Raw genomic sequence first — 56,148 nt, forward strand, 5'->3', positions numbered from 1 at the left:
GCGCGATGTCCGTCCACGCCGTCAGCAGGACGTCCTGCCCCTTCTGCCGGCACAGCCGCCCCACGCACACCACCAGCGGGGCGGCCGGGTCGAGTTCGGGCAGGAGGGAGGCCCGTACGGTGTCGACGGAGGCCGGGTGGAAGCGCTCGGGATCGATGCCGTTGGGGATGACGCTGACCTGCCCGCCGATCCGGGCCCGCAGGCCGGTGGTGCGCTCCGCCTCGCTCACACACACCAGCCGGTCCGCCCAACGGGCGCCGAACCGCTCCCACTTGAGCGCCAGGGCCGCGGTGGTGCCGCCCACCGCCTCGAAGGACCAGGCGTGCGGCTGGAACACGGTCGGGATCCGCCCGCGTACCGCGAGCCGTCCGGCCAGTCCGGCCTTCGCGCTGTGCGCGTGCACCAGGTCGGGGCGTACCTCGGCGAGCAGGCGTACGAGCCGTCGTACCTCACCGGGGAGCGAGGGACCCGGCGACCGGCTCGCCGCCCAGTGCCGCACGTCCGCGCCCAGGGACCGCAGGTCCCCGGCGAGCCGGCCGGCCGGGCAGGCCACGGTGACGTGCAGGCCGTCCGCGAGCTGAGCCCGCGTCAGATCCGTCACGACCCGGGCGACCCCGCCGTCCACGGGCTGGGTGAGATGCAGGACCCGGGGTCTGACTTCGGGTTCTGGCTGGTGCATTGCGCGGTTTCCTCGCTCACGGTGGCGCTCGGGACGGGCGGGAACGCGCCTACTGCTTCTTCCGTGTGTCGACGGCGACGAAGAGCGCCCCGGCCCACGCCGCGTCCCGGTGGGAAACGAGCCGGACGGTCAGCTGGTCACCGCCGCGCCGCAATCCGCCGCTCAGATCGAACACATCGGAGTCGTAGCCGAGGGTGTTGACGTACGCCGGTACACGCGCCGCCGGAGCCTCCCCCGGCTCGCTGATCGTGGAGTTCAACACATCGTCAGATGGGTTGACCGCATCCGTGAGCGGGACGACCGTTCGGCCACCGGTCGAGAACATGAGCGAATCGCCTGTTCGGCCGCGGTCGCCGTCGTACGCGACGAGCCCGGCCCGGCCGCCCGCGCCCGGCGGAATGGCGAGCCCGCGCAGCCGGATCTCCTTGCCCGCGGACGAGCCGAGGGTGTCGAAGCCGTCCCAGACGGACAGGTCACGCAGCGGCTCCGTCGGGTTCTCGTACGCCACGACCAGCGTCCAGCCGCCCCACGCGCCGGCCGCCGAACGGCCCATGGCCACGTTGATCTGGGCGACCGTGTACAGGCCCTGACCGCTCGCGCGCACCAGCTTCGTGACGTCCGCGGAGGCCTGGAAGGCGTCGGCGCCCTGGGCCACCCGGTGGCCGACGACCGTGTCCGCGAGCACCGCCTTGTACTCACCGCCGGGCTCGGCGATCAGCACCCGCCCGTTGTCCTTCGGCGGCTTCTGCTCGCCGACGCGCAGGTTGCCGCCCCAGTACAGCCGTGCGTACGACACCCGCGCGCCCTGCGGGAGCCGGACCTCGGCGCGGGAGGAGTTGTAGGTGTTCGGGTCGCGGTCCACGTCGACGTAGAACATGTCGAAGGCGTTGTTGACGGCCGCCCCGCCCCGCCGCACGGCGGGACAGGCGGGCGCCGCCCTGCCCGTGGGCGTGGTGGTGGTGCGGCAGCTGATGGCCGCGTTGGCCGCGCGGACGATCCCGCCGTGCTGAGTCGCGTGGTAGCGCTGTGCGAAGGCGAGTTGCTGTGCCTCCACGGCGGGCGGCGCGCCGGCCGCCCGGGCGCCGCCGGGTGCCCAGAGGGCGGTGAGGGCGAGAACGCCGACTGTTGCGCGGCGTAGCAGCGGACCCAGGGATTTACGCATGACCGGCGGTGCCCTTTCGTGCGATTTGCTTGCTATAGGCGTACGTCGGATGGGGCGCAACTCTAACTGCTGTCCGGATTAATCCGCCGAAACCGGACAAGTGTGTCGGAATGGTGAAGCCGAGCCCCGGTGACATCACTCGTTTGGCGGCACAACCCCCGCGAGTCCCGCGCGTTGACTTCAGCGCCGGGCATCCCCGCCCGGGTGTTTGTGTCAAAACCCCAAGGAGCACCTCTCCATGTCGCGTATCGCGAAGGGCCTGGTCCTGACCTCCGTTGCCGCCGCGGCCGTCGCCGGCGCCTCCGGCATCGCCGCCGCCGACAGCGGCGCGAACGGCATCGCCGAACACTCCCCGGGCGTGCTGTCGGGCAACGTCGTCCAGGTTCCCGTGCACATCCCGGTCAACGTCTGCGGCAACACGATCAACGTGATCGGCCTGCTGAACCCGGCGTTCGCCAACACCTGCATCAACGACTGACGTCTTCGCTCCTTCTTTTCGAGGTCACGACACGTCATTCGCCGAACGGCCGCCCTCCTGCCAGGAGGGCGGCCGTTCGCGTTGGCGGGGAGCCGCCGACGGCCTTGCCCCGAATGGGGGGACACTGCCCCGACACGCCCGGTGAGCCTTGACAGGCCCTCTCACCAGGGGTGATGCGAGGGAGCTGGGCGAACGGCCGTCACGCAATGCGATCGAGATGTTGCGGAGGGCGACGGGTCTTTGCACGGTGGGGATAAGACCCGACGCAATCGAAAGGATTTCCCCATGCGTGGCCTGCCCGTACGGCGTATTGCTTCCACCGCACTTTGCGCCACCCTCGTCCTCGGCATCGCCGGACCCGCCGCCATGGCGGCCGACGGAGCCGCTGCCCGTGAGCGCACCGCCGCTGCCTCGAATACGCCCGTCGCCGGCACCGACGCGCTGCTCGCCCAGGCCCAGGGCCTCGGTGAGCTCGGCACTGTCATCACCCCGGTAGCCAACCTCCTCAACGCCGTCCTCAAGGCCGACGACGGCCAGCTCACCGCCGACCAGGCGACCGAGCTCGGCGACGCCGTCAAGGCCGCCGTCGCCAAGATCGCGGCGACGACCCCGACCACCCCGGCGACTCCGGCCGCTCCGGCGACTCCGGCCGACCCCGAGGCGGAGCCGGCCGACCCGGCCGCCGAGGTCCCGGCGAAGCCCGAGGTCCCGGCCGACCCGGCCGCCGAGGTCCCGGCCAAGCCGGCCGACCCGGCTGCCGCGGTCCCCGCCAAGCCCGAGGTGCCCGCCGACCCGGCCGTCGTGCTGCCGGCCAAGCCCGAGGTGCCCGCGGACTCGGCTGTCGTACTGCCGGCCAAGCCCGCGGTGCCCGCCGACGCGGCCGCCGCCCTGCCGGCCAAGCCCGTGCTTAGCAAGGGCGGTGACGACGCCAAGGCGAAGGCCGCCGCCGACCCGGTGTCCGACGCCGTCGCCGCGCTGGACAAGGCGGTCGCCGCACTTCTCGCGGCCGCGACGTCCCTCGACGTCAGCCAGGTCGCCCCGGCGGTGACCGGGGTGGTGTCCGGCCTGCTCGACCTGCTCAGCGCGACGCTGGCCGGCGCCGGTCTGACCCTGCCGACCCTGCCCGTCGAGGCACCGGCCGCGGCCGTGCCGGCGCTGCCCACCAGCTGACGGTCGCTCCCTGATTTCCGCACCCCGGCATTTCGTCGGGGTGCGGAAATTTTTTGCGTACACGGTTTCCGCTCCCGGCGGGGCTCGTTAGGCACGACGTCAGAATTTCCCTGGTGACTTGAGTCGCCGATTCGCCACGTGGTCGAGTCGCCGGGTCGCCGAAGAAAGGAATCCGATGAAGTCCCTGAAGGCTGCCGCTGTCGTTGCCGGATCCATGGTCCTCGCCGGTGCCGCCGCGCCCGCGTTCGCGACCCCCGCCGACCTCACGCCCACCAGCCTCAACGGTGCCGTGGACACCCTCGCCAGGGGGCCCATCAACCTGGAGGACGCGATGCCGGTCCAGCACCAGTCGGACGCGCTCGACACCGAGAACAAGGACTCCGTGCTCAGCACCGTCAAGGGCGCGACGGGTGCCCTCAACACCCACAACGCGCTCCTCGGCGGGCTGCCGCTACAGGGCTGAGTCGCCTTTCCCGAAAGGGCCGGGCCCGTCACCGACGGGACCGGCCCTTTGCGCTGTTCGAGGCGGGTCGAGCGGCGCGTCCCTCGTTCGTGTGGAGCAACGGACCGAGGTCATCCGGTCGGGTGAGAACACGCCCGAACGCCCCCCTGTGCGCCGATATGGTCGCGCGGTGACCTCAACCCCGAGCGCAACCCGTCCCTTCCGCGTGGCCGACCTCGGCACCCTCGTCGTGATGCCGTGGAGCGGCGAGGCCCCCGACGGCAGCGACATGCCCTACCTCCTCGCCTACTCCCTCGGTGACACCGAGGAAGGCCCCGAGGGGACCGCCGTCGCCGTCGCGCGGCTGCTCACCGACAACGGCATGCCCGTCGGCGGGGACGTCGTCGACGGCACCGAGCGGCCCAGCCTGCCGTTCACCCTGCTCGTCCAGTCCGGGGCGGCCGTCCTGAGCATGCCGGGCCTCAACGCCCAGTGCCTCCCGCCGCAGGAGTGGCTCGCGGCCGTCGAGCAGCGCGGCTACGCCTACCTCGTCCTCACCACCCGCGCCTGGCCGGAGGCCGTTCCCGGCCGGGCCGTCACCCCCGACCAGCTGGCCGCGTTCGCGGGCGCCCACGAGACCCTGACGGCCGCGGCGCACATCGTCCTGCCCGCTCGCAGTCTGCGCGGCTGATGCGCCGGCCGCACCCGGCGCCGGCGGGCGGCGGCCGTGCGTACGCCCTGCTGCTCGTCCTCACCGGTGCGGCCGGACTGCTGGCCGCCTGGGTCATCACCCTCGACAAGTTCAAGCTGCTGGAGGACCCCGGCTTCACCCCCGGGTGCAGCCTCAACCCGGTCGTCTCCTGCGGCAGCGTCATGACGAGCGACCAGGCCTCGGCGTTCGGGTTCCCCAACCCGATGCTGGGCCTGGTCGCCTACGGGATCGTCGTGTGCGTCGGCGTGAGCCTGCTGGCCGGTGCCGCCTTCCCGCGCTGGTACTGGCTGACCTTCACCGGCGGCTGTCTCTTCGGCGTCGGGTTCGTGTCCTGGTTGCAGTTCGAGTCCCTGTACCGGATCAACGCGCTGTGTCTGTGGTGCTGTCTGGCCTGGGTCGCCACGATCCTCATGTTCTGGTACACCGTCGCGTTCGACGTACGCCACGCGTTCCTGCCTGCCCCGGCCGGGGTGCGGAACTTCCTTGCCGAATTCACCTGGGTACCGCCGCTGCTGCACATCGGGGTGATCGGCATGCTGATCCTCACCCGATGGTGGGATTTCTGGACGAGCTGACCATCAGTTCGTCATACCGATATGACCTTAGCTCCATATGGCATGAGCAGTAATACGGCACTCGGGGGAATTGTGAACTGATGTCGTTTTCCGGCTCGTTACCCGGTACGGATGCAACGCCCCCCGAACCCCTCCGAAAGGGCCCGTACCCGAGATGAAGTCGACCACCCGAGGAACCCTCGCCGCAGTCATCACGTGTGTGGCGGCCGCCGCCGGTGCCGCCGCCTCCGTGACCCCCGCCGCCGCGATCGGCACGGTGCCCGTTCCCGTACCGCTCGACGGCGTGGAGAAGTCCCTCAACGTGGAACTGCCCACGATCGGCGGCGAGATCCCCCTGCCGACGCCCGGCGCGCCCGAGGGGCCGCGTTTCGTCGAGGGCCGGCTCATCCCGGAGCGGGTCGTTCCGCAGCTGCCGGTCGCCGCGGGGCTGCCCGGTCTGGGGCTGCGCGCCCCCCTCCCGGAGGTCCTGGGGAGCGACTTCAACCACCTCGGCCTCGACGCCCCCGCCTCCGACCTGCGCACGCTGAGCCCGGGCCTGACCCTGGACGCCCCGCTGACCGCGCCCAACCCCGACCGCTTCGGCCTGCCGGACCTCCAGCTGCCCCAGGCGGGAGTGCTCACCCCGGTCCTCCAGACGGTGCCCGGCGCGAACCTCGGTGTGAGCGAGGGGCTCTAGCCCCTCCGGCGGGCGAACCGCCACGAACCACGGGCCCGGACACCGTCGTCCGGGCCCGTCGCCGTGCCCGGATCCGCGCCCCCGGCGGACCGTTCGGGCACCGGGCGGTGACCAGGAGGGCCGCCGGACGGTTACTCCCATGGAAACGCTGCGGAAAGCCGCTGCGGAAACGCGCTGCGGAAACCCGCTATTCAGACCCGCTACGGGCCGCCGGACCGGATCACCGAACCGGGCCGGTGCACCGGACGAGGAGCACACCATGGTCGTCAGCGTCGACGGAGTACCCGTGACCGCAATGCCGGTGGGCGCGGGCAGACCCGGCACGGCGCACCGCGCACGGCGACGGGACCTGCTGCGCGGGCTGCTCGGCGCCGCCGCGGCCCTCGCGATCGTCCCCGTCGTCACCGCCTCCCGGCCCTCGCGCCCGGCGGAGGGCGGCTCCACGGACTCCTTCGACGAGACCTACCGGGGCCGGCACATCCAGGGCGTCCTCGCCTCGACGGGGACCGCGGCCGCGGCGGACGTCCGGTGGGACATCACGGTCGACGGCCGCCCCCTGCACCTCATGCGCCGCGCCGACGGCACCTGGCTGAGCATGGTCGACCACTACAGCTCCTACGCCACCCCGCTGGAGGCGGCCCGGGCCGCCGTGGACGGGCTCGGCCCCGGGGAGCGGCTGCGCGCGGCGGATCCAGTACACCGACACCCGCACATGGGGGGACACCATGGCCTACATCCGTAAGGACGTCAGCACACTCACCAGCGCCGAACGACGGCGCTTCGTGAAGGCGCTGCTGGAGATCAAACGGAGGGGCGAGTACGACGAGTTCGTCCGCATGCACATCGACTACTACGTGTCCGACGGCGACGGAGGTCTGCGGACGGCCCACATGGCGCCCTCCTTCCTGCCCTGGCACCGCAGGTTCCTGCTGGACCTCGAGCAGGCACTGCGCCGGGTCGACTCCTCGGTGACGGTGCCCTACTGGGACTGGACGCGCGACCGCACCGCGACCGCCGCGCCCTGGACCAAGGATCTCCTCGGCGGCAACGGACGGCGCTCCGACCACCAGGTGACGACCGGACCGTTCGCCTACGCCACCGGCGACTGGACCATCAAGGAGAACGTGACCGACGGGGAGTTCCTCACCCGGGACCTCGGCCGCGCCGCCGCCCCGATCGGCCTGCCCACCGGGACCGATGTGGACCGGGCGCTCCAGGACCCCGTCTACGACACCGAGCCCTGGGACTCGACGGTCACCCGGGGCTTCCGCAACAAGCTGGAGGGGTGGGGCACCGGCTCGGGCAGCGCCGCCTGGCGCAACCACAACCGGGTGCACCGATGGGTCGGCGGGGTGATGCTCGGCGGCGCGTCGGTCAACGACCCCGTCTTCTGGCTGCACCACGCCTTCGTCGACCTGCTCTGGACCCGCTGGCAGAGGAGGCACCGCGAACACCGCTACCTGCCCGCCGAACCGCCGGGGCCGACCAGCCGTCAGTACCGCCGGGTCGTCGCCCGGAAGGAGAAGCTGCCCCCGTGGGACGTGACCCCGGACCAGCTGGAGGACGCGTCCCGGATCTACCGGTACGCGTGAGCGGGTCGCGGTGAGCCCTTCGTGGTGAGCCCGTCGCGGTGAGCCCGTCGTGGTGAGCCCGTCGTGGTGAGCCGCCCGCGGACAGGGGGAGAGCCCCGGCGCTCGAGGTGCCGGGGCTCTCCTGGTGGTACGTACGCGGGGTACGACCGGGGTGTACGTACAGGACGTACGGACGAAACTCAGCCGCCGTAGCCGCCGCCGTGCTTGTCGTCGTGCTTGTCACCGTGCTTGTCGTGGTGCTTGTCGCCACCCTTGTCGTGGTCGCTGACGTTGGCGCAGGTGTTGCCGAAGGCCGGGTTCAGCAGGCCGATGACGCTGATGCTGTTGCCGCAGACGTTGACCGGGATGTTGACCGGAACCTGGACGACGTTGCCCGACAGGACACCCGGCGAACCCACGGCCGCGCCCTGCGCACCCGCGTCCGCCATGGCCAGGCCGGCTCCGCTGACCACCACGGCGCTGGTGCCGAGGGCAACAGCGGCCACCTTCGCGATGCGAGACATCACGTTCTCCTTAGGGAATCGGTTCGCACGGTGGCAGGGGGCGCCACCGCACTCCCCGTTCAACGCCGACACCGTGAGCGAGTCACGGTGCGTTCGGACGGATCACCCTTTTTGAACAGGACGGTCGTACAGTCGGGTGGCTAGTGCGACTGGAGATGTGTCGCGACGAAGTCGGTCAGGGTGGCGATGGACTGGAGGCTGTCCAGGCTCAGATCCAGTGCGGCCACGTCGACGCCGTAGCGCTTGTCGACCGTGCCCAGCAGGGTCACGCCGGCCAGCGAGGTCAGGCCGATCTCCGGGCCGAACAGATCGGTGTCGGCGGGGAGTCCCGCGACCACCGTCTCGTCCAGGCGGGCCGCCTCGGCGATCAGTGAACGGAGCTCCCGTTCCACCGCGGCCCGCTCTCGGATGTCCGTCACGCTTCGGCGTCCTCTCGGTCGGATACGTGCAGCCACCCGGGTGACCCGGGCAGGTCGCCCTGAAGTGTCCTGCCCAGGACCGCCGAATCCGCGGCGGTGGCAGTGGGGGTGGAGGTGGTGCCGGTGGTGGCGGTGGCGTCCGTGCGGCGCAGGCCCGCCTGGCGGAGCAGGATGCGCATCTCCAGGTTGGCGTCCGTCGGGCGCAGGGTCACCCGGAACTCCTCGGCGCCGGCCCGGCGGGCCCGCTCCATCAGCCGGAACAGGAAGGCCGCCGCCGCGCCCCGGCCGGCCACCCGGCAGGAGAGCGCGAGCAGCGGGACGGACCAGGTGGCGGGGGTCCCGCCGTCGCCGTGGTGCGTGCGGTCGACGAGGGCGGCACCGATGATGCCGTACTCCCCGAAACGGTCCGTCATGCGGGCGGTGTACAGCTCGTGTCCGTCCGAGGAGGCCAGCTCGCGCAGGCGGTCGGGGGTGAGCCCGGAGGAGTTCAGCCGGTGGGTACGGGCGGCGAGCTCCAGCGCGCGCGGGATCTCGTCGGCGGTGGCCGCGCCGACGGTGAGGCGCATGTCGCACCAGCGCAGGAACTCCTCGCGCGAGCCCTCGAAACGTTCGCCCTCGGCCTTGCGGGTCTCCTCCGTGCGGTAGCGGCGCACGCGTTCGCGGGACTCGGCGGTGACCTCCCGGCCCTCGAACGCGGCCAGCAGCGCGGGCACGTCCTCGGGCGCGAGGGTGCGTACGCCCGGCAGGAGGGCCTCGACCTCGGCGCGCTCGTACGGAGAATCGTCGACCAGGACCAGGGCGTCCACCGCGATGCCGAGGTCCTTCGCGATCCTGCGCAGCGACTCGCTCTTGTCCTGCCAGGACACCTGCGGGGCCAGGAAGCGCGCCCGCACCTGCGGCACGGCGTCCAGCCGGTCGAGGACCGAGGGCGCGCTGCGGCTCGCGATGCTGCTGAGCACACCGCGGGCCGCCAGGGCGTCGATCGCGGCGAGCGCCGCGGGGCGGGGCGTGGGCAGGTCGTCGGTGACCGACTCGACGGCGATCTCGTCCCACAGGGTGCCGTCGAGATCCCACACGACGCACTTGACACCGTCGGGATCGAAGCGGTCCGTGCCGCTCATCGGGCGCCGTCCCCCTTCGGCTCGCTCTCCGGCCAGCCCTCCGGGAGGAACAGCTTCATCGACAGGCTGGTGGGGTCGAAGCCGAACTTGCGGTACACCGTGCGCATCGGGACGTTGCCCACGTGCACCCGGCCGACGACCTCGGTGATGCCGCGGGCCAGGCAGAACTCCAGACCGGCGGTGAGGAGGAGCTCGGCGACGTCGCCGCGGTTGTCCACCGGGGACACCGCCAGGGAACGGAAGTTGGCGTAGCGGTCGCCGGTCATCGCGTTCTGGTTGATGCTCACCCAGCACCAGCCCACGGGCTCCTCTCCCGGACCGTCGGCGACGATCATGCCCTCCTTCGACTTCTCCATGGCGCGGCCGAGGCGGGACTCCCACCGCGCGGGGTCGTCGATGGCGTCCTCGCCGAAGGAGACACGGGCGATCTCGGCCTCGAACCTCCCGATGGCCGGCAGATCGCGCTCGTCGGCCTGGCGGGTGACATACGGCCGGGCCCGCTCGGCGAGGGCGGCACGGTCCTGCTCGGCCGGCGGACGCCAGCCGTAGGTGCGTCCGACGGAAGCGGCCGGAGCCGTAGCCGGGGCGGGGGCTGCCTGCTGGACGGGGGCCTGGACCGGGGGCTGGACCTGCGTTTGGACGGGGGCCGGAGGCTGCTCGGCCGGAGTCGTCGGGTCCTCCGCCGGGACCAGGCGGCCGGGGCGGAAGGGGCCCTTGCCGCAGTTCGGGCAGCCCTCCTCGCGCAGGGCGGCGACCGCGGTCCAGCGGGCGCCGGGCCCGACGCGGAGCCGGGCGTCGCACGCCACGCACGTGTACTCGCGCTGCCGGGTCCGCTTGTCGCCCGTGTAGAGGGGACCGCTGAACTCGCCCGCGTGGGAGGGGGCCGTCGAGGTGGTGGTGAGCAGGTGCTGGAAGAAACCGACACCGCCGAGGATGCCGCTGCCCTCGTACTCGTTGAAGTTGCGGACGAAACCGTTGGTGACCAGGCCCAGCCCCATGATCTCCCGCTGCACCTCCAGCATCTCGTCCGGGCTCTTGCCGCCGAACGAGAAGAAGATGCTGTGCGAGGGGCCGGGCCGCAGCCCCTCCACGGCACGGGAGAGGAAGAGGCGGGCGCCTTCGGCGGTGTACGGCGGGTCCGTCATGGCCACGTCGTGCTGTTCGTGGAGCTCGGCGGGCAGCGGCAGGCGCAGGTCGTGCTGAACGGTCTCGATACGGGTGCCGAGGCCGGCCGACACCTTCTGGATGTAGTCGAGGATCTCCGGGGAGATGTCCACGACGGTCACCTGCTCGACGATCGGACCGCCGAGCACGTCGCCCACCACGGCGACGGCGAGGGACACCAGGTCGTCGTCGCCGATCAGCAGCAGGGAGCCGCCGGGCAGCGCGCCCGCCGTGAGCAGCGCGAGCACCCGGCGCACCTTTGTCTCGGCCGTGCAGTGCGACTGGTCGATCGCCATGTCGGCGGCGGGACCCGACTCCATGAGGGCACGCAGCCGCCGTACGGCCTCGTCCAGGACGTCGGGGATCACGAGCTCGCGCCCGTCACAGGTGGTGCAGGTGGCGTCGAGGGTCAGGTCCATGCCGAGCTGGGCGACGAGGTCCAGACCGGCCTCGGTCAGCCGGGACGGACGCTGCGTGGTGACGAATCCCCGCCGGCGCAGTTCGTTCCCCAGGGCGGCCACGATCGGGACGGGCAGCCCGGTCGCGCGGCTGAGGTCCTTCGTGGACGCGGGCGCCAGACGGCGCAGCGCACGCAGGACGGACCGAACTCCGGGCGGGCCCTCCTGGAGCCGGACGGCTTCCGCGACTTCCGTGAGCACGGAATCCGCAGTGGTGCTCCGAGGGTGCCGACGCGCGTTCGTCACAATGCTGCTCCAGGCAAGCTGATTGATGGATTCCGGGACTATCGAGTATACGGGCTGGTACGCAGGCCTCCGGACCCACTCGGACGGTCGGGAATCGACGGGAAAACGATGCGGAATTCAAGCGGAATTCGCGCGGGCGACGGGGAATCCCGTGACGACCTCGCACGTTCCGTACGGAATTCCGTTCGCCACGTCGCCGTGATGTTTACGGGAAGGTTTGGAAAAGGGTTCCCGGAACGGATACGGTGGATTTTCGGGTGAATCCTCCGGACCCCCTCCTCTCCCCTTGGCGCGGTGCACGCGCGAGCCCTGGAGCGCCCCGGATGCTACGCTGGGTACCATCGAGCGCCGCTTACCGGCCTCGCAACCTTCCCCTTTGGCCGCGCGGACCAGCGCAGATCTATGTGAAAGGAGACGGGGGCAGCGGTTCGTCACCCCCGGTTCCCCATGACCAACTCCGCCAACCTCGCCACCGAGGGTATAAACGTCGACGATCTGTGCTCTTATGCAGTCGATGTGTGGGTGAGCGATCACAGCATCCTGACCGATGAGGAGCGCCTCCTCCAGGTGCTGCGCACGGCCGCCGAAAAGGGAAACGCCACGGTTCTCGGCGAGGCGTCGCACGTTTTCCCGAACGGTGCCGTCACCGCGATTCTCCTGCTTTCCGCATCGCACCTGAGCATTCACACCTGGCCCGAATTCAGCCTGGCCAATGTCGACCTGCTCGCCTATGGCCGACTCAATGGTGAGCGGATGATGCAGAGCGTGGAGGTCGGCCTTTCGCCGACGCGCATCAACGTCACGCGCATGCTGCGCGCGGTTCACTGACCTGGTTCGACCCGCCCGACCCCTTCGGCTGGTTCGGCTGGTTCGGCTCGTTCGAGTGCGGCAACCGATCGAACCGATCGAACCGGTCCAACGGATTCGACTGGTCCGACCGTCCGACCGGTCCGACCGGTTCACTGAAATGCTTTCCGACCTGCTCGGCCGCAGGTCTCACAGCCACCCCGACAGTGACTCGACGAAAGCGTCGAACCGGTCCCGGTGGATCGCGTGCGGTGCGTCGGGCACCGTACGCACCTCGAAACCGCGCCGCGCCAGTTCCGCCCGCATCTCCGCGCTGACGAGCAGGCTCGGGTCCGAGGTCTGGACGAGAGAGGGCACCAGAGCCTTCTCCGGCGTGTGGTCGATGTGCCGGTGGGAGGAGAGCGCGAGCGCCGTTCTCTCGTCCCAGCGGTCGAGCGCCTGCCGCTCGGCCGCGGCCCGCTCCTCGAGTCGCTCGTCCGGTTCCCCGTTGCGCGGCGGGCGGGAGAGGGCGGCCAGAGCGCGGGACGAGCGTTTGAAGAGCGTGAAGAGGGCCGGGTCCAGGGACCCGTGGGCCCCGGCGAGTTGCCAGGCCGGTTCCGAGTAGACGGCGCGGGCCGGTTGCAGCTCCGCCACCGCGAGGGCCAGGGCCAGCGCGCCCAGTGAATGGCCCAGCGCCACTTCCGGGGCGTGCGGCAGCGTCTCGAGGAGATCCTCGGCGAAGAGCCGGGGCTCGTACTCCCCGCGCGCGCTGACGCCGTGCCCGCGCAGATCGACGGCGAGGACGCGGTACCCCCGTCCGGTCAGGACCGGGACCAGCTCGTGCCACGTGCGGTGGTCGGACATGATGCCGTGAACGAGGACGGCGACGCGCTCGCCCGTTCCCCACTCCTGTGTGTGCAGTCGCATGCGGCTGCCCCTCGTGTGGTGTGGTGTGAGCAGGAGTGTAGTGGTGTGGGCTGATCATCGAACCAGGACGAGGCGCTGTGACAGGACACCCGGTGCAGGTGTGGTGGGCCCGTCTGGAGGACGCCCGGACGGGTCTGCTGACACTCCTCGATCCCGTGGAACGTGTCCGGTACGAGTCGACCGTCGACCCCGCGGGCAGGGGACGGTTCCTGGTCGGCTGCGCCCTCAGCCGCCTGGTCCTCGGCGAACTGCTCGGGCTGCCCCCGGCGGACGTCCCCCTGCGCCGCGTGTGTCCACGCTGCGGCGGCCCACACGGCAAGGTCCACCTTGCGCCGCCACCACCGGACGGCCCTCCGGGCACCCCTCCTGCCTACGATTTCCCCGTCGCCTTCTCCGTCACCCACAGCGGCGCGTCGGTCGGCGTGGCTGTCTGCCGGGGCGGGGAGGTGGGCCTCGACGTCGAGGAGTGCCGCGGTGACATGGACGTCGACTCCGCCGCCCGCGTCGCCCTGTCCGACGCGGAACTGGCGGCGCTGTACGCTCGCCCGACCCCCGAACGGCAGCCCGCCTTCCTGCGCACCTGGACGCGCAAGGAAGCCGTACTCAAAGCGCTTGGCGTGGGCCTGGGGGTGCCGCTGCGGGAGCTGGAGGTATCCGGTCCCGAACAATCACCGGCCGTCCTCGCCTGGCCCGACCGCCTCGCCACCCGGCCCCACATGAGCATGGCGGACATGGTCGTCGACGGCATGCATCCCGCGACGCTGGCGGTGGCGGTCACCGGGGCGAGGGCGGGGGAGGGGCAAGGGGAGGCCGGCTGGCTGCGGGTCACCGTGCACGACGGCTCGGAGGCATTGGCCGCGTACGACAGCTGACCACCCACCCGGTCAGTCCCGCTCAGTCCCGGCCCGTCCCGGCCTGCGGCGGCCGGATACTTCGGCCGTCTTCTGGAGCCTTGGAGCCTTCTGTTGGAGCCTTCTGTGGCTCGTCGTGGCCCGTTGTGTCCTTCCGCGTCCTCGGCGTGGCCGAGAACCGGCCAGACTTCGCACGCGGAACCGCCGACGCGGAACCCCAGCAAAAAGCCCTCCCGAAGGGAGGGCGGAGACTTGCGCCCCTGGCAGGACTCGAACCTGCGGCCAAGCCCTTAGAAGGCGCTTGAGCTGACCACCGGATGGGCGGGCCTGACCTGGCCCTTTCCGGGCACCGACTCCGGACGTTCGGCGACTTCGACACGCATTCGACCGACGAGGATACGAACGCGCTTCGGCTACGTCCACGCATCTCGGGCGCACTTGGATGTCAGCGGAACAGCTGCGGCACTGGGCAGGCCTCCAACGGCTCCTCCGGCCGGTCGGCCCAGCCCCACCAGGCATGCCGACCGGCACATCTCCACAGCGACCGGCAGGTGCGTCGGCCGTCGTCCTCCCGCCTGGACAGTAGGAGGCCACCGAACTCCATGGGCTGGCTGCAATCGGGGCAGGCCGGGGCGTCGTTGGTCATGTGCTGGACCCTAACGGAGCGGGCAGTCGGCAACTCACAGAGCTGCGGGGCGCTGTCACAGGGCTCGGCTACGGTGCACGCATGACTGACAGGGATCCGCTCGTGCCGGCACTCGCCGGCGTGCTCGTCGATGTCGTGTGGTGGCTGGAGAGCTGCGGGGACGACGAAGTGGATCCCGATTCCGCGGTGAAGATCATGGAGAGCGTCGGCGGGGAACTGCTGCGCCTGCCCAGTGGCCAACGCGAGCGACTCGTGCAGGCGCTCGCGGACTTGGCTGACGCGGAGCAGGGCCCTGCGAGGCGCGAGTTCTTGGAGTCGTTCCCCTCCGCCGTCGGCCTGGTCGAGGGCGAGGAGAGCTGAGGGCGCGGCGGGCTGGTGGGCGTCAGTTGAGCTGTCGCCTGCCTGCGTCGGCTACGGGTTGATCGGGATCTCATAGACGATCTCGCAGCGAGCAGCGGACACGACGATGTCCGCCGTTTCGACGGGCCGCCCCTGGTCGCTGTAGTACGTCCGTCGGATGTGAGTCACGAGCGATGCCTTCTGGACGCCCAGTAGCGATGCCTCCTCGGCGGTCGCCTGTCGAGGCTCCGGCTGCTCCACGGCGTGGCTGACGGTGACGCCGATCGCGGCCATGCGGTTCACGACACCCGCCCCGGCGTGCGGCCCTCCCTCAGGAAGAACCACGAGCGTGCCCGCGGTGAGGTCGTACGGTTCCCAGCTCGTCGAGAGTTGCACAGGCCTGCCGTTGGCAAGGAATTCGTAGGTCGTGCGTACGCACAGGTCACCGTCGGCGATGCCGAGACGCGCGGCGATCTCGGCGGGTGCCGGCACCTTCGCGTCGGTCCGGCTCTCCCAAGACCCCTGTCTGCCGACAGCTTTCATGTCTGAGCTGAACGGGGACCCTTCGGGCTGCTCTCGTGCCGACGAGCGAACGACCCGCACCCGTTGCCTGGGCTCGGCGACGTAGGTGCCGGATCCGGCCTGGCCTTCCAGTACACCCTGGGAGATCAGCAACTCCTGTGCCCGGCGCACCACGTTCTCGCCCACGCCGTACTCCTGGCCGATCTGGGCGCGGGAGGGGAGACGGTCCCCCGGTACCCAGACGTGCTCCGCGATCTGCTGCCGGAGTGCGTCGGCGATGCGGAGATAGGGCGGCTGCTCAGGCATATGGAAAATCTAGTCCACTAGCTCTAATCTAGTTAACTAGCTTCACTGAAAGTGATCGCTGGTGACGGAGGCTGCCCTGTGCCCGCTTCGGGAGTTAGCGCGGCGGCCATCGCCGCACGGCTGTCCGCCATCGGGCTTCTCGCGCGAGTGGAGGAACACCCCCGGCATACGTCGGTCGAAGCGGAGATGCCGGAGTCGCTCTCCGCTGACTTATGGCGGGAGGCCCTGGAAGTAGTGGCCGCGGCTGACCGGTTCGGTCTCGTCGCCACCAGCCTGAGCGGCCGCACCCTTTGGGCGGTCGTACGCAAAGCGGTCCCCGCGACGGGCGACGTCGGGGGACCGGGCTATCAGCGATAGGAGCTGAGCAGCGTGCTCAACCGTATCCGCCGTGCCGTCTCGCTCACCAGCGAGCGGCACTTTCCCAAGGGCAGGCACCGCCGCTCCTTAACGTCCGCCAGGACGTCGCCGGTCTATGCGCCCGCTGCGCCCGCAGAGGGACCGACGGCCGTCCGGTGGCGCGGACCAGACCGGGCGAACCCTGCCGGCTCGCTCACGGGCGAGGACAACGCGCTCGTCCGCCCGTACGTGCTGGCCTGGGAGAAGCGCGAACGGCCGCGGCGTTCGATGGTCGTGGCGCCCCATCTGTCGTCCGAGGCCTGCTCGGTCCTCGGGGGCGTCCACTGATGCCTCCTCGCCGACAGCCTCACATCACAGACGCTTCGCCCGTCCCCTACCGATCGACTGCATGCCGGATCGGTACTCACCACGCCTGCGGGGAGTCCGCCCCGACGGTGGCGCCGGTCGACCTGCCGGTGGTCTACGAGGTGTGCGACTGCCCGTGCCACGCGGCGTCCAGCCAGTCCACGCCTGCGGAGGTGCAGAAGTGAGGCAACGGGCGTTCGGCGGCGCACAGGTATCCCAGCCAGTCGAGATCACCTCGACCACTGTGCAGCGCGGCGACATCATCCAAGTCGGCGGACGGGCGTGCCGGGTGAGCAACCTCTTCCAGTTGCCCCAAGGCTCCGAGCAACTGCTCTTCGAGTCGGGCGAGCTGCTGACCATGCACACGCGAACCCGACTCGTCGCCGTGCGGATGCAGAGAAGGCGGTGATCCAGCCCATGCGTTCTCGCCATCACGACATCGCCGATGACCTCAAGGCTCAGATCGCGACCGGTCGCATCAAGCCTGGGGAACGCCTGCCGTCCGAAGTCGGACTGGCCGGCCAATACAAAGTCAGCACGGCGACCCTGCGGAGCGCTCTCGCGGTGCTTCAAGGGGAAGGCCTCGTCGAGAAGATCCACGGCAAGGGGAACTTCGTCCGCCTCCGCCTCCGCAAGATCATGTACGTCGGTGGCTGGGGGACGCTAGACCCATGGACAGCCGCTGAGGCAGCTCTGCGCGTCACGGACTGCGCCACTGCGATCGAGGCGAATGGTCATCTGGCAGCCCTGTTGCGAGTCCCGAACGGCAGCCCGCTGACCGAGTTCCTCAGCATCAGCTACCAGGGAGAGTCCCCGCACAGCCTGGCCCGCATCTACGTCCCGCGCGACCTGGAGCCCACCGAAGCGCTCAGTGACGGCGCCTCATACATGCGGACAGAAGAGAGCTTTGCTGTGCTGAGCCCTCTGTCGGTGGAGGTCCGGGAGACGGTTTCCGCCCGCCCTCCGACACCTGATGAGGCGTCCACCCTTCGGATCAACCCCACCACTGCGGTGCTCGCGATCACCCGAGTTGCCGCCGACGCTGCCGGCCGCGTGGTCGAGGCCGCGCTTCTGGTGTTCCCGGGGGACCGCGTCGACGCGGTTTTCACCACCCACCACGTGAGCAATGAGAGGCAGACGCAAGGATGACGACACAGAACGAGCTCCGGCTTCTCCCGTGGTCGGGCCCAGAGGACAAGCCCTGCTACCTGAGCACGGACGACAGGGACGGCTACATGTCTCGCCTGGCCGACAACATCGAATCAGAGCAACTCGAGACAGCAACCGAACTGCTGAAGCAGGCCACGGAAACCCTCGGCGACGAGCACGCTGGCCCGGAGGACATGCAGCTCCTGGCAAAGGAACTGACCGGAGCCCTACGAGACGTGCTCCGCGTAGCCACCAGCCGCGGTCACCTCTTGGAGGTGAGCGAACCGCAAAGCCTCTGAGGAGGACGATTGGCAAGGCAAGGAGGATAGCGGGGCAGCCTCCCGTTCAACCCGCACTGGGAGAGGGACTTGGACGGGATCCGGGTCCCTCTCTCTGTTGGTCACGCTGAATGGCCTACTGCACGTCGGAGGCCTGCCAACCCGGAGGTGTCTTCGGGAGGCCGATCAGGACGTCCATGTTCAGGTACTCCTTGAGTAGCGCTTTCAGGTTGCGCCCGTTGATGAGCTGCATCCTGCCCGTTCGGTGAGCGAAGTCATCGCTTGCCTTGCCGAACCATGAAGTCGTGACCAGGACCCCACGGCTTGCAGCCTTGTCGTGCATCACTCCTGCCAACGCACGGACTGTCTCAACGGGCACCGCGTTCTTCGACCGCTTTGCTTGGATGGCGAAGACCGTGGTCCCCACCGGGTCACGTTTCACAGCGACGGCGTCCACACCATCATCCCGAGAACCCTGGGTACGCCAGGTCTCGAAGCCCATCGCTTCAAACAATTCGCGTACGAGCCGCTCGAAGGCGTATGGGTCCATCTGTAGGAGGTCGGGTCGGCTGTCGAGCCCTGCTACGGCACCGGCATCAGCAGTGATGCGGTACATCGATAGGTCGATCTCCACGACAGGGGGCACCGGCTCGAGATCGTGCGGATGGCGGGAGACGACAGCGCCGAGGTATTTGAGGCAACGCTGTGGATCTAGCTCGGGCTCATCCAGAACGAGTTGGTCGAAGTCCTCGCGCTGGGCAACCACACTCACAAGGCAAGGCCGAACCGGCCGCCCGGTGGCGCGGTCCTTGGCACTCACGTGCCCGTTGAACACCACTGTTGTGACGAGACTGGGTGGGGTGGTCGAAAACGCTTCGTCCAGTGCCCGAAGGGCGAGGCGGGCAACGAGAGTGCGGTATGCCTCTTTGGACTCGGACTCCTTACGAGGTTGGGCGACGATCTCGACTCGCTGTGCCACAACGCGGTACGACATTACGGTCGGCAGCACTTCGTGCTGGGGCAGTTCGACTTCGATCAGGAGCCGCTGAGCCTCCGGAACGTAAGCCGCTCCCGCACCCGCTCGGCACCCCTCGGGCACCGGTGAGCGACTAAGCACTTCCTCCACAGCGTCGGCCACGCCCTGCGGGCCCTGGTCAGCGAATGTCTGCTCGACATACGGGTGCCAACTCTTCAGCCTCTTGGGCCGGTCTGTCAGCACAGCCTGTAGTGCCGCCATGCGCTCCTGGGCCTGGAGCGTGCGTTGCTCTGCCTCATCCTTCAACTGCGCCAAGCGGGTCTCGCGCGCCTGCTTCTGCCGCTCCTTCTCCGCGCGCGTCTGCTCCCGCTCCTGCTGCTCGGCAGTGCGCTCCCGCTCGGCTTGGCGCTTGGCCAACTCCCGCTCGATGCGGGCAACCTCCCGCGCCTGCGCAGCCTGCTCCCGATTGAGGTGCTTTTCCCCTGCGGCCAGCAGGCGAGCATGTTCGGCTTCGGCCTTGGCGGCCTCTCGCTTCTGACCGCGCCGACGCTCCTCCGCAGCCTTCGCTGCCCTCTGCTCCTTCTGCTGGGCGCGCTTCAACTCAGCGGCCTTGGCCTGTTGCTTCGCCTTGTACGCCTCAGCGAGCACTTGCATCACTGTTTTGCGGCGCGCCACGAGTCCCCCACCTGTACTCACGCAACCTTCGAAAGCTGCACTCAGACGGCTCGCCCCGTCGGGGCACCCCTCACCGATACCCAGACCGGCTGAGCGGGAATCGTTGCGCTGACCGCCTGCGGTCTGGCCACTGCAAGGTCATTAGCTTGGGAAGCTCGGGTTCTTTACGGATGGTTGCAGGGCTGACCTGCGGCTGACCGGCGACGGGGCCTGACTGGCCGGCGACTTGGTCCCCGCCATTCCCCGTGGTTCCCCGCACGACCTGGCACGGTTCTGGCACGACGTCTTAGCTTGTTCTTTATGGTCTGAGTCGGTTTCGTTCGATGATGCTCTCGGGTCGTTTCACGGTCTTGCCCACGTCGTAGCGGGTGGCGGGCCGTCGGTTCTTCGAGCCAAGTGGCCTTCCAGGTCCGGGCGTTGAGGGTTTCGGTGCACGGGCCGGACAGGTGAGATGTGGGCGGAGGTTTCTGAACCCCCGGCGGACTCGGGCCGGGGTGAGTCGGCCGGGCTCGGCGGGCTTCTCCCACGGCCGCCGCAGGTCGGCGGCGGCCCCGCGCAGGAGGCGGATCTGGGTGTGCGCGGCGATGATCAGCCAGGTCCAGCGCTCGCCGGCCGCGGGGGGTCCGCAGCTTCGGCCGGGTCCACCCGAGGGTCTGTTTCATCAGCCTGAAGAGGTGCTCGATGTCGAATCTCCTCAGGAACGCCTGCCAGCGCACGTCGACGTCCTCGCTGTTCAGGGCGGTGGCGGACGACCAGAGCCAGAGCGGGAGCGGGTCGCCTCCGCCAGGCAGTCGGTCGACCTGAAGGCGGATCAGCGTGCCCTCGATGATGGGGAGTTCGCCGGTGTGGTCGATCCATGCGGAGCGGGTGGTCAGGCGGGGGTGGATGCGGTCCCAGGCCATCGCGTGGGCGGTGCCGTACCGGTCGGTGACCTGCGTCGTTGCCGCGTCCGGCCCACCCCAGGTGTCCGGTTTGGCGAAGCGGAACTCCTTGCCGTGCTTCGGCGGTCGCCCGCCCTGGGGGTAGGACAGGGCGTACTCCTTGAGCGAGGGTGTCGGCCGTCGCATGACGCGGTCGGAGCGCATCCGTCCCAGCACCTCGACCGGGAGGCCGGCAAGGAGGTGGGCCATGCGCGGGGCGTCGTAGCCGGCGTCGAAGACGATGAGGATGTCGCGGTCGCCGACGTGCCAGCGGCCCATCTCGATCAGGTCCTCGACCACACGGCGGAGCTGCGCGGCGGTGACCTCGGCGACGTCGTCCTCGGGACCGAGACGGACGGCGTCCAGGAGCTGGCACCAGGACGTCCGGCCCGATTCGAGGGCGGCGACGAAGGAGTACGGCCAGCCGGGGATGAACTGATCCGAGGACCGTCCGCTGCGGCCGTAGACGTGGCAGAACAGGCGGTCCGCGCTGGTCGGAGCGTCGGGGCGCAGCCAGTTGCTGACGTCGACCGCCAGGACCAGGCGGCCGTCAGCGGCCCGAGGCATCGGCAGCCCGGCCAGCACCTGCCGCAGCCGGGGCACGTCCACGCTCCCGTGGTTCAGTGCCTCGTACATCGCGCCGTGCCCGCGCCGGTGCTCGGCCACCAGCGTCAGGTCCACCGGCGAGGTCACCGGACCGTCCGCGCACAGCAACGCGTCGATGAGGTCGAACAGTTCGTCCCCGCGCGCGGTCAGGCAGTCGAATAAGTCCTCCCGGAAGCGTGACGCTTGCGCGAACGCCTCCCCGGGACCGGCGTCAGGCAGCAGACTCACCCTCACGGCCTTCGTCTCGATCGGTGCACCTTGGTCGGAGCACATGATCAGACGAAGGCCGCTTCAATGTCCGGCGAATGCCCAGGTGAGTGATCCAGTTCGAGATGTCGTTCGACGCCGGGAGCCAGGCACGGGCACTGATGCCTCAGCTAGCGAGCAGAGCCTGCATCCACTGGTCTTCGCGTTGCTCGATGTATTCGGCGTCGTTTCGCCAGGCGTCGCCATGGCCTTCAGCCCACAGCCTTGCCCAGGGCTGGGCTCCTTGGGCTGCCTGGTCGCGCAGGAAGTCGTGCATGGAACGCGTACGGCGCCCCAGCACAGGGACCAACCGACGACGCTCGGACTCAGCGAGACCGTAGGCGTCGGCGAAGACTCGCAGTCGGTCCGCCGCGTCCGGGCTCTGCCAGTCCGGATGCGCGGACAGCGGGATGAACCCGTGAACGGCGTAGGCGACATCCCACAGGCGCGAGCCGGGACCTGCAGTGTCCCAGTCGATGAAGGCCCACCGCGCCTCACCTCCGACCACGAGGTTCCAGGGGGCCAGGTCGTTGTGGGCGATGATGTCACTGCCCTCAGCGGGGATCAGCGTCTGCCACCGCGCATCGGACGGCGGCGTGAAGTCCTGCACGGCGTCGTGGAAGTCCCGGATCAGCCGTGCCACGCGAGCCAGTTGTCGAGCGGGTTCCATCAGCGAGAACCGGTCGGGCCAGACCACATCTCCCGGCATGAAGGTCAGGACCTCACGCCCCTGATCGTCAATGCCGAGTGGGCGAGGCGCCGCGCCGAATCCCACTTCATGCAGGTGGGCAAGCAGAGCATGCACAGCGGGAGTCCATGGTCCGGCCGGACGGCGAACGGTGTCCCCGACGCGAACGACACCATCACTGACGTTGCCGCCGGACAAGGGCTCTTCATCATCGTGCCGCATCGAACCAGTGTGTCGGATCAGCCCGTCATGATCACCCCATTTAGGGGGAGCGTCAGAGTAGGGACGGAGGTTAAAGAACAAGCTTAGTGTTGTTGCCCCCACCGTGACGACCGGACAGAGGCGGACACATACGTCCCGCCCGGGGCGCTGTCAGCAGTGGATGTCATTGGCCTGGCCAGGGAGCAGCGGAGGTGGGGTCCACTCCAGTCCATTCTTGGCGAGAGTCGCCAGGATCCATGCCTGGCCGGCCGGGTCGGCCACAGTCCAGGTCCAGGCCATGGGGCGCGTCCGCTTGCGCCAGGACTTCCACCGGGATTCTCGTCTCGCACCCAGGGCAATGTTGTGAACAAGGTCGGCAAGCCAGGCGATGCATGCGACATAGTCATCGTTGGGCCAACCAGCAAGCGGCTTGTGCCGTCGAGCCATGTGCCGAATCTCGATCACAGCGGAGTAGGTCAGCATGGCCATTGCTGCGTGGTCGTCAACGCATCGATCCTTGCTCATGAGGCCCTCCAGCTTGCTGATGCCGCGCACCCTAGCGTGAGGTCGACGGAGCTGCGTTGGCCGGTGTCCCACCCGGGCCGGGGTCTGCGCACACGGCTCCGGAGGCCTGTTGGTAGCCGGGCAACGCGGCAGGTCACGGCCCTGCGTGCGCCAGATCGGGCGGGATGAGTCCACGGCCGGAACAGAGACGGGATGGCGCCACTGTTATGGGTGGCGCAGTGAGGTTTGCAGGGTCGGCGGCAGTACCCCAAATCTCCGTCACGCCAGAGACGTCAACTACGGAGAAGGTTGCCTCCCGCGTGAGAACCGGCGCCCCGTCCCGGGCGATGGCCGCCCTGAGGCGCCTGGCCATCGGCGCACTCCGACTCGCCGGCCGCACCGACATCGCCGGAGGCCTTCGCTGCCGCGCCCGCAATCCCGCTTACTTGCTCACCACTGCAGATATCACGTGATCAAACCGGGTGAAGTTGCGAGAACGACGCAGCCCTGCCCGTCGTCCGGCCAGCGGGCGCGATCAGACGCGCCTGCTGGCCTTCCAGCGAATTCAGCAGGTGGACCTGCTGGAGATCTTTATTCCGGTGACACTGTAGGCGTTGGCAAACACGGTTGAGTTGTTCGGCGGAAGGCAGATCGAGGTGCCGTCCTGGAGCCGCAGGTACACCACGTCGTCGTTCCGGGTGTTCATGACCCCGTAGTGCGGCCGGGGCGTGACGGCCTGATAACTACTGGTGACGTCCTTGTACTTCGAGATCGGCGTGCCCGCGAGCAGGGCGTTGTTGTCCACGTAGAAGCAGACGTAGGGGTACGGACAGCCTTGCGTGGGGGCCTCCGCATGGGCTGCAGATGCGCCGGTCACGGAGATGGCTGTGACGGCCACGCTCACCCCCGCGAAGCTTGCAACCTTCCGCATGACGGACTTCATCAAACCTCCAAAAACTCGGTCAATTGTTCGAGTCTGCCCGCGAGTGGTGGCGGGCATGACAAGGCAGGAGCGTAGCCGGGACAGACGTAGGCTGCTGTCACGAACTCCCCATGCCCTCACGGCGCTTGCGGACCGTCACGCCTGGGCCCGGCCGGCGCAGCTCCGCTACTCGCTGCGGATGCTCCTGCCGGATATACGGAAGATCTTCTGGTCGATGTGCACGTCCACGAAGAACTTCATCGCCCTCGGGCTGGACCACGCGCGCCACAAGGGGCAGCCAGACCGGTCACATCCTGCGGATGTAGTGCGCGCCTCGGCCGCTGCCCCCAGACGACAAAGAACCCCCGGTTGTCGACCCGGGGGTTCACATGGAGCGGGTGACGAGAATCGAACTCGCACCCTCAGCTCGGGAAGCTGCGGTCACTCGGGGCTGATTGGTCCGCTCACCTGGGCGAATGACCGGATGGTGGCCGCTTCGGGCCGGGCCACTTTCCCCGCTGTTCCCCGCTCGATCTGGTGCGCTTCTGGTGCGGCTGTCTGTGGTGCCCAACAGTCAAACGTCGGCCGCTTTGGGAAGAAGCCTGTATTCGCAGCGGCTGAATCACGATGATGAACGAGCAAAGTGGGGGAGGGGCCATCATGGCTGACGACCAGCAAGACCCGCTCAGGCCGAAAGCGGACGAGATACTTGAGGCGCTGAAGCCTGCCCAGCTGCGGCTGTCGGAGTACGACAAGCAGCGACTGGAGGAGATGAACGGCGCCAACCTACCGTTCTTTTGGATCGGCTACGCGGTTGTGGTTTTCGGTGGGTTCTGGCTGTTGATCAAGCTACTGGACTGGTGGCACAGCCTGTAAAGCGCTGCTGGAGCTACACAGCCGGCCTCTTCTCGCCGTCAGAACCCAGGACCTCCTCGTTGACCTCTTCGTCCCGAAGCAACTTGGGCAGCGGCGGTGCCTAGGGCTGGTGTGTCTCTCACCTGCGCCGATGGTCCGCTGACGTCCGTGCGCATCCGCTGTTGTTCGTCGGCGTCGTCACGCAGTTAGACACGCACCTGGTGGGGACCTTCACTCCCCCGGGCGGGATGAGGCGATCCCGGAGGACCTCACCGCTTGGCAGGGTATGCCTTCTGATCCGAAGCTCTGTATAGATCAGTCACGAACGGTTGCACCGGCCGCGTCATGGCCTCGGAGAGACGCCGTCAGACGGTGCTGGTTACTGGGGTTGCTGTACTTCGCTGCTGTACCGCGGACTCATTCCGCTTTGCAGGGTGGCGCATTTTGATCTTGGTGAGGGGCATTCGGAGGTTGGTCCCACTCAAGGAGGTTCGATACCTGTGACTGTCCCTATTGCTTACAAAGGGCTGGAGCTGATGCCGACGTGGTTTGTCGTCGTAGCTGCAGCGTTGGCTGTCGTCGGGATCGTTCTGGCCTATCGGCGGGGACGCTGACAGTTGGTCCAAATTCGACGGACCGCCCCCCATCAGTTGATGGTGGTGGTCCGCCCCGGCCATGGATGTTTGCAAATTGGCCTCATCCTTATCAGGTCGGTCACAGGGGGTCGGCGACGTTGGTAACCGGCGGTGGTGCTCGGCTGATGGTTCGCCGGGGTTCGCCGCTGATCGCTGCCGTCCGGGGCTGTTGGTGTCAGGGGGTGGTGTCAGCCGCCCGGGGCAGACTTGACAGCTTCGCCGCTCACCCAATCAATCTGCGGCGCGGTCGGGAAACCGTGCTGCTCATGGGTGGCCGCGCGCGTACGGTCGATCTGAACCAGGGGAAGTCTGTGTTGTACGCACACGAGGTGATCCTGAACGAACTCGCCCAGGGCCTCAGACCGGTGGCCGAGGGCGTCGAGTGGTTCGGGGGCCTCTCAGAGGATGACCAGCGCAAAATCCTTCATGCACTGGTGCTGTTCAGTGGGCAGGCCCGCGCCTGCGAGGAGGACGTGCCGGAGAGCATCGCTCGTTCCGGCCTCCGCCCTACGCACACGCCGGTGGTGATGCTCACGAAGTGGCGCTTCGGAATGGAGATCCACGAGGAACGTGACCTGAAGGGCCGCGCCGAGGGCGAGACGCGCACCGTGCCGGGTCATCCCGCCCTGTCGCGCATCCTGCGGCAGCACATCGAGGACGAACAGCTCAAGCCCGGTGATCTGCTGTTCCAGGGGGAGGCGGGCGGCATCCTCACGGGTTCGGTCATTCGTCGGGCGTGGCGCAGCGCTCGCAAGGCTGTCCTGCCCCCGCACGTCTTCGAGTCGCCCACGGGGAAGCGGGTGTACGACAACCGGCACACGCGCCTCACGAAGTGGCTCAACGACGGGATCCCACCCGCCCAGGTGGCCGAATGAGCCGGGAACAGTGTGCCGGTGCTGCTGGCTACCTACGCACGGTGTGTCGAAGGGCAGCTGCCTGACTTGAAAAAGCGCCTGGAGGCCGCCGGGGATCTTCCCGAGCCGACCGACGCGGGCTGAGGCCTCTCGCCGAAAACTTCGACACGTATTCGACACAGCCACCCGCGAAAACCCGGTTACAGCCGGACAGCCCCGGACCCTCCCCATGATCATCGGGAGAGTGTCCGGGGCTTTGGCGTGTCGCGCCATACATGCTCTGACCAGCAAAAAAGCCCTCCCAAAGGGAGGGCGGGAACTTGCGCCCCCGGCAGGACTCGAACCTGCGGCCAAGCGCTTAGAAGGCGCCTGCTCTATCCACTGAGCTACGGGGGCCGGGTGTGGTGGCCTCGTACGTGCTGCCCGGGTGTGGGCTGATCCGTGACGTTGCCGGGGACAAGGATAGGGCTCCCGGTTCCTTGTCCCGGTTGCTTCGCCTCCGTGGCTCAATGTGGAGGTTCGGTGAAGCGGTCCTGATAATCGCAGGCAGGTGCGAATCGTGCATCGCTTTTCGCGTCCCGGGCCACGGGTGTTGTGCACTCGTTATGCCTGCGCTGTGCCTCTGTCCCAGTCGTACCTTCCGTCCCTTGTGTCCTATCGGCGCGCAGACATGCCTATATGCTTCATAAATCCCCTAAAATTGGGCATTCTTCGCATGTGGTGACCTTGGACGTACGGCCTCAGCTGCTCGACGCACTTTCCGCCCTGCGCGACCGTGTCGCCGCCGCACGCTTCCCGCTTCCCCTGGCGGGGGCCCCACGCGCGCGTGCCAACCGCGACGAACTGCTCGCCCAGCTCGACGACTATCTGGTGCCCCGGCTCAAGCAGCCCGACGCGCCGATGCTGGTCGTCGTGGGCGGCTCCACCGGCGCCGGTAAGTCGACCCTCGTCAACTCCCTGGTGGGCCAGCGGGTCAGTGAAGCGGGCGTGTTGCGGCCGACGACACGGACTCCGGTGCTCGTGTGCCATCCGGAGGACCATCACTGGTTCAGCGGCATGCGGGTACTGCCGCGGCTCACGCGCGTGTGGGCGCCCCATCAGGAGTCCGCGGACGACCTGTTGTTGCCCGGCGAGGACGGCAGACACGTGTTGCGGATCGAGACCGCCGACACCCTCCCGCCGGGCCTCGCCCTCCTGGACGCGCCCGACATCGACTCGCTCGTGGCCGACAACCGCGTGCTCGCCGCCGAACTGATCTGCGCCGCCGACATCTGGGTGATGGTCACGACCGCCGCCCGATACGCCGACGCCGTGCCCTGGCATCTGCTCCGCACCGCCAAGGAGTACGACGCCATGCTCGTGACGGTCCTCGACCGCGTACCCCACCAGGTCGTCTCCGAGGTGTCCCGGCAGTACGGCGCGCTGCTCACCAAGGCCGGGCTGGGCGACGTACCGCGCTTCACGGTGCCCGAACTGCCCGAGTCCGCGTGGGGCGGCGGGCTCCTCCCGGCCACCGCCGTGGCGCCGCTGCGGAACTGGCTCGTCCACCACGTCCAGGACCCCGGCTCCCGCCGCCACGCCCTGGCCCGCACGGCCCAGGGCGTCCTCGACTCCCTCAAGGCCCGGCTGCCCGAACTGGCGGGCGCCGCCGCCTCGCAGTACGCCGCCGCGCTGCGCCTCACATCGGCCGTCGACGCGGCGTACGACACCGAGTACACGCGCGTGCGGGGCCGTCTGCAGAGCGGTGCCGTGCTCGCAGGCGACGCGCTCAAGCGCTGGCGGGCCTTCCCACTGGACTGCACCGCCGGTGAACTCCTCGACGCCTTGGTGGAGAGCCTCGGCGCCCTCCTGCTGTGCGCCGTCACCGCCGCCGACGAGCGGATCGACGACGCCTGGCGGCGCGAACCGGCCTCGGACGCACCGGAGCTGACGGACCAGGACGCCTCGCCGGAGAGCACCGAGCACCGGATCGGCCTGGCCGTACGACGGTGGCGGCGCGAGCTCGAGGAGTACGCCGAGGACGAGGTCCGTGGCCTCGAACGCGGTGTCGCACCCGATCCCGAGTCGGTCGCCGCCCTCGTCGCCACCGCCCTGCTGGGCGGCCGCAGGGCGCGTTCGGCCGGAGAGGGGCTCGCCGAACGGATCGGCGCCCACGGGGCGCTGCGGCTGCGCGACCGTGCCGGACGGCTGCTCACCGAACACCTCGACCGTGTGCTGCACACCGAACGCGAGCGGCGCCTCGCGCCCCTCGACGGGCTCGAAGTCCACCCCGAACCCCAGGCCGAACTCATCGCCGCGCTGTCCGTACTTCAGAAGGAGAGGTGACCGGTGACCGCCGTCACTGACCAGGACCACACGGACAACGACCACACAGACAACGATCAGACGAACGACGATCAGACCGACAACGATCAGACCGACAGTGACCACGAGCACAGCCACCACAGCCCGGACGGCAAGGACGGCAAGAGCAGGAGCCGAGGAGCGGGGGAGAGCCCGGAAGCCGGGGAGCAGGCGCAGGTGCGGGTTCAGGACCGCGTGGGCGCGGAGGACGGCGGTACGGAGGAGAGGCCCGCGAAGTTGCCCGTGAGGGGCTCCGCGAAGGGACCCCGTGCGCAGGAGACGGACGTCCACGCGCGCGTGGCCGATGCCGACGGCGTCGCCGCCCCTCGCACGGCCCCCCGTACCGCCCCCCACGCGCCCTCCCGCAGGGAATCTCGTTCGGAATCCCGTTCGCAGCCCGGTACGAACCCGGGTGCGGGTGCGGAAGCGGGTGTCGAACCCGGTACGGACCCCGCCGGAGGCTGGGACGACGGGCTCATCGCCCGCCGCGTGAGTGAGGCGACCGCCGCAGAGCAGGCCGCCGTCATGGAGACCCGGGTCGGCGGTGGCGGCGGGAGCGCCCTGCCGTCGACCCCGCTCACGTACGACGCGCCCCTGCGGTCCCGGCTCGAGGCGCTGCGTGAGCTCGTGGGACTCTCCCGCGCCCGGCTCGACAGCCGGACCCTTGCCGAGGCCGGCCGGGTGCTCGACGAGGCGGCGGCCCGGCGCAGGCTCTCCGGTCAGCACACCGTCGTCGCCATCGCGGGCGCCACCGGGAGTGGCAAGTCGCAGCTGTTCAACGCCCTCGCCGGAGTGAACATCTCGGAGACGGGCGTACGCCGGCCGACCACCTCCGCACCCATCGCGTGCAGTTGGAGCGACGGCGCGTCGACCCTCATCGACCGGCTGGGCATCCCGGGCCGGCTGCGCAGGCGGCCGGTGCAGAGTCAGGAGGCCGAGGCGCAGCTGCGCGGGCTCGTCCTGATCGACCTGCCCGACCACGACTCGGCGGCCGTGCAGCACCGCGAGCAGGTCGACCGCGTTCTGGCGCTCGTCGACGCCGTCATCTGGGTCGTCGACCCCGAGAAGTACGCCGACGCCATCCTCCACGAGCGCTATCTGCGGCCCATGGCGGGCCACGCGGAGATCATGTTCATCGTCCTCAACCAGGTCGACCGGCTGCCCGGCGAGGCCGCCGAGTTGGTCCTGGACGACCTGCGACGCCTGCTCGACGAGGACGGCGTCGCCCTCGGCGAGTACGGCGAACCGGGCGCCACCGTGCTCGCCCTGTCCGCGCTCACCGGCGACGGCATCGGAGAACTGCGCGAGGTGCTCGGCCAGTTCGTCACGGAGCGCGGCGCCGCGGCACGGCGGATCGCCGCCGATGTGGACGCCGCCGCGTGGCGGCTGCGGCCCGTCTACGCCACCGGGCGGCGCATCGGGCTCAGCGAGGAGGCGCGGGACGAGTTCGCGGACCGCCTGGCGGACGCCGTGGGCGCCACCGCCGCCGGCGAGGCCGCCGAACGCGCCTGGCTGCGCAACGCGGGCCGGGCGTGCGGGACGCCGTGGCTACGGCTGTGGCGGTGGCAGCAGGACCGGCGCGACCCTCCCACCGGACGACTGCCGGTCCGTGCCCAGGCCGACGAGGAGGCCACGGCACGGCAACGCGTCGAGCAGGCGGTGCGCACGGTGTCCGAGCGGGCCTCGGCGGGGCTGCCCATGCCGTGGGCGCAGGCCGTGCGGGAGGCGGCCGTACGCGGTGCCCAGGGGCTGCCCGAGGCGCTGGACCAGCTGGCGGTGCGGGCCGGGCTGCCGCAGGGGCGGCCGCCGCGGCCGGGCTGGTGGCCGGTGGCCGTGCTGGCACAGGCCGGCATGACCCTGCTCCAGGTGGTCGGCGGGCTGTGGCTGCTCGGACAGATCGTCGGGGTGATGGCGCCGAACCTCGGGGTTCCGGTGCTGCTGATGGTGACGGGCATCATCGGCGGCCCGCTCGTCGAGTGGAGCTGCCGACTGGCGGCACGGGGGCCGGCCCGGCGGTACGGGCAGGACGCGGAGCGCCGACTGCGGGAGGCGGCGGCCGGGTGCGGCCGGGCCCGTGTACTGGATCCCGTCGCCGCGGAACTGCTGCGGTACCGGGAGGTCCGGGAGCAGTACGGGCGGGTCACGGGGGTGGGGGCCGCCGCTCGGTGAGGTGCCGTGGGCGATCCGCGAGGGGCGATCCATGAGGGGTGGTCCACGAGGAGTGGTCCACGAGGGGTGGTCCATGAGGAGTGGTCCGCGAGGAGTGGTCCACACGGGGTGATTTACGAGCGTGATCCGAGTGGGTGATCCACAGGGCGCGGCGTGTGGATCACTCGTCCGGGTGGTGGAGTTTTCCACAGGCGGTGGGTGGTCCACAGCGCTCGGCGGGCCCGGTCCGACGGAGGCAGTCTGGCTTCGCGGTGATCGCGACGGATGCGGTCGCCGTGAAGGCGGTGACGGTACGCGGTGAAAGGGCCACGGCTGTCACGGCGGACGCAGCCGTGCGGGACGGGCCCGTACGTGTATCCGGGCGGGGCGACCGTCCGGCGAGGAGGGGTTCACGATGAACGAGACGATGGTCTGCACGGTCGGCAACGTGGCGACGCAGCCGGTCTACCGGGACCTGGCGGCGGGGGCGTCGGTGAGGTTCCGGCTGGCGGTGACCTCGCGCTACTGGGACCGCGAGAAGGGCACCTGGACCGACGGGCACACCAACTTCTTCACGGTGTGGGCCAATCGGCAACTGGCCACCAACGCGGCGGCCTCGCTGAACGTCGGCGACCCGGTGCTGGTGCAGGGCAGGCTGAGGGTGCGTACGGAGTCGCGCGAGGGACAGCAGAGCCGGACGTCGGCGGACATCGACGCCGTGGCGATCGGCCACGACATCTCGCGGGGCACCTCCGCCTTCCGGAGGTCGGGCCGACCCGAGCCGATGGCCGTCGGCGCACCGGCACGGCCCGAGCCCGACTGGGAGACACCGGCCGCCGACGCCGCCGAGCCGGAGCCCGACACCCCGCAGAGCCGGCGGCGCGAGCCGGTGGCGGTGACGTGAGCTGAGGACGGGGCGGTGTGGTGCGGTGCGGGAGGGGGCGGGGAGCAGATGTCATGCGACGGAGTGGTGACGGACCGTCAACGCCCCGCACCATGCCGACGCCGACCGAACTGCGGCATATCGACGCATGCGCTTCGAGCAACCAAGTGGATTTGTCGATAAGTCGGACCTCTGGACGATCTTGGGGATAACGATTCCGAGTCGGATCGGCGATCCGATGAGATGACCGGTAAGCGCGCTGCGCGACGTCTCTAGGATGCCGGACGTGGCTCACGGGGCTTCTGATTCTGCTGGTGGGACCCGTACCCCCCACATCAACGGGTCCTGCTCGAAGGGGAATTGTGTGATTTGTTCGTTCTCCGCGCCGCTCGCACGCGGGCGAGGGGCGGTCCGCCTCGCCGCGGCGGCGTTGGCATCCGGCCTCCTCGCCGTCGGCGCGATCGCGGGCGCGGGCGCGGCCGCCGCGGCCGAAGCGACGCAGAGTCAGGGCGGGGCCGCCGCGACGATAGGCGGCCTCAAGACCTACGGTGCCGCGGTGATCCATGCCGACGACGGCGACCAGGAGGTCTCGGCCGGCCTGTTCGAGATGTCCGTCGAGGGCGGCGGCACCTTGCAGACCTACTGCGTCGACCTCTACAACCCCACGCAGAAGGACGCCAAGTACCAGGAGACACCCTGGAGCGGCACCTCGCTGGGCGCCAACAAGGACGCGGGCCGCATCCGTTGGATCCTTCAGCACTCCTACCCCCAGGTGAACGACCTGGCCTCGCTCGCGGACAAGGCCGGCATCGACGGCGGTCTCACCGAACAGGACGCCGCCACCGGCACCCAGGTGGCCATCTGGCGCTACTCGGACGGCGCGGACGTCGACGCCGTCGACACGCAGGCCGAGCGGCTCGCGGACTACCTCCAGAAGGCCGCCCGCACCGTAGCGGAGCCCGAGGCGTCGCTCACCCTCGAGGCGCCCGCCGTCTCCGGTCACCCCGGCGAACTCCTCGGCCCGGTGACCGTGCACACCAACGCGGGCGGCGTGACGGTGACGCCTCCGCTGGACGCCGCCACCAGCGGCGTACGGATCGTCGGCAAGGACGGCAAGGTGGTCACCTCGGCGACGGACGGCAGCCAGCTGTTCTTCGACGTGCCGGCCGATTCGGCCGACGGCTCGGCCGAGCTGACCGTCCAGGCCTCGACCACCGTCCCCGTCGGCCGTGCCTTCACCTCCGAGAGCCGCAGTCAGACCCAGATCCTGGCCGGCTCCAGCGAGTCGACGGTGTCGGCGACGGCGAGCGCGACCTGGGCGGAGCAAGGCGCCATACCGGCACTGTCCGCGGCGAAGAACTGCGCGAAGACCGGAGTGGACATCACGGCCGTCAACCAGGGCGACCAGGTCTTCACCTTCGATCTGATGGAGACCGAGTACAGCATCCCGGCCGGTGCGTCCCGGACGGTGACGATCCCGCTCCAGGAGGACCAGGCCTACGCCTTCACGATCAACGGCCCGCAGGGCGTCGACAGCCGCTTCACCGGCGTCCTGGACTGCGAGACCCAGGCCGACGAGATCGCCGGCCTGACCACCCAGACCCTCAGCGAACCGAGCCCGGCCACCGTGGGCGGCACCTCCACCACCGACGACACCAACCTCGCCGCGACGGGCGGTACCAGCGCCACCCCGCTGATCGCCGGCACCGCCATCGGCCTGGTGGTCATCGGCGGAGCGGCCCTCCTGCTCGTGGGCCGCAAGGAGAACGAGACCCGTCACTGAGCGGACTCGGCGGGCGAGGACAGCGGCCGCGGCAGGGACATCGCCGCCAGGGTCCGCCCTGGGCTGTCCCTGGGCTGTCCATGGGCCCGTCCTCGGGACGCCCGAACCGTCTCCCGGTCGTCCCGAGCCATCGCTGGGCCGTCCCAGGATTCCTAGGGGCGCTCGACGGTGACCGTCAGTGATGGGCGGGTCGCCGTCGTCAGTGGGGAAAGCCCAGCTCACAGCCCCCCGGCCGAATGGGTTAACACCCAGGGCTGGACCTCAGGCAAGATGGGGTGTATCTGCCCACCTGCCCACTGCCAGATCTCAAGCTGCCGGACGGTTTCTCTTGGCTGAGTACATCTACACCATGCGCAAGACGCGCAAGGCACACGGCGACAAGGTCATCCTTGACGACGTAACGCTGAGCTTCCTGCCCGGCGCGAAGATCGGTGTGGTCGGGCCTAACGGTGCCGGTAAGTCCACCGTTCTGAAGATCATGGCGGGCCTCGAGCAGCCGTCCAACGGTGACGCGTTCCTGTCGCCCGGGTACAGCGTCGGGATGCTGCTCCAGGAGCCGCCGCTCGACGAGTCCAAGACCGTTCTGGAGAACGTGCAGGACGGCGCGGCCGAGGTCATGGGCAAGCTCAAGCGCTTCAACGAGGTCGCCGAGCTGATGGCGACCGACTACTCCGACGCGCTCCTTGACGAGATGGGCAAGCTCCAGGAGGACCTGGACCACGCCAACGCGTGGGACCTGGACACCCAGCTGGAGCAGGCCATGGACGCCCTGGGCTGCCCGCCCGGCGACTGGCCCGTCACCAACCTCTCCGGTGGTGAGCGCCGCCGTGTCGCGCTGTGCAAGCTGCTGCTCGAGGCGCCCGACCTGCTGCTGCTCGACGAGCCCACCAACCACCTGGACGCCGAGTCCGTGCAGTGGCTGGAGCAGCACCTCGCGAAGTACCCCGGCACCGTCGTCGCCGTCACCCACGACCGGTACTTCCTCGACAACGTCGCCGAGTGGATCCTGGAGCTCGACCGCGGTCGCGCCCACCCCTACGAGGGCAACTACTCCACCTACCTCGACACCAAGGCGAGCCGCCTCAAGGTCGAGGGCGCCAAGGACGCCAAGCGTGCGAAGCGTCTGAAGGAAGAGCTCGAGTGGGTGCGGTCCAACGCCAAGGGGCGTCAGGCCAAGTCCAAGGCGCGTCTCGCCCGGTACGAGGAGATGGCGGCCGAGGCCGACAAGATGCGGAAGCTGGACTTCGAGGAGATCCAGATCCCGCCGGGCCCGCGTCTGGGCTCCATCGTCGTCGAGGTCAACAACCTCTCCAAGGCCTTCGGCGAGAAGGTGCTGATCGACGACCTCAGCTTCACGCTGCCGCGCAACGGCATCGTCGGGATCATCGGCCCGAACGGCGCCGGCAAGACCACGCTCTTCAAGATGATCCAGGGACTCGAGGAGCCGGACTCCGGTTCCATCAAGGTCGGCGAGACCGTCAAGATCTCGTACGTCGACCAGAGCCGCGAGAACATCGACCCGAAGAAGTCGCTGTGGGCCGTGGTCTCCGACGAGCTCGACTACATCAACGTCGGGCAGGTGGAGATGCCGTCCCGCGCGTACGTCTCCGCGTTCGGCTTCAAGGGCCCGGACCAGCAGAAGCCGGCCGGTGTGCTCTCCGGTGGTGAGCGCAATCGCCTCAACCTCGCGCTCACCCTCAAGCAGGGCGGCAACCTGCTCCTCCTCGACGAGCCGACGAACGACCTCGACGTCGAGACGCTGTCCTCCCTGGAGAACGCGCTGCTGGAGTTCCCGGGTGCGGCCGTGGTCGTCTCCCACGACCGGTGGTTCCTCGACCGGGTCGCCACGCACATCCTCGCCTACGAGGGTGAGTCCAAGTGGTTCTGGTTCGAGGGCAACTTCGAGTCGTACGAGAAGAACAAGATCGAGCGGCTGGGAGCGGACGCCGCGCGTCCGCACCGCGCCACCTACAAGAAGCTGACCCGGGGCTGATCGATCTTGCGGCACATCTACCGCTGCCCACTGCGCTGGGCGGACATGGACGCGTACGGCCACGTCAACAACGTGGTCTTCCTCCGCTATCTGGAGGAAGCCCGTATCGACTTCCTGTTCCGCCCGGAGAAAAACTTCAAGCAGGGGTCCGTGGTGGCCCGCCACGAGATCGACTACAAGCGGCAGCTCGTCCACCGGCACTCCCCGGTCGACATCGAACTGTGGATCACCCAGATCAGGGCAGCGTCCTTCACCATCACCTACGAGGTGAAGGACGGCGACCAGGTCTACGTCACCGCCTCCACGGTGATCGTGCCGTTCGACTTCGAGGCGCAGCGGCCGCGCCGGCTCACCGCCGAGGAGCGTGACTTCCTCGCCGAGTACCGGGACGACGACGAGGAGGCCGTCGCCGCATGACGGTGCTCCACCTGGCCGACGAGGGGGAGGCGGCGGATGTCGCGGCCTTCCTCTCCCGGCTGCTCCACTACGACCGTGGAGCGGCGGTCCGGCTCCAGGCGGCCGGCACCGCGCTGGCCGTCTTCGGTCGGCCGCCCTCCTTCGAGGTGCTCGCGATCCGCGCGGTCCGGCTGGCCAAGCCGTACGAGAACGGCCTAGACGTCACGTTGGACGTGACGGTGTCGGCGGGGGAGCTGCTGGAATCCGTCGACGAGAGTGCCGCGACGGCCGGCGTTCCCGCGGCCGTCACCGGGCCGCCGTGGGCCGGTGTGCTGCCGCCGCGCGGTGGCTGGCGTCCCGAGGCGGGACTGCCCGCCGCGGACGCGCTGCAGGCGATGGTCGGTGCGGCCGTCGCCGAATTCCGGTCCCGCACCGAGGAGTTGACGGCCGAGCTGCGGACGCGGGCCGAACTCGACCGGATCGGGCGGGAGATCTGGTCCCGGACGGTCGGGGACACCGGACTTCCCGTGCGTGCCGTGCACGCGGCCCAGTCGCTCGGATTCCTTCGGCCCTCCACGGGTTCGCAGGAGCTGAAACTGCTCTCCCTCGGCGCGTGGCTGCGGCTGCGCACACCGTACGGGTCGATCGCCGTACGGCGGGCGGGGCGGCTGGGGATGCTCGACGTCAGCGTGCGTTGACGCGCGCCCTCCGCGGCGCCAGGCCCCCGTCCGCGGCGCCGGATCCCCCGTCGTGCCCCCGGTTCGACCGTCCCCCGTCATAGGTTCGGTGCGTCCCCCGTCGCGGTCTACTCCGGGGTGTTCACCATCGACGCCGCCGCGTACGTCAGGTAGTTCCACAGGGTGTCTTCGTGTTCCTCGGACAGACCGAGTTCGTCGACGGCGACCCGCATGTGCTTCAGCCAGGCGTCGTGCGCGGCCCGGTCCACGACGAAGGGGGCGTGCCGCATGCGCAGGCGCGGGTGGCCGCGGTGCTCGCTGTAGGTCGTCGGCCCGCCCCAGTACTGCATGAGGAACAGCGCGAAACGCTCCTCGGCCGGACCCAGGTCCTCCTCCGGGTACATGGGCCGCAGGATCGGGTCCTCGGCGACTCCCTCGTAGAAACGGTGGACCAGCCGGCGGAAGGTCTCCTCCCCACCGACCTGCTCGTAGAAGGTCTGCTCCTGAAGCGTGCCGCGCCGAATCTCTTTCACGTCTCCCATGGTCTCAGACCGGGAGACGGAGGACTTGAGGCTTAGGACCGCCCCCTCCGGTCCCTCCCAGCGGCTCGCTTCCCGGGGCCGCGCGCCGCACAGTGGAGTCATGAGCGCGGACGCACTCGACAAGGAGCTGACAGACCTCGCCGCATCGGCGCGGGCGATGTTGCTGCGCGAGATCGAGGCGAGCGGGGCCTTCGCCGCCGATCCGCGCTGGGCGGAGGCCTTCGCGACGGTCCCGCGCCACCTCTTCGTGCCGTACTACTACGTCGGCGGTCTCGCCGGCTGTGAACGCCGCTGGGGCGGGAGCCCCGACCCGCGTACCCGGGAGCGCTGGGTGCGGGGCGCCTACGAGGACGTCCCGCTGGCCACCCGGCTGCGCGACGGCGTGCTGCTCTCCTCCAGCAGCCAGCCCTCGCTGATGGCGCTGATGCTGGCCGAGCTGCGGGTCGAGGACGGCGACCGGGTGCTGGAGATCGGCGCGGGCACCGGCTACAACGCGGCGCTGCTGTCGTACCGGCTCGGCGACGGGAACGTCACCACCGTCGACCTGGACCCGGAGATCACCGAGTCCGCCCGCCGGCACCTCCACGACGCCGGGTACCGGCCGACCGTCGTCACCGGGGACGGGGCGCGCGGAGTGCCCGAACGCGCCCCCTTCGACCGGATCATCGCGACCTGCACGCTGGCATCGGTCCCGCGGGTCTGGCTCACCCAGTGCGCACCCGGAGCCCTGATCCTGGCGCCGCTGGCCACCGGGCTGATCGCGCTGACCGTGCGGGACGCCGGACACGCCGAGGGCCACTTCCTGGAGACCCCGGCCTACTTCGTGCCGTTGCGCGGGGCGGAGCGGCCCGAGCCGGAGCAGGTGGCACTCGCCGGAGTGCCGCACCGGGCCAGGGAGAGCGACACGTTCCGCTTCCTGCTGGCCCTGACCCGGGGCACCCTCGACCCGCAGGAGGCGTCCGCCCTGTGGGAGCGCGAGGGCATGCCGGGGCGGGAGCGGTACGGCATCACGGTCGGCGCCGAGCACGCGTGGGCGTGGCTCGACGAACCGGAGGGGCCGTACGCGTGGCCCCTGCCGGGTTCGACGGGTACATCGGGTCCGAGCCTCGTCGAGGCCTAGCCGCGGCGGATCGTGAGCGTCGTCCAGGCGCCGACGTGCACCTGGTCGCCGTCCTGGAGCGGCACCGGGACGAACGGCTGGATCGGTTCTTCCGAGCCGTTGACCGTGGTGCCGTTCGTCGAGTTCTGGTCGACGACGGCCCAGCTGCCGTCCGGCTGCTGGACCAGCACCGCGTGCTGGTGCGAGACGCCCGGGTCCTCCGGCGGCACCGACAGGTCCAGGTCGGGGGTCTCCCCGGTGGAGTGACGGCGGCGGCCGATGGTGAACTGGTTGCCGGTGAGCGTGCGCTGCTGCTCGGGCGAGTACGCGGGCAGGTTGAGCCCCGCGGCCTCGGGGCCCGAGCGGTGCATCATCGCCATGAAGTACGCGCGGTCCGGGCCGATGGTCACCGACCAGGTCGCCGGCTGCTGCTGGTAGCCGGGGCCGGGCGGGGGCGGTGCCTGGGTGGCGCCGGGCTGCGGGTAGCCGTAGCCACCGCCGCCCTGAGCCGGGCCGGGGCCACCGGGCCCACCGGGCGCGCCCTGACCGGGGCCGGTGTGCGACGGCGGGGAGATCACCCAGTCGTCGTCGGCGCCGCCGAAGGGCCGGCCGCCGGGCTGCTGCGGACGTCCGGTCTCCTGCGGGAAGCCGGACGGGGCCGTCGGGCCGGACGGCTGGAAGGCCTGCGGAGCCCCGGGGCCGCCCTGGTTCCCGGGGCCGCCCTGATTCCTGGGGTCGTTCTGGTTCCTGGGGTCGTTCTGGCCGCCACCGAAGCCGCCCTGGCCCGGTATGCCGGGACCGGCCGTGGGCGTGGGCCCGGGCGGCGGCGGAACCGGTCGCGAGGGGTCGGCGCCGAAGGCGGAAGGGCCACCGGGGCCGGGCGGACCCGGAGGACGGCCGCCGGGACCGCCCGGCTCGCGCCCGAAGGGGTCGGAGGCCTGGCCGCTCTGCTCACGTCGGTAGGGGTCCGAGGGCGGACCCGACGGCTCGCGCCCGAAGGGGTCGCCGGGCGGGCCGGGAGGACGGCCGCCGGGACCGGACGGCTCGCGCCCGAAGGGGTCGCCGCCCTGGCCGGAGGGGTCCCGTCCGAAGGCGCCCGGAGGCGGACCACCGGCAGGACCGCCCGGACCACCCTGGCCACCGGGCCTGCCCTGACCGCCCGGGCCCGAGGGCTCGCCGCCGAACGGCGGGATCGGCTCGGCGGGACGGTTCATCTGGGACGGGCGGGAGCTCTGGTACTCGAACGAGTCACTGCCCCCGTAGGAGGGCGGCGGCGGCTGGAAACGCCCGCCGGGACCGCCCGGACCACCCTGACCCGGACCGCCCTGACCCGGACCGCCCTGACCCGGGCCGCCGGGGCCCTGCGCCGGTGGGCGTGGGGCGGCCGGGGTGTACGAGGTGGCCGTGTTGGTCAGGAAGTTCCACCGGCACTCCTCGCAGAACGGCGCACCGCCCTCACGGGGCGTACGGCACTGCGGGCAGAGCTCCGGCTCGTGGCCCGGTACGGAGGACAGGTGCCGTCCGCCGGGCTGGCCGCCCTGACCCTGGCCGGGCGGCGGGAAACCGTAGCCGCCGGCGGTCGGGGGCGGTGGGGGAGGGGGCGGAGGTACGGCACCGGCCATGCGGTGACCGCAGACCTCGCACCAGTCGTCGGAACCCGACTGGTGTCCGTTCGGGCAGGTCGGCATGTCGGCGCGTCCCCCTCTCTCCTTCGGTGTCGCCAAAGCGCGTTCAGGTAGGCGTTCAGGTCACTTCTTTACACGAACAGTCTTTGTGGACCGGGTCTCGAGCGTCATCTCGTCGGCGTCCGTGACCTTCGCCTTCAGTCGCACAGTACCTGTCGTGGCGTCGACCACGTCCACCACCTTCGCAAGCAGTTTCGCAGTATCACCGTTCCCCGAGGCGCTCGCGAGCTGAACGGCCCGGCCCAGTTTGGCCGTTGCTCCGTCCATATCGCCCGCTTTGCGAAGGTCGAGCCCTTGCTGGATGACCTGTGCCAGTTCGGCCTGCCCTGTGTAGTGCGCGACCTGGGGGTTGATCGACGTGGAGGCGGACATGTCATCGGTCCACACGGCCCGCACGAGACCTTGCGCGCCGAGGTTCTGGACCGTGCCGTCCGTCTGCGGGATGACGAGGGAGACCCGGGCGGCCAGCATCTCCTGGCCGACGCTCGCGGCCGGGACCTCGACGCACACGTGGTAGTCGCGGGACTCGTCGCCCCAGGAACCGGTGGGGTAGTCGCCCGCGCGCGGGCCCGCCTCCGTACGGCGTTCGGTCAGCTCCTCGACCGTCGGCGCGACCTGCTTGACGAACTTGATGGCGGTGCCGACCGGGGTCCACAGGCGCAGCGCGACGTCCGCTACCTCCTTGCCCATCGCCGTCTCCATCATCTGCGTGAAGTCGGCGGCGAGGCCGGCCGGGTCGGCGACGATGTCGGCGGTGCCGAGCAGGGCGGAGGCGATCCCTGTGACTTCTTTCACTTCCCAGTCGGTGCCCACGCCGCGGGCGTCACAGGTGAAACGGCCGGCGCAGTCGTCGAGGGCGGCCTTGAGGTCCTGCGGTGACTCGTGCTCGTTGCGGCCGTCGGTGAGCAGGATGCCGTGCCGGATGGCGACGTCCGCCGTCGACAGCAGCCGGTCGGCCAGCCGCAGCCAGGTGCCGATCGCCGTGCCGCCGCCCGCGCTCAGCCGGCGCAGCGCCTGCTTGGCCTGCTCGCGGGTGTTCGCGTCGGCGATCGCGAGCCGGCCCCCGCCCGGATAGACCTCCTTGGCGACGTGGGTGCCGCCGATCACCGAGAAGTGCACGCCGTCGCGCAGGGTGTCGATGGCGGCGGCGGTGGCGTCTCGGGCGTTGCGCATCTTGGTCGGCGGGTAGTCCATCGAGCCGGAACAGTCCACCATGATCGCCACGGCTGCGGACGGGCCCTGGCTCGGCGAGTACAGGTGCGGCGCGGCTGCCGCGCTGCCCACCGTGCCGCCGCCGGTGGCGGTCACCGTGACGATCGCGTTGACCTCGCGGCCGCCCTCCGGCAGGTACTCGTTCTGGTAGACGTCCACCGAGAACTGCGGCACGTTCGACTTCGAGAAATTGGCCATGCCTACTCAAATCCCCCTCGGAAACCCCACGCTCGCGGGGCGATGTCTGAATACGGACCGGTCCCCACCGGTCCGTACGCGTGCTTCCCCGTGCTTCCCGTGTTTCTCCGTGTTTTCCGGTGTTCTGCGGTGTTCTGCGGTGTTCTGCGGTGTTCTGCGGTGTTTTCCGGTGTGCGGCCTCAGGCCGATCCTGCCCCCTGCGCGGGGGCGGGGAACGGCACGACGGCCACTGTTACGTTGTCGTGGCCCCCGCCGTCCAAGGCGTGCCCGACCAGGACGCGTGCGCTGTGCAGCGGCCGGGCGGAGGCGTCCGGCGGGAGGACCTCGGCCATGTCCTCGGCCGCCTCCGCGTAGTTCCACAGGCCGTCCGTGCACACCACCACCACACCGGGCCGGTCCGGCTTGAAGGAGGCGGTGTGCGGCTCCAGTTCGTAGGCGTCGGCGCCGAGCCAGCCGGTGATCGCGTGGGCGCGCTCGTCGGCGTAGGCCTCCGCCTCGCTCATCAGGCCCGCGGCGACCATCTGCGCGGCCCACGAGTCGTCCTCGGTGAGCCGGGCCGGGGGTGAACTGCGGTCCGCCGGGACCCAGTAGGCGCGGCTGTCGCCGACCCAGCCGACGACCAGCAGCCCGGGTGTGACGATCGACCCCACGAGGGTGCAGGCCGGGGCGTTCTGGTGCGGGGCGTGCTCACGGGCCGTGGCCGGTTCGTCGGCCAGCGCGTTGACCGCGTACGAGGCGGCGACGATCGCCTCGTGCATGGCCTGCTGCGGGTGAGTGCCCTGCGGCAGGGCGGCGAGCAGCGACTCCCTTGCCGTCTTCGACGCGGCGAGGGAGGCGTCGTCGGGGCGGGTCGCGGAGGACACGCCGTCGCAGACGATCGCCACGAGCGCGGGCGAGCCGTCGGGCAGGGCGGTGCGGCCGAGGCCGAAGGCGTCCTCGTTGCGGTGGTGGCGCAGGCCGCGGTCGCTGACGGCGGCCAGGGGCCCCGACTCCAGCTCCATGTGGTCGCGTTCGCGCGGCTGGGCGTGCCCGCAGTTCTCGCAGTACCCGTCGTCGTCGACCCGGCCCGCCCGGCAGGCCACGCACACCTGGGCGGTCTCGGCCACCACGGCGGCCTCGGCGGCCACCCGGGGGTCCGGCGCCTGAAGGGCGTACTCGTCGGGCTCCGAGGGCCGGTCGAACCGGACACCGGAGACACCGGCGTCTCCGGTGACACCGGGGTCCCCGGCAGCGGGGGAGGCGGGGGGAGCCGGCGGGACCAGGGCTCCGGGGGCCGGCGGCACCGGCGCTCCGTGACCCGACGGCACGCCGGGACCCTGCGGGACCGACGCACCGGGACCGTGCGGCGCCGACGCTCCGGACGCATGCGATACCGGTGCACCGGAACCCGAGGGCACCGACCCACCGGTATTCGGCGGCACTGGTCCTCCCGAGGCCGACTGCGGCGGCAGTGCCGCGGCGCCGACACCGTTGAAACCGGTGTCGGCGAAACCGGCACCGCTCACCCGCGCGCCGATCGGGCCGGGACCCGGCACGGCCGTACCGCTCACCGTCGGGCCCGTCGGACCTGCCGCCGCTTGCGCGGGAGCCGGCTGGGCCGAGCCGTTCATCGTGAGGGTCGGATGGTCGTCCGGGCGCGGCGGTACGGCGGACAGGTCGTATCCGCACGCGCCGCAGAAACGGTCACCCGCGTCGAGCGGCTCCGCGCAGCTCGGACACGTCGGCAGGGCGGCCTGCCGGGGCATCTGGGACATCAACTACACCCACGTCCGGGGGCGGTAACGATTGGCACGTTCCACCAGGTCGATCCTTTCCTCGCCGCCGGTCGCCAGCCGGGCCAGCGTGCGGTACGAGCGCTCCAGGCCGAAGCGCAGCCCACGCTCGTCCAGTTCACTGCCGAGCAGCGCCGGGGCCGTCGAGCCCGCGCCCTGGCCACCGGAGAGTATCCAGTCGAGGGCACAGCCGAGGACTTCCGCGGACAACTGCTCGCGCCGCGTCGGATCCAGACCGTACGCGTCCAGCGCCTCGACCTGGGCCGCGGCGGCGGTGAGGTCCTCCAGGAAGGGTACGTCGGAGGCAAGGGCGGTCCGCTCCCGGAGCCGGGCCCGCACGGCCGCCACCCGGGCCGCCGTGTAGTGGATGGAGGACTCCGGCACCGACTCCAGCGTCCGTACGGCGCTCCGGCGGTCCCCGGCCGCGAGCTGTACGCGGGCCAGGCCGAACGCGGAGCTCACATAGCTCGGGTCGGTCGACCACACCAGACGGTAGTACTCGGCGGCGTTGTCCAGCTGCCCCAGCACCTCCGCGCACAGACCGAGCGCCAGCTTGGGCGTCGGCTCGCCCGGGAAGGCGTCGTAGATGGCGTCGAAGGCGAGCGCGGCGCCCTCGTGGTCGCCGGTGACCAGCGAGGTGACGCCCCGGTACCAGACCACCCGCCAGTCGTCGGGCCGTTCGCCCTCCAGCTTCTGGAGGGACATGAGGGCGGCCTGGTGGTCGTCGTTCTCCAGCCAGGCGCGGATCTGCCGCAGCCGGGTCTCGACCGACGGGGCCGGCGCGGCCGCGAGAGCCGTGATCAGCTCGGCCGGCGCGGACGCCAGCAGGCCGGCCAGGAAACCCGCGTTGGGGTCGGTGGCGTCGACGTGCGGAACGGGCAGCGCGAGCGCGGCGGCGGGCGCGGGGACGGTCTTCACGAGGCCGGGGGCGGCAGCGATCGGGGCGACGGTGCTTCCGGCGCCGGCGCTACCGGCACCGGGCGACACGACACCGCCGGAACCCGGCAGTCCCGAGCCGCCGACGAAGGCGGGAGCGGCGCCGGCGAGTGCGGGAGCGGCGCCGGCGAAGGCGGGGGCGGCGACCGGCAGGGCCGGAGCGGTGCCGCCGGCTGCCGCGGTCCCGCTGCCCGGGCCGCGGGTGAGGGCCGGCGCGGCGCCCGAACCGCCGAACAAACGGGACGACTTGACGGCGACCCGCGCCCCCAGCCGGGACACCTCCCCGGTCGGCTTCGGGAACAGCTCCGTGTCCGTGACCTTGACCTCCGGCCCGAACAGGGTCGACAGCGCGGGCCGCGCCCGGCCGCTCTGCAGCGAGACGACCTCGCGCAGCACACCCGTCAGCTGCTCCGCCATCTCCTGCGCGGAGGCGAACCTGCGGGCCGGGTCGGGGTCGGTGGCGCGGACCAGCAGCCGGTAGAACGACTCGTACTGGCGGAAGACCTCGATGTTGTCGGGGTCGGGCAGCGAGTCGACGAAGACGGTCGTGTAGCCCTGGAAGTCGAAGGTCAGGACGGCGAGCGTACGCCCCACCGTGTACAGGTCGGAGGCGACCGACGGACCGACCTCCGCGACCTCCGGGCCCTGGTAGCCGACCGTGCCGTAGATGGCCGACTCTTCGTCGTCCATGCGCCGGACCGCGCCCATGTCGATCAGCTTGAGCTGGTCCTCGGTCTGGATCGCGTTGTCGACCTTGAAGTCGCAGTACAGCAGGTTGCGGCTGTGCAGATGACCGAGCGCCTCGAGCGCCTCGATGCCGTACGCGCACGCCTGCTCCACGGGCAGCGGATCCCGCTTGCCCTGCGTGGTGCGCCGGTCGTTGGCGATCTCCTTGAGGGACTTGCCGCCGACGTACTCCATGACGATGTAGCCGTCGAGCGAGCTGGTGCGCTGGTCGAGGTGTTCGACGAAGTTGTAGATCCGCACGATGTTGGCGTGCTCGATCTCGGCGAGGAAGCGCCGCTCCGAGATGGCCGCGGCCATCGCGTCCTGGTCACCGGTGTCCAGGAGGCCCTTGAGCACCACCCACCGGTCGGAGACCGCGCGGTCGACCGCCAGGTAGACCCAGCCGAGCCCGCCGTGCGCCAGAGCGCCCACGACCTCGTACTGGCCGTGCACGACGTCGCCGGCCTTCAGCTTCGGCACGAACGAGTACGGGTGGCCGCACTTGGTGCAGAAGCCCTCTGTGCGCCCCTCCCGCTCGCCCCGCGAACGGCCCACCGGGGCACCGCAGTCGGAGCGCGAGCAGAACCGCTTGCGCTCCGGCACCTCGGGATTCTCCTGCACCATCCCGCGCGGGTCGGGCCTCGGCACCTGCGGCACCGTGACCAGTCCGGCGCCGAGCCGGGCCCGCCCGGAGGAGTTGGCCGTCGAGCCGGAGCTGCGCACGGACACCGAGCGGCCCGTCGACTTGCCCGACAGCGACCGGGACAGCCGCCCGGACACCGAGCGGCGCGACTTCGACGACTGCGACGACGTACGGGTGCTGCGGGCGCTGCGCCCGCTGGCACGTGAACTGGCGCTGCCCGCCGAGCCCTTGCCGCCCCCGGTCACCCCGGTCGGCGGTGAGCCGATCAGACCGCCCCCGGAGGGGGAACTCCCCGACGAGACGACCGGGGCCAGACCGCAGGTGTCGCAGTACAGCTCGCCACCGCCCACATCCTCGTACGCCCCCTCGCAGCCCGGCCGCTGACACGCCTGCCCTGCCTGACTCATGGCTACTGCTCCCCCCTACGGTCCTCAAGGCCGCCCTGCTCCGGCACGCGCGGTGCCGTGAGCAGTTCGGCGGCCGCCTGCTGGTAGCGCAGGACGGCCTGTCCGGCCACGCGCAGATCACAGGGCGCGCTCCACAGCATGCGGCGCGCCGCGTCGTAGCGCTCGATGAGGAACGGGTCCTCGGCGAGCCCGTGCCGGGCGACCTTCGCCTTGTACGCGTCGAGACGGCCGCGCAGCTCCGCGCGGACCGCCAGTGGCTGGGTGACCGCGGTCAACGACTCGCGGGCACGCAGCAGTTCGTCCTCCGCCTTCTGCTCCAGGGACTCCAGGAGCGGGGACAGGCGGTGCCACTGGGCGTGCCTGCGGTACTCGGCGGCCGTCGCGAGCTGCTCCTGGAGCACGGTCGGCGGGCCGCTGACCACCGGCACCTCCGTCGCGGCGATCTTCGCGAGCACCTCGCCGCGCGCGGTACGCGCCTCGGCGAGCGTCCGGTCGGCCCGGCTGAGGATGTCCCGCAGCCTCACCAGCCGCTGCTCGGCGTCCTGGCGGACCGTCAGTACCGCGTCGATCTCCCGGCGCACGTCCTCCAGGGCGCGGGCCTCACGGTCGTACACCGTGGTGTCCGGACGGCCGCCGCCCGGCGCCGAACTGCCCTGCGCGCGGACCCAGAAGGCGAGCGGGTCCGACACCACCTGCTCGCGCAGGGAGGTCAGGGTGTGGGTGATGCGCTCCAGGTCGTCGCCCGCCGGGTGCTCGCCCGGGCGGACGCCGACGGAGTGGGCGAGCCGACGGGTGCGCTGGAGCTCCGCGGCCAGTAAATCTATCCGGGCGGGCAGCGCCGACCACACCGCGTCGGCGGTCACGACCATGTCGAGCGAGGACGCGTACAGCTCGTTCATCCGGTCGACGAGGGTGGTGAGGGAGAAGCTGTGGCTGAGCCGGCCGGCGCCGTGCAGCGTGGGCGCGTTGGCGGTGGCGGCCGTACCGGCGGCCGAGCCGGCCACCGTGACCGACTCGCCGCGCAGCAGCTCCGTCAGCTCCGCCAGGTCCTCGCGGCTGGACCAGCGGCGGCGCGAACGGATGTCACGGGCGCCGCGCAGTGCGTCCGTGTACGCGTCGAAGTACGTCCACAGCAGCGTGATCGACGCCTCGGCGGACGCCCAGCGCTCCTTGGTGACACCGGTGAGTTCGGCGCCTTCGAGGAGCCTGCGGCCCGCGTGGTCCTGGAGGGCGAGGAGCGAGGTCTCGATCGCCTCGTGCTCCGCGCCGAGCCGCGCCAGCGCACGGTCGACCTCGTCCCGGTCCATCACCGGCCCGGGGGGTCCCGTGACGCCCATCGATCACCTCTCGCTGCTGTCGGTCTTCTCGGCTCTGTCCGCCGCCTGCCCCGCGTCCCGCCCGCCGGTCGTCAGCTCGTGCTCAGGTACTGGGGGGCGGGCGGCTTCGACTTCGTCGCGTCACTGCCCAGTGTCGCCGACAGCCACTTGTCGTACGAGGCCTGCCAGCCGCTCGCGCGGTACTCCACCAGTATCTGGTTGACCCGGCGTACCAGATCCGTCGCGTTCTTCTTCATGGCCACGCCGTAGTACTCGGTCGTGAAGGGGGCGCCCTTCAGTTCGACCGTGGGGTCCTGGGCGGCCTGACTGGCCGCGAGCGCGCCGTCGGTGACGACCGCGTCGACCTCGCCGAGCTGCAACCGCACCAGGCAGTCGAGCTGGTTGGGCACGGGGGTGGCGATCACGACGCTGGAGGCGATCTTCCCGGCCTTCTTGTCGTCGACCAGCTTGGTGTTGGCCGTCGAACCGGTCGCCGTGCAGACCTTGTTCTTCGCCAGCGTGTCGTCGTAGCCCTTGATCGTCGAGGACTTGGGCGCGAGGACCTGCTGTCCCGTCTTGAAGTAGGGCGCGGAGAACGCGACATCGGCGAGGCGGGTGCAGGAGATCGTCATGGTGCGTACGACCATGTCGACCCGGCCCTCCTGGATGGCCGGGATGCGCTGGTTGGTCGGGATGGCCTTGAACTGGACCGCGTTCGGGTCGCCGAGGATGTCCTGGGCGATCCGGTGGACCAGGTCGATGTCGAAGCCCTCCAGCTCCGCGCCCGTGTTGTTGGGGTCGCGGTAGCCCCAGCGGTAGCTGTTCTGGTCGACGCCGACGATCAGCTTGCGCTTCTCGCCCGTCCGGGCCTTGATGGCGGCGATCGTCGGACCGTCCGCGCTCGACGGCGTGGGCGTCCGCTTCTCCGGGTCGGTGCAGTCGGCGTCGGCCGCCTGGGTGCCCGTGGCGACGCCCTGGCCGGCCCGGCCGGTGCTTCCGTCGCCGGGCGACCGGGTCGTCCACGGCAGCAGCAGGACGAAGGACAGCGCGAGGGCGCACAGGGCCGCCATCGCGCCCACTCCGCCCCAGCCCTTCAGGCCGGCCCGCACTCGTCGCACACGCATCGTCACGCCCCCTTCCACCGGTACGCCTCCGTCCGCCGGTTCGTCCCCGCCCACCGACACGCTCCTGCCCACCGGCAGACGCCTGTTCACCGCTCCGCGCCCGTTCACCGGCACGCGCCTGTTCACCGGTACTCCGACAGTCTGCGGCCGATGCCGACGACCGCGCCCGCGGCGCCCAGCACGGCGAGCACGGCGGCGCCGATCGGCAGGCCGGTCATCGCGCCCAGTCCGTCGCCGGCCGCCTGCCGGAACTCGGTCTGCTCGTGCGCCAGCGCGTCCGCGAGGTTCTGGTCGACGTTGTCGAAGCACGCGCCGGTCGCGTCCTTGCCGCCGATCACCAGGGCCAGCGCCTGCTCGTAGTTGCCGTTGTCGTCCTGCGCGCGGGCCGCGGTGTGGCGCTTCTTCCACTCCGCCATGTTGCTCTCGGCCGACGCGACCGGCTTCTCGCCCGCCTGGTCGTCGGCGAGCTTCGCCGCGAGGGTGAGGCCCTTGCCGAGGGTGGTGATCTCGGTGGTGAACTCGTGGTCGTACTTGTCGAGCGTCACCTCCTCGCCGTCGGCGGCCACCTTCACCGTCTCGGCGCCGCGCGCCACCAGCGTCAGGTTCTCGTTGCCGCGCGCCTTCAGGGAGGCGATCCGGGCGTCGTGCAGGACGTTCAGCGAGCGGACGCCGTGGTCGTAGGAGTCGTCGAGCCCCGCGCGGGCCACGCTGTGGCCGACGACCAGCCAGAGCAGGACGACCGTGGTGGTCGCCGTCGCCGCGACCAGGCCGTGGTTCAGGACCCGGTTCGTACGGCGGTAGTTGCGGTGCTGCGCCCAGGCGAGACCGGCCAGCGCGAGGACGCCCAGCCCGATCGCCGCCCACGGGTAGGGGGTGGCGTCGCCGTAGTCGTCCTGGAGGCGCTGGTTCTCCTTCGTGTAGAGATCCTGGGCCGCGGGGAGCATCTCCCCCTGCATCTTCTGGTTCGCGTACCGCAGATAGGCGCCGCCGACCGGGAAACCCTGCCGGTTGTACGTCCGCGCGCGCTCCACCAGGCCCTTGTACTCGGGCAGCAGTTTGTTCAGCTTGGTGATGAAGGCCGTCGAGGGCGAATCGGGGTCGGCGTTGTTGGCCGCCGTGACGAGCTTGGAGGCGGCCTCGTCGATGTCCTCCTCGTAGCGCGACCGGGACTCCGCCGTCTCCTGGCCCCCCGCCAGGAATCCGCTGGAGGCCGCCGTGTTGGCGTCGGCCAGCGCACGGTAGATGTCGGCCGCGGCCGTGCTGAGCGGCTGGCTCTTGTGCAGCACGTCGTCGGCGGCGGCCGCGCGGTCGGTCGTCTGCCAGGCCGTCACGGCGCCGAAGGCGAGGACGAGCAGGGCGAGGAAGGCGCCGATGATCCGGAGCCGGCCCGGCTCCGTGGTGGCCGCAGCGCGCGCCTTGTCGACGCCCTCGGCGAACGCCGTACGGCGCGTCGGCGGTGGCGCCGAGGCCGGCGCAAGTGGCGCTACGGTGCTGCCTGGTGCCGGGTTTGCCACGTTTGACCTCCCCCATGGTCATCTACCGCCGCCAGTATCGCTGGCGGGGCCGGTCATGCGCACCGGCCTTCACTGGATCTTGATCAGATCGCAGTCACCCCTGTCCATGAATACGCGTCGGGTGGGTGTTCGGTTCCTTCACGGGGGCCCGTGTTGTGTTCGGGGGCGCGTGCGGTCACTCAGCCCGCGTGAAAGTGTCTCCGCACCCTTCGCTGCACGTCGGCGTCCGCCCCCAGCCGGTCCAGGCCCAGCAGCGCGGCCCCGAGCACCGGGCGCTCCCGTACGACGCTCGCCACCGCCTTCGGCGCCCGCGCGGCCAGGAGCTCGCGTACCCCGTCGTCCAGTTGCCCGTGGCCCGCGGTGAGAACGCCTCCCCCCAGAAGGACCGGTGTCTCCTCCTCCAGAAGGTCCAGCCGGGTCAGGGCCACCGTCGCCATGGACACCACCTCCTGCGCCAGCCGGTCGACGATCGTGCGCGCCACCGCGTCCCCGTCCCGCGCCGTCCCGAAGAGGACCGGGGTCAGTTCGTGGCGGCGGGACGGGGCGATGTGCTCCAGGTGGAGGGCCTCGATCAGGGCGTACATGGACGGCAGACCGAAGTGGGACGGGAGCGCGTCGGTGAGGACGGTCGGTCCGCCCCGGCCGTCCTCCGCCCGCGCCGCGTGCCATATCGCCTCCTCGGCCAGGCCCCAGCCGCCGCCCCAGTCGCCGGAGAGGCGGCCGAGGGCCGGGAAGCGGGCGGTGCGGCCGTCGGGGCGCATGCCGACGCAGTTGATGCCGGCACCGCAGACGACGGCCACCCCCCGGGGGTCGGCGACGCCCGCCCGCAGGATGGCGAACGTGTCGTTGCGGACGTCCACGGAGGTGCCCCACGCGCGTGCGTGCAGGGCCGCCGCCAGCTGCTCCTCCTCCACCGGCAGGTCGGCGTTGGCCAGACAGGCCGAGACATGGACCGCCGAGTCGACGCCGGCCGCCGTGTACGCGCGCGTGACGGTGTCGGCGAGGGTGTCCACCGCCGCCGTCACGCCCACGGCGGGCGGGCGGAAGCCGTCGCCACGGGCCGTGGCGAGGACCCTTCCGTCGGCCGCCACGACCGCGACGTCCGTCTTGCTGTTGCCCGCGTCGATGGCGAGCACGCTTGCCGTCAGGCCCACGCGAGATGCTCCCGGTTGTGTGCGATCAGCTGGTCGGTCAGCTGCTCGGCGTACTCGTACTGGCCGACCAGGGGGTGGGACAGCAGGGCCTTGAAGACCCGGTCGCGGCCGCCGTGCAGGGCCGCCCGCAGGGCCAGGTCCTCGTACGCCGTCACGTTCGCCATCAGGCCGCTGCAGAGCGGGTCGAGGGGCGGCACGGGGAGCGGGGACGGACCCTTGGGACCCACCGCCGCCTGGACCTCGATCACCGCGTCGTCGGGGAGGAAGGGCAGCGTGCCGTTGTTGAGCGTGTTCACCACCTGGTACGGGCTGCCGGAGCCGGTCAGCAGTGCCGCCGCCAGGTCCACCGCTGCCTCCGAGTAGTAGGCGCCGCCGCGCTTCGCCAGCAGCTCCGGCTTCTCGTCCAGGGCCGGGTCCGCGTACAGCGACAGCAACCGGCTCTCCATCGCGGCCACTTCCGCCGCCCTGGACGGCTTCGTGCGCAGCTCCCGTACGACCTCGTCGTGCGCGTAGTAGTAGCGCAGGTAGTAGGAGGGGATCGTGCCCAGCCGGTCCAGGAGTACGCGGGGCAGGCGCAGGTCGGCGGCGATCGTGTCGGCGTGAGCGGCCAGGAGGCCCGGCAGCAGGTCCTCGCCCTCGGGACCGCCCAGCCGCACCCCGGTCTCCCAGGTGAGGTGGTTGAGGCCGACGTGGTCCAGGTGGAGGTCGGCCGGGGTGACGTCGAGCAGAGTGGCGAACTTCCGCTGGAGGCCGATCGCCACGTTGCACAGGCCGACCGCCTTGTGGCCCGCCTGAAGCAGGGCGCGGGTGACGATGCCGACCGGGTTGGTGAAGTCGATGATCCAGGCCTGCGGATTGGCCCGGCGCACCCGTTCGGCGATGTCCAGGACCACCGGGACGGTCCGCAGCGCCTTCGCGAGGCCGCCCGCTCCCGTCGTCTCCTGCCCGACGCAGCCGCACTCCAGCGGCCACGTCTCGTCCTGCTGACGCGCCGCCTGGCCGCCGACGCGGAGTTGCAGCAGCACGGCGTCGGCGCCCTCGACGGCCGCGTCCAGGTCGGACGTCGTCACGATGCGCCCCGGGTGGCCCTGCCGGGCGAAGATCCGGCGGGCCAGGCCGCCGACGAGGTCCAGTCGGTCGGCCGCCGGGTCGACGAGGACCAGTTCCTCCACGGGAAGGGTGTCCCGCAGACGGGCGAAGCCGTCGATGAGTTCGGGTGTGTAGGTCGAGCCGCCGCCGACCACGGTGAGTTTCACCGGTGTGCGCCTCGCTTCCGGGTGGCGGGGGCGGTGTTCGCCGGCCGGGGGGCCGGGGGTTGTCCCCCGGGAGTCTGTGGCTTCATGGCTTGTTAACCCTTTACTCCGGTGAGGGTGACACCTTCGACGAACGCCTTCTGGGCGAAGAAGAACACGAGGATCACGGGGGCCATGACCAGCACGGTGGCCGCCATGGTGAGGTTCCAGTCGGTGTGGTGCGCGCCTTTGAAGGACTCCAGGGCGTAGGAGAGGGTCCACGCGTTCGGATTTTCGGAGGCGTAGATCTGCGGACCGAAGTAGTCGTTCCAGGCGGCAAAGAACTGGAAGAGGGCGACGGCGGCGATGCCGGGCTTCGCCATCGGCAGCACGACCTTCAGCAGGGTGCGCAGTTCGCCGCAGCCGTCCACCCGCGCCGCGTCCAGGTACTCGTTCGGGATGGTCAGCAGGAACTGGCGCAGCAGGAAGATCGAGAACGCGTCGCCGAACGCCAGCGGGATGATCATCGGCCACAGGGTGCCCGACAGGTCCAGCTGCTTCGCCCAGAACAGGTACATCGGGATGACGACCACCTGCGGGGGCAGCATCATCATCGAGATCACCAGCATGAGCGTCAGATTCCGGCCCCGGAAGCGGAACTTGGCCAGCGCGTACGCCACGGGGACGGACGAGACGACGGTGAGGACCGTGCCCAGTCCGGCGTAGATCAGCGTGTTCCGCCACCAGGTGAGGAAGCCCGGGGTGTCGAAGACCTTCCTGTAGTTGGCCCACTCCCAGGTGTGCGGGATCAGGTCCCGGCTGAGTGCCTGGGAGTCGCTCATCAGGGACGTCAGGAACACGAACACGAAGGGGAGGGTGAAGAAGAGGGCCGCGGCCACGCCGAGGGAGTGGACCGCGATCCATTCCAGCAGGGCCCTGCGGCGGGCGGTGCGCTCGGCGGGCGTGGCGGGTGTCCGCAACTCCGCCGGCCGGTCCAGTACTTGGGTCATAGGGGTCAGTCACCTGCCTGGATGAGACCGCCCCGGCGCCGCATCAACAGCGCGGTGAACGCCATCGACAGGGCGAACAGCACCAGGGCCACGACACAGGCCGAGCCGTAGTCGAAGCGCTGGAAGCCGAGGTTGTAGACGAGTTGGGGAAGGGTGAGCGTGGAGTGCTCCGGATAGCCGGGCTCGAACATGGTGCCCGCGCCCTGGATCACACCCGAGGCGACCTTTCCGGCGACCAGGGGCTGTGTGTAGCACTGCATCGCCGCGATCACGCCGGTGACGACCGCGAACATGATGATCGGCGAGATGTTGGGGAGGGTGACGAACCGGAACCGCTGCCACGCCGAGGCGCCGTCCAGTTCCGCGGCCTCGTACTGCTCCTTCGGTACGTCGAGCAGCGCGGCCATGAAGATGACCATCAGGTCGCCGACCCCCCACAGGAACATCAGGGTGAGGGCGGGCTTGGACCAGTTCGGGTCGTTGAACCAGGCCGGGGCCGGGACGCCGATCTTCTCCAGGATCGAGTTGACCGGGCCCGTACCGGGGTTGAGGAGGAAGGCGAAGGCCATGGTGGCCGCCACCGGCGGGGCCAGATAGGGCAGGTAGAAGAGGGTGCGGAAGACTCCTGTACCGGTCTTGATCTTCGTGATGAGCATGCCGATGCCGAGTCCGAACAGGACGCGCATGGTCACCATGATCACGACGAGCCAGAGCGTGTTGCGCAGGGCCGGCCAGAAGAACGGATAGTGCTCGAAGACGTACGTCCAGTTCTTCGTGCCGCTCCACGTCGGCGGCTTGAAGCCGTCGTAGTGCATGAACGAGAAGTAGACCGTCGAGATCATCGGGTACGCGAAGAAGACCGCGAATCCGATCAGCCAGGGAGAGAGGAAGGCGAGGGTGCGCAGTGCCGAGCGCCGGTGCTTCGCCCGCAGCGTGTGGGTGGCCGCCATCGCTACTTCGCCTGCGCGATGTCCGTGTCGATCTGCGTCGCCGCCTTGTTCAGGCCGGCCTTCAGGTCGGTGACCTTGCCGCTCTCGTAGTCGTAGCCGAGCTGCTGCACGGTGGTGAGGTAGACACCGCCGTTGATCGACGCCGGGGAGGTGGTCGAGTTCGGGTTCGCGGCGATGTCCAGGAACGTCTTGAAACGCGCGTCGTACTTCAGGTCCGGGGACTTCAGCGCGGCCAGCGTGGACGGCACGTTGTGGATGGCGTTGGAGAAGGCGACGACCGCGTCCGTGTCGGTGGTCATGTACTTCACCAGCTCCCAGGCCGCGTTCTGCTTCTTGCTGGTGGCGGCGATGCCGGCGATGGTGCCGGTGATGTAGCCCTTGCCGTACTGGGCCGCCCGCTCGTCCGGGACGGGCAGCGGGGCGACGCCGATCTCGAAGTCCGGCTTGGCCTCCAGGGCCATGCCGAGGCGCCACTCGCCGTCGAGCTGCATGGCGACCTGACCGGTCTGGAAGGGGTGCTTGGGGCCCCACTCGTCGCCGAGCGTGGAGCGGAAGGTCTCCAGCTTCTTGAAGCCGCCGAGGTCGTCGACGAGCTTCTTCTGCACGGTGAAGGCGGAGGCGACGGCCGGGTCCGTGGCGATGGTCGACTTGCCGGCCGTGTCGAAGTACGTGGGGGAGAACTGGCCGAGGTAGTGCTCGGTGGTCGTCTCCCAGCCGTGGTAGTTCGGCATGAAGCCGAGCTGCTTGAACGTGTTCCCCTGGGTGATCGTCAGCTTCTTGGCGTCGGCCTCGAACTCGGACCAGGTCTTGGGGGGAGTGGTGATGCCCGCCTTCTCGAACGCGGTCTTGTTGTAGTAGAGGCCGTAGGCGTCGCCCAGCAGCGGGACGGCGCAGCGGTTGCCGTCGAACTGGGTGTACTCGTTCATGGCCTTCGGGAAGGTCGTGGACGGGTCGATGTCCGCCTTCTCGAAGAAGGGGTTGAGGTCGACGAGGGCGCCCGACGAGCAGAACTTGCCGACGTTGTTGGTGGTGAACGACGAGATCACGTCCGGCGCCTTGGTGCCGCCCGCGCGCAGCGCCTGGTTGATCTTGTCGTCGGTCATGTTGCCGACGACGTTCACATGGATGTTGGGGTGGGTCTTCTCGAAGCCCGCGATCAGCGACTTCACGGCCTTCACCTCGTTCGGCGCGCTCCAGGCGTGCCAGAAGGTGAGGGTCGTCTCCTTGGACGCGTCGTCTTCGGAGCCGGTCGCGGACTGGCCGGTACAGGCGGTGGTGCTGAGCAGGAGGGCCGTGGAGGCGGTGAGGGCAAAAGCCGCCTTTCGGACGACTACGGGTATGCGTGTGGGCATGGCGGAGCCTTCCAGGGAGGGACAGGGCAGGGTGAGTGGAATGCGGTGAGGTGCGGTGGAGCGGGGTGAGGTGCGGGTCCGGGGGAGGGGTGGTGGTGCGGCTAGCGTGAGGTGTCGAAGACCTCGTCGCGGGTGGCCGCCAGCGCGCTCTCCAGCGCGCCGCGCAGCACGGGCCGTTCGGTGACGTCGCCCATGACCAGCTTCGGCCGGGACGCGGCCAGTTCCGCCAGCTCGTCCTGGACGAGGGCGCGCAGGACCTCGCCGCCGGCGGTCAGGGAGGCGCCGCTGAGGACGACGAGTTCGGGGTCGAGTACGGAGACCAGCGAGGCGAGACCGGTCGCGAGCCGGGTCGCGTACGTCTGGAGCAGCTGCCGGTGCAGGGCGGTGTCCTCGGCGGCGGCCCGCTCGACGAGGACGGCGGCGACCTCGGCGTACGGTCCGGACGGGAGGTCGGTGATGCCGAGCTCCCGGGCCAGCCGGGGGACGGCCTGGGAGCCCGCCAGCTCCTGGAAGCCGCCGCTGTTGGCCTTGGTGACCTGCCGGACCAGGGGTGCGCCCGGAACCGGCAGGAAACCGACCTCGCCGGCGCCCCCGGTCCAGCCGCGGTGCAGCCGGCCGCCCAGGACGAGGGCGGCGCCGAGCCCACCCTCGTTCCACAGCAGGACGAAGTCCTCGTGGCCGCGTGCCGCGCCCAGGCGCTGCTCGGCGACGGCGGCGAGGTTGACGTCGTTCTCGTACTCGACCGGCATCGGCAGGGCCGCGGCGAGATCGTCGAGCAGCGCGGGGGAGTGCCAGCCGGGCAGGTGGGAGGCGTAGCGCAGCCGACCGGTGGTGGGGTCGAAGGCGCCGGGGGTGGCGACGACCAGCCGTCGTACCTCGCCCCGGGTGAGGCCCGCGGCCTTCACCGCGCCGTCGAGGGCGTCGGTGACCTGCCGTACGACGGCGTCGGCGGTCTTCCGGCCGGGCGTGGGCACCTCGAACGTGCCCACGGTGCGGCCGGTGGCGTCGGCGACGGCGGCCAGGACGCGTTCGGGGGTGACATCGAGCCCCGCGGCGTACGCGGCGGCC

General features: G+C 70.4%; 52 protein-coding genes, 1 tRNA gene and 1 pseudogene (2 of these 54 only partly in view). 25 read left to right on the top strand and 29 right to left on the bottom strand.

Features of this window, described 5'->3' with window-relative positions; genetic code table 11:
• Window positions 1-679, bottom strand: the 5' portion of a protein-coding gene (locus ACFVYS_RS01625; protein ID WP_389497772.1) for a glycosyltransferase. It extends 497 nt beyond the left edge of the window; 679 of the gene's 1,176 nt are visible here — the first part of the coding sequence; it begins with the start codon at window positions 677-679; its stop codon lies beyond the left edge, outside the window.
• Window positions 680-728: 49 nt separating this feature from the next.
• Window positions 729-1,841, bottom strand: coding sequence for a DUF3344 domain-containing protein (locus ACFVYS_RS01630; protein ID WP_389497774.1), 1,113 nt, complete (start codon window positions 1,839-1,841; stop codon window positions 729-731).
• A 238-nt stretch (window positions 1,842-2,079) separates the two neighbouring features.
• Here ACFVYS_RS01630 and ACFVYS_RS01635 point away from each other — a divergent pair, with 238 nt between their 5' ends.
• From ACFVYS_RS01635 to ACFVYS_RS01670, 8 genes are all read left to right on the top strand, one after another.
• Window positions 2,080-2,319 (top strand): chaplin, encoded by a 240-nt coding sequence (locus tag ACFVYS_RS01635; protein WP_389497776.1) that lies wholly within the window; start codon window positions 2,080-2,082, stop codon window positions 2,317-2,319.
• Window positions 2,320-2,604: 285 nt separating this feature from the next.
• Window positions 2,605-3,489: a hypothetical protein gene (locus ACFVYS_RS01640; protein WP_389497778.1), complete on the top strand. Its 885-nt coding sequence runs from the start codon at window positions 2,605-2,607 to the stop codon at window positions 3,487-3,489.
• A gap of 175 nt (window positions 3,490-3,664) precedes the next feature.
• The gene (locus ACFVYS_RS01645) at window positions 3,665-3,952 is read left to right on the top strand and encodes a hypothetical protein (protein ID WP_389497780.1); all 288 of its coding nucleotides are present in this window, start codon (window positions 3,665-3,667) and stop codon (window positions 3,950-3,952) included.
• A gap of 169 nt (window positions 3,953-4,121) precedes the next feature.
• Window positions 4,122-4,622 carry a DUF5949 family protein gene (locus ACFVYS_RS01650; protein ID WP_389497782.1) on the top strand — a complete coding sequence of 167 codons (501 nt, stop codon included), beginning with the start codon at window positions 4,122-4,124 and terminating at the stop codon, window positions 4,620-4,622.
• Entirely contained in the window at window positions 4,622-5,218 is a 597-nt protein-coding gene (locus ACFVYS_RS01655; protein WP_389497784.1) for a vitamin K epoxide reductase family protein, read from the top strand. Before ACFVYS_RS01650 ends, ACFVYS_RS01655 begins: the two co-directional genes overlap by 1 nt.
• A gap of 154 nt (window positions 5,219-5,372) precedes the next feature.
• Complete coding sequence (locus tag ACFVYS_RS01660) at window positions 5,373-5,894, top strand: hypothetical protein (RefSeq protein WP_389497786.1); 522 nt, start codon at window positions 5,373-5,375, stop codon at window positions 5,892-5,894.
• A gap of 259 nt (window positions 5,895-6,153) precedes the next feature.
• Complete coding sequence (locus ACFVYS_RS01665) at window positions 6,154-6,636, top strand: tyrosinase family oxidase copper chaperone (RefSeq protein ID WP_389497787.1); 483 nt, start codon at window positions 6,154-6,156, stop codon at window positions 6,634-6,636.
• A complete protein-coding gene (locus ACFVYS_RS01670; protein WP_389497789.1) occupies window positions 6,620-7,486 on the top strand; it encodes a tyrosinase family protein in 867 nt (288 codons plus the stop codon). Before ACFVYS_RS01665 ends, ACFVYS_RS01670 begins: the two co-directional genes overlap by 17 nt.
• A gap of 179 nt (window positions 7,487-7,665) precedes the next feature.
• Here ACFVYS_RS01670 and ACFVYS_RS01675 read toward each other — a convergent pair whose 3' ends face one another.
• The 4 genes from ACFVYS_RS01675 to ACFVYS_RS01690 form a co-directional block, all read right to left on the bottom strand.
• Complete coding sequence (locus ACFVYS_RS01675; RefSeq protein ID WP_389497791.1) at window positions 7,666-7,989, bottom strand: chaplin; 324 nt, start codon at window positions 7,987-7,989, stop codon at window positions 7,666-7,668.
• A gap of 140 nt (window positions 7,990-8,129) precedes the next feature.
• Window positions 8,130-8,408, bottom strand: a complete 279-nt coding sequence (locus tag ACFVYS_RS01680; RefSeq protein WP_389497793.1) for an acyl carrier protein — start codon at window positions 8,406-8,408, stop codon at window positions 8,130-8,132.
• A complete protein-coding gene (locus ACFVYS_RS01685) occupies window positions 8,405-9,529 on the bottom strand; it encodes an HAD-IIIC family phosphatase (RefSeq protein ID WP_389497795.1) in 1,125 nt (374 codons plus the stop codon). The genes ACFVYS_RS01680 and ACFVYS_RS01685 overlap by 4 nt, the downstream gene beginning before the upstream one ends.
• Window positions 9,526-11,352, bottom strand: coding sequence for a GNAT family N-acetyltransferase (locus tag ACFVYS_RS01690; RefSeq protein WP_389497797.1), 1,827 nt, complete (start codon window positions 11,350-11,352; stop codon window positions 9,526-9,528). The genes ACFVYS_RS01685 and ACFVYS_RS01690 overlap by 4 nt, the downstream gene beginning before the upstream one ends.
• 492 nt (window positions 11,353-11,844) lie before the next feature.
• Between ACFVYS_RS01690 and ACFVYS_RS01695 the strand changes: the two genes are divergently transcribed.
• Window positions 11,845-12,225 (top strand): S-adenosylmethionine decarboxylase family protein, encoded by a 381-nt coding sequence (locus ACFVYS_RS01695; RefSeq protein WP_020132946.1) that lies wholly within the window; start codon window positions 11,845-11,847, stop codon window positions 12,223-12,225.
• Window positions 12,226-12,393: 168 nt separating this feature from the next.
• Here ACFVYS_RS01695 and ACFVYS_RS01700 read toward each other — a convergent pair whose 3' ends face one another.
• The gene (locus tag ACFVYS_RS01700; RefSeq protein ID WP_389497799.1) at window positions 12,394-13,110 is read right to left on the bottom strand and encodes an alpha/beta fold hydrolase; all 717 of its coding nucleotides are present in this window, start codon (window positions 13,108-13,110) and stop codon (window positions 12,394-12,396) included.
• A 77-nt stretch (window positions 13,111-13,187) separates the two neighbouring features.
• On the opposite strand from ACFVYS_RS01700, the gene ACFVYS_RS01705 reads away from it, so the two are divergent.
• Window positions 13,188-13,982: a 4'-phosphopantetheinyl transferase family protein gene (locus ACFVYS_RS01705; RefSeq protein WP_389497801.1), complete on the top strand. Its 795-nt coding sequence runs from the start codon at window positions 13,188-13,190 to the stop codon at window positions 13,980-13,982.
• Between the two features lie 706 nt (window positions 13,983-14,688).
• Window positions 14,689-14,967: a hypothetical protein gene (locus ACFVYS_RS01710; RefSeq protein WP_389497803.1), complete on the top strand. Its 279-nt coding sequence runs from the start codon at window positions 14,689-14,691 to the stop codon at window positions 14,965-14,967.
• A gap of 51 nt (window positions 14,968-15,018) precedes the next feature.
• Here the strand turns inward: ACFVYS_RS01710 and ACFVYS_RS01715 are convergent, their stop codons facing one another.
• On the bottom strand, window positions 15,019-15,774 hold the full coding sequence (locus ACFVYS_RS01715) for a GntR family transcriptional regulator (RefSeq protein ID WP_389497804.1): 756 nt from the start codon (window positions 15,772-15,774) through the stop codon (window positions 15,019-15,021).
• A gap of 78 nt (window positions 15,775-15,852) precedes the next feature.
• Between ACFVYS_RS01715 and ACFVYS_RS01720 the strand changes: the two genes are divergently transcribed.
• Window positions 15,853-16,131, top strand: a complete 279-nt coding sequence (locus ACFVYS_RS01720; protein ID WP_389497806.1) for a hypothetical protein — start codon at window positions 15,853-15,855, stop codon at window positions 16,129-16,131.
• A 460-nt stretch (window positions 16,132-16,591) separates the two neighbouring features.
• Here ACFVYS_RS01720 and ACFVYS_RS01725 read toward each other — a convergent pair whose 3' ends face one another.
• A complete protein-coding gene (locus ACFVYS_RS01725) occupies window positions 16,592-16,792 on the bottom strand; it encodes a hypothetical protein (protein ID WP_389498029.1) in 201 nt (66 codons plus the stop codon).
• Between ACFVYS_RS01725 and ACFVYS_RS01730 the strand changes: the two genes are divergently transcribed.
• From ACFVYS_RS01730 to ACFVYS_RS01740, 3 genes are read left to right on the top strand one after another with little or no spacing between them, the layout of a single operon-like run.
• Window positions 16,706-16,885, top strand: a complete 180-nt coding sequence (locus tag ACFVYS_RS01730; RefSeq protein ID WP_389498031.1) for a hypothetical protein — start codon at window positions 16,706-16,708, stop codon at window positions 16,883-16,885. The two genes, ACFVYS_RS01725 and ACFVYS_RS01730, sit on opposite strands and share 87 nt — an antisense overlap.
• A gap of 8 nt (window positions 16,886-16,893) precedes the next feature.
• Window positions 16,894-17,625 (top strand): GntR family transcriptional regulator, encoded by a 732-nt coding sequence (locus ACFVYS_RS01735; protein ID WP_389498032.1) that lies wholly within the window; start codon window positions 16,894-16,896, stop codon window positions 17,623-17,625.
• On the top strand, window positions 17,622-17,924 hold the full coding sequence (locus ACFVYS_RS01740; RefSeq protein WP_389497807.1) for a hypothetical protein: 303 nt from the start codon (window positions 17,622-17,624) through the stop codon (window positions 17,922-17,924). Before ACFVYS_RS01735 ends, ACFVYS_RS01740 begins: the two co-directional genes overlap by 4 nt.
• Window positions 17,925-18,039: 115 nt before the next feature.
• On the opposite strand, the gene ACFVYS_RS01745 is transcribed toward ACFVYS_RS01740, so the two are convergent.
• From ACFVYS_RS01745 to ACFVYS_RS01765, 5 genes and pseudogenes are all read right to left on the bottom strand, one after another.
• Window positions 18,040-19,554, bottom strand: coding sequence for a restriction endonuclease (locus tag ACFVYS_RS01745; RefSeq protein ID WP_389497809.1), 1,515 nt, complete (start codon window positions 19,552-19,554; stop codon window positions 18,040-18,042).
• 298 nt (window positions 19,555-19,852) lie between these two features.
• A pseudogene (locus tag ACFVYS_RS01750) lies at window positions 19,853-21,308 on the bottom strand (NF041680 family putative transposase).
• Window positions 21,309-21,453: 145 nt separating this feature from the next.
• On the bottom strand, window positions 21,454-22,236 hold the full coding sequence (locus tag ACFVYS_RS01755; RefSeq protein WP_389497811.1) for a phosphotransferase enzyme family protein: 783 nt from the start codon (window positions 22,234-22,236) through the stop codon (window positions 21,454-21,456).
• A 150-nt stretch (window positions 22,237-22,386) separates the two neighbouring features.
• Complete coding sequence (locus tag ACFVYS_RS01760) at window positions 22,387-22,740, bottom strand: hypothetical protein (RefSeq protein ID WP_389497813.1); 354 nt, start codon at window positions 22,738-22,740, stop codon at window positions 22,387-22,389.
• 544 nt (window positions 22,741-23,284) lie between these two features.
• Window positions 23,285-23,650, bottom strand: a complete 366-nt coding sequence (locus ACFVYS_RS01765; RefSeq protein ID WP_389497815.1) for a hypothetical protein — start codon at window positions 23,648-23,650, stop codon at window positions 23,285-23,287.
• A gap of 651 nt (window positions 23,651-24,301) precedes the next feature.
• On the opposite strand from ACFVYS_RS01765, the gene ACFVYS_RS01770 reads away from it, so the two are divergent.
• Window positions 24,302-24,517, top strand: a complete 216-nt coding sequence (locus tag ACFVYS_RS01770) for a hypothetical protein (RefSeq protein WP_389497817.1) — start codon at window positions 24,302-24,304, stop codon at window positions 24,515-24,517.
• 943 nt (window positions 24,518-25,460) lie between these two features.
• Window positions 25,461-26,006 carry a DUF5958 family protein gene (locus ACFVYS_RS01775; RefSeq protein ID WP_389497819.1) on the top strand — a complete coding sequence of 182 codons (546 nt, stop codon included), beginning with the start codon at window positions 25,461-25,463 and terminating at the stop codon, window positions 26,004-26,006.
• A 302-nt stretch (window positions 26,007-26,308) separates the two neighbouring features.
• Here the strand turns inward: ACFVYS_RS01775 and ACFVYS_RS01780 are convergent.
• Window positions 26,309-26,381, bottom strand: a tRNA-Arg gene (locus ACFVYS_RS01780).
• Between the two features lie 321 nt (window positions 26,382-26,702).
• Between ACFVYS_RS01780 and ACFVYS_RS01785 the strand changes: the two genes are divergently transcribed.
• The 7 genes from ACFVYS_RS01785 to ACFVYS_RS01815 all read left to right on the top strand — a co-directional run bounded on the left by ACFVYS_RS01785 (window position 26,703) and on the right by ACFVYS_RS01815 (window position 36,229).
• Window positions 26,703-28,310 carry a dynamin family protein gene (locus tag ACFVYS_RS01785; protein ID WP_389497821.1) on the top strand — a complete coding sequence of 536 codons (1,608 nt, stop codon included), beginning with the start codon at window positions 26,703-26,705 and terminating at the stop codon, window positions 28,308-28,310.
• Window positions 28,311-28,313: 3 nt separating this feature from the next.
• A complete protein-coding gene (locus tag ACFVYS_RS01790; protein ID WP_389497823.1) occupies window positions 28,314-30,497 on the top strand; it encodes a YfjP family GTPase in 2,184 nt (727 codons plus the stop codon).
• A 394-nt stretch (window positions 30,498-30,891) separates the two neighbouring features.
• The gene (locus ACFVYS_RS01795; RefSeq protein ID WP_389497825.1) at window positions 30,892-31,380 is read left to right on the top strand and encodes a single-stranded DNA-binding protein; all 489 of its coding nucleotides are present in this window, start codon (window positions 30,892-30,894) and stop codon (window positions 31,378-31,380) included.
• Between the two features lie 343 nt (window positions 31,381-31,723).
• Window positions 31,724-33,142 carry a TQXA domain-containing protein gene (locus ACFVYS_RS01800; protein WP_389497827.1) on the top strand — a complete coding sequence of 473 codons (1,419 nt, stop codon included), beginning with the start codon at window positions 31,724-31,726 and terminating at the stop codon, window positions 33,140-33,142.
• A gap of 328 nt (window positions 33,143-33,470) precedes the next feature.
• Entirely contained in the window at window positions 33,471-35,135 is a 1,665-nt protein-coding gene (ettA, locus tag ACFVYS_RS01805; RefSeq protein WP_389497829.1) for an energy-dependent translational throttle protein EttA, read from the top strand.
• Between the two features lie 6 nt (window positions 35,136-35,141).
• Window positions 35,142-35,552, top strand: coding sequence for an acyl-CoA thioesterase (locus ACFVYS_RS01810; protein ID WP_389497831.1), 411 nt, complete (start codon window positions 35,142-35,144; stop codon window positions 35,550-35,552).
• Window positions 35,549-36,229, top strand: a complete 681-nt coding sequence (locus ACFVYS_RS01815) for a hypothetical protein (protein ID WP_389497833.1) — start codon at window positions 35,549-35,551, stop codon at window positions 36,227-36,229. The genes ACFVYS_RS01810 and ACFVYS_RS01815 overlap by 4 nt, the downstream gene beginning before the upstream one ends.
• Window positions 36,230-36,336: 107 nt before the next feature.
• Here ACFVYS_RS01815 and ACFVYS_RS01820 read toward each other — a convergent pair whose 3' ends face one another.
• Window positions 36,337-36,750, bottom strand: a complete 414-nt coding sequence (locus ACFVYS_RS01820; protein WP_389497835.1) for a globin — start codon at window positions 36,748-36,750, stop codon at window positions 36,337-36,339.
• A 100-nt stretch (window positions 36,751-36,850) separates the two neighbouring features.
• On the opposite strand from ACFVYS_RS01820, the gene ACFVYS_RS01825 reads away from it, so the two are divergent.
• A complete protein-coding gene (locus ACFVYS_RS01825; protein WP_389497837.1) occupies window positions 36,851-37,870 on the top strand; it encodes a methyltransferase domain-containing protein in 1,020 nt (339 codons plus the stop codon).
• Here the strand turns inward: ACFVYS_RS01825 and ACFVYS_RS01830 are convergent.
• The 13 genes from ACFVYS_RS01830 to ACFVYS_RS01890 all read right to left on the bottom strand — a co-directional run.
• Complete coding sequence (locus ACFVYS_RS01830; protein ID WP_389497839.1) at window positions 37,867-39,537, bottom strand: FHA domain-containing protein; 1,671 nt, start codon at window positions 39,535-39,537, stop codon at window positions 37,867-37,869. The genes ACFVYS_RS01825 and ACFVYS_RS01830 overlap by 4 nt on opposite strands.
• Window positions 39,538-39,597: 60 nt before the next feature.
• Window positions 39,598-40,944: a VWA domain-containing protein gene (locus ACFVYS_RS01835; RefSeq protein ID WP_389497841.1), complete on the bottom strand. Its 1,347-nt coding sequence runs from the start codon at window positions 40,942-40,944 to the stop codon at window positions 39,598-39,600.
• A gap of 179 nt (window positions 40,945-41,123) precedes the next feature.
• Window positions 41,124-42,689, bottom strand: coding sequence for a PP2C family serine/threonine-protein phosphatase (locus ACFVYS_RS01840; protein ID WP_389498034.1), 1,566 nt, complete (start codon window positions 42,687-42,689; stop codon window positions 41,124-41,126).
• 12 nt (window positions 42,690-42,701) lie between these two features.
• Window positions 42,702-45,428 (bottom strand): tetratricopeptide repeat protein, encoded by a 2,727-nt coding sequence (locus tag ACFVYS_RS01845; RefSeq protein ID WP_389497843.1) that lies wholly within the window; start codon window positions 45,426-45,428, stop codon window positions 42,702-42,704.
• 2 nt (window positions 45,429-45,430) lie between these two features.
• Entirely contained in the window at window positions 45,431-46,765 is a 1,335-nt protein-coding gene (locus ACFVYS_RS01850; RefSeq protein WP_389497845.1) for a hypothetical protein, read from the bottom strand.
• A 71-nt stretch (window positions 46,766-46,836) separates the two neighbouring features.
• On the bottom strand, window positions 46,837-47,868 hold the full coding sequence (locus tag ACFVYS_RS01855; RefSeq protein WP_389497847.1) for a glutamate ABC transporter substrate-binding protein: 1,032 nt from the start codon (window positions 47,866-47,868) through the stop codon (window positions 46,837-46,839).
• 122 nt (window positions 47,869-47,990) lie between these two features.
• Window positions 47,991-49,382, bottom strand: coding sequence for a hypothetical protein (locus ACFVYS_RS01860; protein WP_327183128.1), 1,392 nt, complete (start codon window positions 49,380-49,382; stop codon window positions 47,991-47,993).
• A gap of 179 nt (window positions 49,383-49,561) precedes the next feature.
• Window positions 49,562-50,536 carry an N-acetylglucosamine kinase gene (locus tag ACFVYS_RS01865; protein WP_389497849.1) on the bottom strand — a complete coding sequence of 325 codons (975 nt, stop codon included), beginning with the start codon at window positions 50,534-50,536 and terminating at the stop codon, window positions 49,562-49,564.
• Entirely contained in the window at window positions 50,527-51,792 is a 1,266-nt protein-coding gene (locus tag ACFVYS_RS01870) for a 6-phospho-beta-glucosidase (protein ID WP_389497851.1), read from the bottom strand. The genes ACFVYS_RS01865 and ACFVYS_RS01870 overlap by 10 nt, the downstream gene beginning before the upstream one ends.
• A gap of 92 nt (window positions 51,793-51,884) precedes the next feature.
• A complete protein-coding gene (locus tag ACFVYS_RS01875) occupies window positions 51,885-52,778 on the bottom strand; it encodes a carbohydrate ABC transporter permease (RefSeq protein ID WP_389497853.1) in 894 nt (297 codons plus the stop codon).
• Between the two features lie 5 nt (window positions 52,779-52,783).
• On the bottom strand, window positions 52,784-53,728 hold the full coding sequence (locus ACFVYS_RS01880) for a carbohydrate ABC transporter permease (protein WP_389497855.1): 945 nt from the start codon (window positions 53,726-53,728) through the stop codon (window positions 52,784-52,786).
• A gap of 2 nt (window positions 53,729-53,730) precedes the next feature.
• Window positions 53,731-55,080 (bottom strand): ABC transporter substrate-binding protein, encoded by a 1,350-nt coding sequence (locus tag ACFVYS_RS01885; protein ID WP_389497857.1) that lies wholly within the window; start codon window positions 55,078-55,080, stop codon window positions 53,731-53,733.
• A 101-nt stretch (window positions 55,081-55,181) separates the two neighbouring features.
• Window positions 55,182-56,148, bottom strand: partial view of an ROK family transcriptional regulator gene (locus tag ACFVYS_RS01890; RefSeq protein ID WP_389497859.1) — the 3' portion only. 245 nt of this gene lie beyond the right edge of the window; 967 of the gene's 1,212 nt are visible here — the last part of the coding sequence; its start codon lies off the right edge, out of view; its stop codon occupies window positions 55,182-55,184.

Origin of the sequence: Streptomyces sp. NPDC058295 (genome assembly GCF_042880655.1) — a bacterium.
GTDB lineage: Bacteria > Actinomycetota > Actinomycetes > Streptomycetales > Streptomycetaceae > Streptomyces > Streptomyces coriariae.

Excerpts from the sequence above, each read along its gene's own strand:
- ACFVYS_RS01640 (WP_389497778.1), top strand. The coding sequence starts at position 2,605 with ATGCGTGGCCTGCCCGTACGGCGTATTGCTTCCACCGCACTTTGCGCC.
- ACFVYS_RS01815 (WP_389497833.1), top strand. The coding sequence starts at position 35,549 with ATGACGGTGCTCCACCTGGCCGACGAGGGGGAGGCGGCGGATGTCGCG.
- ACFVYS_RS01765 (WP_389497815.1), bottom strand. The coding sequence starts at position 23,650 with ATGCGGAAGGTTGCAAGCTTCGCGGGGGTGAGCGTGGCCGTCACAGCC.
- ACFVYS_RS01825 (WP_389497837.1), top strand. The coding sequence starts at position 36,851 with ATGAGCGCGGACGCACTCGACAAGGAGCTGACAGACCTCGCCGCATCG.
- ACFVYS_RS01735 (WP_389498032.1), top strand. The coding sequence starts at position 16,894 with ATGCGTTCTCGCCATCACGACATCGCCGATGACCTCAAGGCTCAGATC.
- ACFVYS_RS01795 (WP_389497825.1), top strand. The coding sequence starts at position 30,892 with ATGAACGAGACGATGGTCTGCACGGTCGGCAACGTGGCGACGCAGCCG.
- ACFVYS_RS01635 (WP_389497776.1), top strand. The coding sequence starts at position 2,080 with ATGTCGCGTATCGCGAAGGGCCTGGTCCTGACCTCCGTTGCCGCCGCG.
- ACFVYS_RS01715 (WP_389497804.1), bottom strand. The coding sequence starts at position 15,774 with ATGCCTGAGCAGCCGCCCTATCTCCGCATCGCCGACGCACTCCGGCAG.
- ACFVYS_RS01655 (WP_389497784.1), top strand. The coding sequence starts at position 4,622 with ATGCGCCGGCCGCACCCGGCGCCGGCGGGCGGCGGCCGTGCGTACGCC.
- ACFVYS_RS01760 (WP_389497813.1), bottom strand. The coding sequence starts at position 22,740 with ATGAGCAAGGATCGATGCGTTGACGACCACGCAGCAATGGCCATGCTG.
- ACFVYS_RS01770 (WP_389497817.1), top strand. The coding sequence starts at position 24,302 with ATGGCTGACGACCAGCAAGACCCGCTCAGGCCGAAAGCGGACGAGATA.
- ACFVYS_RS01710 (WP_389497803.1), top strand. The coding sequence starts at position 14,689 with ATGACTGACAGGGATCCGCTCGTGCCGGCACTCGCCGGCGTGCTCGTC.
- ACFVYS_RS01880 (WP_389497855.1), bottom strand. The coding sequence starts at position 53,728 with ATGGCGGCCACCCACACGCTGCGGGCGAAGCACCGGCGCTCGGCACTG.
- ACFVYS_RS01665 (WP_389497787.1), top strand. The coding sequence starts at position 6,154 with ATGGTCGTCAGCGTCGACGGAGTACCCGTGACCGCAATGCCGGTGGGC.
- ACFVYS_RS01885 (WP_389497857.1), bottom strand. The coding sequence starts at position 55,080 with ATGCCCACACGCATACCCGTAGTCGTCCGAAAGGCGGCTTTTGCCCTC.
- ACFVYS_RS01675 (WP_389497791.1), bottom strand. The coding sequence starts at position 7,989 with ATGTCTCGCATCGCGAAGGTGGCCGCTGTTGCCCTCGGCACCAGCGCC.
- ACFVYS_RS01670 (WP_389497789.1), top strand. The coding sequence starts at position 6,620 with ATGGCCTACATCCGTAAGGACGTCAGCACACTCACCAGCGCCGAACGA.
- ACFVYS_RS01660 (WP_389497786.1), top strand. The coding sequence starts at position 5,373 with ATGAAGTCGACCACCCGAGGAACCCTCGCCGCAGTCATCACGTGTGTG.
- ACFVYS_RS01685 (WP_389497795.1), bottom strand. The coding sequence starts at position 9,529 with ATGAGCGGCACGGACCGCTTCGATCCCGACGGTGTCAAGTGCGTCGTG.
- ACFVYS_RS01855 (WP_389497847.1), bottom strand. The coding sequence starts at position 47,868 with ATGCGTGTGCGACGAGTGCGGGCCGGCCTGAAGGGCTGGGGCGGAGTG.
- ACFVYS_RS01875 (WP_389497853.1), bottom strand. The coding sequence starts at position 52,778 with ATGACCCAAGTACTGGACCGGCCGGCGGAGTTGCGGACACCCGCCACG.
- ACFVYS_RS01845 (WP_389497843.1), bottom strand. The coding sequence starts at position 45,428 with ATGAGTCAGGCAGGGCAGGCGTGTCAGCGGCCGGGCTGCGAGGGGGCG.
- ACFVYS_RS01700 (WP_389497799.1), bottom strand. The coding sequence starts at position 13,110 with ATGCGACTGCACACACAGGAGTGGGGAACGGGCGAGCGCGTCGCCGTC.
- ACFVYS_RS01645 (WP_389497780.1), top strand. The coding sequence starts at position 3,665 with ATGAAGTCCCTGAAGGCTGCCGCTGTCGTTGCCGGATCCATGGTCCTC.
- ACFVYS_RS01840 (WP_389498034.1), bottom strand. The coding sequence starts at position 42,689 with ATGCCCCGGCAGGCCGCCCTGCCGACGTGTCCGAGCTGCGCGGAGCCG.
- ACFVYS_RS01755 (WP_389497811.1), bottom strand. The coding sequence starts at position 22,236 with ATGCGGCACGATGATGAAGAGCCCTTGTCCGGCGGCAACGTCAGTGAT.
- ACFVYS_RS01630 (WP_389497774.1), bottom strand. The coding sequence starts at position 1,841 with ATGCGTAAATCCCTGGGTCCGCTGCTACGCCGCGCAACAGTCGGCGTT.
- ACFVYS_RS01740 (WP_389497807.1), top strand. The coding sequence starts at position 17,622 with ATGACGACACAGAACGAGCTCCGGCTTCTCCCGTGGTCGGGCCCAGAG.
- ACFVYS_RS01830 (WP_389497839.1), bottom strand. The coding sequence starts at position 39,537 with ATGCCGACCTGCCCGAACGGACACCAGTCGGGTTCCGACGACTGGTGC.
- ACFVYS_RS01835 (WP_389497841.1), bottom strand. The coding sequence starts at position 40,944 with ATGGCCAATTTCTCGAAGTCGAACGTGCCGCAGTTCTCGGTGGACGTC.
- ACFVYS_RS01695 (WP_020132946.1), top strand. The coding sequence starts at position 11,845 with ATGACCAACTCCGCCAACCTCGCCACCGAGGGTATAAACGTCGACGAT.
- ACFVYS_RS01820 (WP_389497835.1), bottom strand. The coding sequence starts at position 36,750 with ATGGGAGACGTGAAAGAGATTCGGCGCGGCACGCTTCAGGAGCAGACC.
- ACFVYS_RS01850 (WP_389497845.1), bottom strand. The coding sequence starts at position 46,765 with ATGGGCGTCACGGGACCCCCCGGGCCGGTGATGGACCGGGACGAGGTC.